At 64.9% G+C, this 53,895-nt stretch carries 60 protein-coding genes and 1 tRNA gene (1 of these 61 running past the window's edge); 31 read left to right on the top strand and 30 right to left on the bottom strand.

Features of this window, described 5'->3' with window-relative positions:
• Positions 1 to 63: 63 nt before the first annotated feature.
• Together FIV09_RS07900 and FIV09_RS07895 are read left to right on the top strand one after the other, a co-directional pair.
• Positions 64 to 1,074 carry a Fe(3+) ABC transporter substrate-binding protein gene (locus FIV09_RS07900; RefSeq protein ID WP_152449475.1) on the top strand — a complete coding sequence of 337 codons (1,011 nt, stop codon included), beginning with the start codon at positions 64 to 66 and terminating at the stop codon, positions 1,072 to 1,074.
• 137 nt (positions 1,075 to 1,211) lie between these two features.
• The gene (locus tag FIV09_RS07895; RefSeq protein ID WP_172975660.1) at positions 1,212 to 2,207 is read left to right on the top strand and encodes a YihY/virulence factor BrkB family protein; all 996 of its coding nucleotides are present in this window, start codon (positions 1,212 to 1,214) and stop codon (positions 2,205 to 2,207) included.
• Between the two features lie 103 nt (positions 2,208 to 2,310).
• Here the strand turns inward: FIV09_RS07895 and FIV09_RS07890 are convergent, their stop codons facing one another.
• The 3 genes from FIV09_RS07890 to fabD form a co-directional block, all read right to left on the bottom strand.
• Complete coding sequence (locus tag FIV09_RS07890) at positions 2,311 to 2,544, bottom strand: acyl carrier protein (protein WP_076448265.1); 234 nt, start codon at positions 2,542 to 2,544, stop codon at positions 2,311 to 2,313.
• A 197-nt stretch (positions 2,545 to 2,741) separates the two neighbouring features.
• Entirely contained in the window at positions 2,742 to 3,479 is a 738-nt protein-coding gene (fabG, locus tag FIV09_RS07885) for a 3-oxoacyl-ACP reductase FabG (protein WP_152449473.1), read from the bottom strand.
• A gap of 94 nt (positions 3,480 to 3,573) precedes the next feature.
• Entirely contained in the window at positions 3,574 to 4,506 is a 933-nt protein-coding gene (gene fabD, locus FIV09_RS07880; protein WP_152449472.1) for an ACP S-malonyltransferase, read from the bottom strand.
• Between the two features lie 200 nt (positions 4,507 to 4,706).
• On the opposite strand from fabD, the gene FIV09_RS07875 reads away from it, so the two are divergent.
• Positions 4,707 to 5,921: a cytochrome b/b6 domain-containing protein gene (locus FIV09_RS07875; protein ID WP_152449471.1), complete on the top strand. Its 1,215-nt coding sequence runs from the start codon at positions 4,707 to 4,709 to the stop codon at positions 5,919 to 5,921.
• Between the two features lie 271 nt (positions 5,922 to 6,192).
• Positions 6,193 to 6,675 carry a plastocyanin/azurin family copper-binding protein gene (locus FIV09_RS07870; protein WP_152449470.1) on the top strand — a complete coding sequence of 161 codons (483 nt, stop codon included), beginning with the start codon at positions 6,193 to 6,195 and terminating at the stop codon, positions 6,673 to 6,675.
• 88 nt (positions 6,676 to 6,763) lie between these two features.
• Here the strand turns inward: FIV09_RS07870 and FIV09_RS07865 are convergent, their stop codons facing one another.
• From FIV09_RS07865 to FIV09_RS07855, 3 genes are all read right to left on the bottom strand, one after another.
• The gene (locus FIV09_RS07865; protein ID WP_152449469.1) at positions 6,764 to 7,144 is read right to left on the bottom strand and encodes a DUF805 domain-containing protein; all 381 of its coding nucleotides are present in this window, start codon (positions 7,142 to 7,144) and stop codon (positions 6,764 to 6,766) included.
• Positions 7,145 to 7,319: 175 nt separating this feature from the next.
• Entirely contained in the window at positions 7,320 to 7,910 is a 591-nt protein-coding gene (locus tag FIV09_RS07860) for a YceI family protein (protein ID WP_152449468.1), read from the bottom strand.
• A gap of 145 nt (positions 7,911 to 8,055) precedes the next feature.
• A complete protein-coding gene (locus FIV09_RS07855) occupies positions 8,056 to 8,295 on the bottom strand; it encodes a hypothetical protein (RefSeq protein ID WP_152449467.1) in 240 nt (79 codons plus the stop codon).
• Positions 8,296 to 8,588: 293 nt separating this feature from the next.
• On the opposite strand from FIV09_RS07855, the gene rpsF reads away from it, so the two are divergent.
• From rpsF to FIV09_RS07830, 5 genes are all read left to right on the top strand, one after another.
• Complete coding sequence (gene rpsF, locus FIV09_RS07850) at positions 8,589 to 8,945, top strand: 30S ribosomal protein S6 (protein WP_152452446.1); 357 nt, start codon at positions 8,589 to 8,591, stop codon at positions 8,943 to 8,945.
• Between the two features lie 25 nt (positions 8,946 to 8,970).
• Entirely contained in the window at positions 8,971 to 9,198 is a 228-nt protein-coding gene (gene rpsR / locus FIV09_RS07845; protein WP_008328567.1) for a 30S ribosomal protein S18, read from the top strand.
• Between the two features lie 13 nt (positions 9,199 to 9,211).
• The gene (gene rplI / locus FIV09_RS07840; RefSeq protein ID WP_152449466.1) at positions 9,212 to 9,865 is read left to right on the top strand and encodes a 50S ribosomal protein L9; all 654 of its coding nucleotides are present in this window, start codon (positions 9,212 to 9,214) and stop codon (positions 9,863 to 9,865) included.
• A gap of 220 nt (positions 9,866 to 10,085) precedes the next feature.
• Positions 10,086 to 10,376, top strand: a complete 291-nt coding sequence (locus FIV09_RS07835; RefSeq protein ID WP_172975659.1) for a putative quinol monooxygenase — start codon at positions 10,086 to 10,088, stop codon at positions 10,374 to 10,376.
• Positions 10,377 to 10,464: 88 nt separating this feature from the next.
• Positions 10,465 to 11,415, top strand: coding sequence for a D-2-hydroxyacid dehydrogenase family protein (locus FIV09_RS07830; protein WP_152449464.1), 951 nt, complete (start codon positions 10,465 to 10,467; stop codon positions 11,413 to 11,415).
• Positions 11,416 to 11,814: 399 nt separating this feature from the next.
• Here the strand turns inward: FIV09_RS07830 and tig are convergent, their stop codons facing one another.
• Both tig and FIV09_RS07820 read right to left on the bottom strand, forming a co-directional pair.
• Complete coding sequence (gene tig, locus FIV09_RS07825) at positions 11,815 to 13,146, bottom strand: trigger factor (protein WP_152449463.1); 1,332 nt, start codon at positions 13,144 to 13,146, stop codon at positions 11,815 to 11,817.
• Positions 13,147 to 13,171: 25 nt separating this feature from the next.
• Positions 13,172 to 13,256, bottom strand: a tRNA-Leu gene (locus FIV09_RS07820).
• 166 nt (positions 13,257 to 13,422) lie between these two features.
• On the opposite strand from FIV09_RS07820, the gene FIV09_RS07815 reads away from it, so the two are divergent.
• Positions 13,423 to 13,923 carry a Hint domain-containing protein gene (locus FIV09_RS07815; protein ID WP_152449462.1) on the top strand — a complete coding sequence of 167 codons (501 nt, stop codon included), beginning with the start codon at positions 13,423 to 13,425 and terminating at the stop codon, positions 13,921 to 13,923.
• A gap of 65 nt (positions 13,924 to 13,988) precedes the next feature.
• On the opposite strand, the gene FIV09_RS20350 is transcribed toward FIV09_RS07815, so the two are convergent.
• Both FIV09_RS20350 and FIV09_RS20345 read right to left on the bottom strand, forming a co-directional pair.
• Positions 13,989 to 14,837 carry an NAD(P)H-hydrate dehydratase gene (locus FIV09_RS20350; RefSeq protein ID WP_172975657.1) on the bottom strand — a complete coding sequence of 283 codons (849 nt, stop codon included), beginning with the start codon at positions 14,835 to 14,837 and terminating at the stop codon, positions 13,989 to 13,991.
• Positions 14,834 to 15,481: an NAD(P)H-hydrate epimerase gene (locus tag FIV09_RS20345; protein WP_254702328.1), complete on the bottom strand. Its 648-nt coding sequence runs from the start codon at positions 15,479 to 15,481 to the stop codon at positions 14,834 to 14,836. The genes FIV09_RS20350 and FIV09_RS20345 overlap by 4 nt, the downstream gene beginning before the upstream one ends.
• Before the next feature lie 178 nt (positions 15,482 to 15,659).
• On the opposite strand from FIV09_RS20345, the gene FIV09_RS07805 reads away from it, so the two are divergent.
• From FIV09_RS07805 to FIV09_RS07785, 5 genes are all read left to right on the top strand, one after another.
• Positions 15,660 to 15,998 carry a P-II family nitrogen regulator gene (locus FIV09_RS07805; RefSeq protein ID WP_152449461.1) on the top strand — a complete coding sequence of 113 codons (339 nt, stop codon included), beginning with the start codon at positions 15,660 to 15,662 and terminating at the stop codon, positions 15,996 to 15,998.
• A gap of 46 nt (positions 15,999 to 16,044) precedes the next feature.
• The gene (gene glnA / locus FIV09_RS07800; RefSeq protein WP_152449460.1) at positions 16,045 to 17,451 is read left to right on the top strand and encodes a type I glutamate--ammonia ligase; all 1,407 of its coding nucleotides are present in this window, start codon (positions 16,045 to 16,047) and stop codon (positions 17,449 to 17,451) included.
• A 381-nt stretch (positions 17,452 to 17,832) separates the two neighbouring features.
• Positions 17,833 to 18,636 (top strand): hypothetical protein, encoded by an 804-nt coding sequence (locus FIV09_RS07795; protein WP_152449459.1) that lies wholly within the window; start codon positions 17,833 to 17,835, stop codon positions 18,634 to 18,636.
• Positions 18,637 to 18,714: 78 nt separating this feature from the next.
• Entirely contained in the window at positions 18,715 to 19,530 is an 816-nt protein-coding gene (locus FIV09_RS07790; protein ID WP_152449458.1) for a lytic transglycosylase domain-containing protein, read from the top strand.
• Between the two features lie 110 nt (positions 19,531 to 19,640).
• The gene (locus FIV09_RS07785) at positions 19,641 to 20,483 is read left to right on the top strand and encodes a hypothetical protein (protein WP_152449457.1); all 843 of its coding nucleotides are present in this window, start codon (positions 19,641 to 19,643) and stop codon (positions 20,481 to 20,483) included.
• 59 nt (positions 20,484 to 20,542) lie between these two features.
• Here FIV09_RS07785 and FIV09_RS07780 read toward each other — a convergent pair whose 3' ends face one another.
• The 3 genes from FIV09_RS07780 to FIV09_RS07770 form a co-directional block, all read right to left on the bottom strand.
• Positions 20,543 to 21,304, bottom strand: a complete 762-nt coding sequence (locus tag FIV09_RS07780) for a DUF3445 domain-containing protein (protein WP_152449456.1) — start codon at positions 21,302 to 21,304, stop codon at positions 20,543 to 20,545.
• A gap of 77 nt (positions 21,305 to 21,381) precedes the next feature.
• Positions 21,382 to 21,981 carry a biotin transporter BioY gene (locus FIV09_RS07775; protein ID WP_152449455.1) on the bottom strand — a complete coding sequence of 200 codons (600 nt, stop codon included), beginning with the start codon at positions 21,979 to 21,981 and terminating at the stop codon, positions 21,382 to 21,384.
• 127 nt (positions 21,982 to 22,108) lie between these two features.
• On the bottom strand, positions 22,109 to 22,579 hold the full coding sequence (locus tag FIV09_RS07770; RefSeq protein WP_254702327.1) for a DUF6314 family protein: 471 nt from the start codon (positions 22,577 to 22,579) through the stop codon (positions 22,109 to 22,111).
• 83 nt (positions 22,580 to 22,662) lie between these two features.
• Between FIV09_RS07770 and purB the strand changes: the two genes are divergently transcribed.
• The 4 genes from purB (at position 22,663) to FIV09_RS07750 (ending at position 26,438) form a co-directional block, all read left to right on the top strand.
• Positions 22,663 to 23,970: an adenylosuccinate lyase gene (gene purB, locus FIV09_RS07765; RefSeq protein ID WP_152449454.1), complete on the top strand. Its 1,308-nt coding sequence runs from the start codon at positions 22,663 to 22,665 to the stop codon at positions 23,968 to 23,970.
• Positions 23,971 to 24,045: 75 nt separating this feature from the next.
• Positions 24,046 to 24,198 carry an adenylosuccinate lyase gene (locus FIV09_RS07760; protein ID WP_152449453.1) on the top strand — a complete coding sequence of 51 codons (153 nt, stop codon included), beginning with the start codon at positions 24,046 to 24,048 and terminating at the stop codon, positions 24,196 to 24,198.
• Between the two features lie 136 nt (positions 24,199 to 24,334).
• Positions 24,335 to 25,423 carry a flagellar motor switch protein FliG gene (locus FIV09_RS07755; RefSeq protein ID WP_152449452.1) on the top strand — a complete coding sequence of 363 codons (1,089 nt, stop codon included), beginning with the start codon at positions 24,335 to 24,337 and terminating at the stop codon, positions 25,421 to 25,423.
• 67 nt (positions 25,424 to 25,490) lie between these two features.
• On the top strand, positions 25,491 to 26,438 hold the full coding sequence (locus FIV09_RS07750; RefSeq protein WP_152449451.1) for a lysophospholipid acyltransferase family protein: 948 nt from the start codon (positions 25,491 to 25,493) through the stop codon (positions 26,436 to 26,438).
• Here the strand turns inward: FIV09_RS07750 and FIV09_RS07745 are convergent.
• Complete coding sequence (locus tag FIV09_RS07745) at positions 26,402 to 27,115, bottom strand: thioredoxin family protein (RefSeq protein WP_152449450.1); 714 nt, start codon at positions 27,113 to 27,115, stop codon at positions 26,402 to 26,404. The genes FIV09_RS07750 and FIV09_RS07745 overlap by 37 nt on opposite strands.
• A gap of 223 nt (positions 27,116 to 27,338) precedes the next feature.
• Here FIV09_RS07745 and acnA point away from each other — a divergent pair, with 223 nt between their 5' ends.
• The 3 genes from acnA to FIV09_RS20340 all read left to right on the top strand — a co-directional run bounded on the left by acnA (position 27,339) and on the right by FIV09_RS20340 (position 31,925).
• Entirely contained in the window at positions 27,339 to 30,089 is a 2,751-nt protein-coding gene (gene acnA / locus FIV09_RS07740) for an aconitate hydratase AcnA (RefSeq protein ID WP_152449449.1), read from the top strand.
• Between the two features lie 184 nt (positions 30,090 to 30,273).
• Entirely contained in the window at positions 30,274 to 31,581 is a 1,308-nt protein-coding gene (locus FIV09_RS07735; RefSeq protein ID WP_152449448.1) for a short-chain fatty acid transporter, read from the top strand.
• A gap of 191 nt (positions 31,582 to 31,772) precedes the next feature.
• Positions 31,773 to 31,925, top strand: a complete 153-nt coding sequence (locus FIV09_RS20340) for a hypothetical protein (protein ID WP_172975656.1) — start codon at positions 31,773 to 31,775, stop codon at positions 31,923 to 31,925.
• An 89-nt stretch (positions 31,926 to 32,014) separates the two neighbouring features.
• On the opposite strand, the gene FIV09_RS07730 is transcribed toward FIV09_RS20340, so the two are convergent.
• From FIV09_RS07730 to yajC, 9 genes are all read right to left on the bottom strand, one after another.
• The gene (locus tag FIV09_RS07730) at positions 32,015 to 32,554 is read right to left on the bottom strand and encodes a DsbE family thiol:disulfide interchange protein (protein ID WP_254702456.1); all 540 of its coding nucleotides are present in this window, start codon (positions 32,552 to 32,554) and stop codon (positions 32,015 to 32,017) included.
• Positions 32,547 to 32,693 carry a heme exporter protein CcmD gene (gene ccmD / locus FIV09_RS07725; RefSeq protein ID WP_152452442.1) on the bottom strand — a complete coding sequence of 49 codons (147 nt, stop codon included), beginning with the start codon at positions 32,691 to 32,693 and terminating at the stop codon, positions 32,547 to 32,549. The genes FIV09_RS07730 and ccmD overlap by 8 nt, the downstream gene beginning before the upstream one ends.
• Positions 32,693 to 33,421, bottom strand: a complete 729-nt coding sequence (locus tag FIV09_RS07720; RefSeq protein WP_152449446.1) for a heme ABC transporter permease — start codon at positions 33,419 to 33,421, stop codon at positions 32,693 to 32,695. Before FIV09_RS07720 ends, ccmD begins: the two co-directional genes overlap by 1 nt.
• A gap of 73 nt (positions 33,422 to 33,494) precedes the next feature.
• Positions 33,495 to 34,151, bottom strand: coding sequence for a heme exporter protein CcmB (gene ccmB, locus FIV09_RS07715; RefSeq protein ID WP_152449445.1), 657 nt, complete (start codon positions 34,149 to 34,151; stop codon positions 33,495 to 33,497).
• A complete protein-coding gene (ccmA, locus tag FIV09_RS07710; protein WP_152449444.1) occupies positions 34,148 to 34,756 on the bottom strand; it encodes a heme ABC exporter ATP-binding protein CcmA in 609 nt (202 codons plus the stop codon). The genes ccmB and ccmA overlap by 4 nt, the downstream gene beginning before the upstream one ends.
• Before the next feature lie 260 nt (positions 34,757 to 35,016).
• On the bottom strand, positions 35,017 to 35,370 hold the full coding sequence (locus FIV09_RS07705) for an Mth938-like domain-containing protein (RefSeq protein WP_152449443.1): 354 nt from the start codon (positions 35,368 to 35,370) through the stop codon (positions 35,017 to 35,019).
• A gap of 96 nt (positions 35,371 to 35,466) precedes the next feature.
• On the bottom strand, positions 35,467 to 36,435 hold the full coding sequence (secF, locus tag FIV09_RS07700; protein ID WP_152449442.1) for a protein translocase subunit SecF: 969 nt from the start codon (positions 36,433 to 36,435) through the stop codon (positions 35,467 to 35,469).
• Between the two features lie 13 nt (positions 36,436 to 36,448).
• Positions 36,449 to 38,107: a protein translocase subunit SecD gene (gene secD, locus FIV09_RS07695; protein WP_152449441.1), complete on the bottom strand. Its 1,659-nt coding sequence runs from the start codon at positions 38,105 to 38,107 to the stop codon at positions 36,449 to 36,451.
• Between the two features lie 73 nt (positions 38,108 to 38,180).
• On the bottom strand, positions 38,181 to 38,468 hold the full coding sequence (gene yajC / locus FIV09_RS07690; RefSeq protein ID WP_152449440.1) for a preprotein translocase subunit YajC: 288 nt from the start codon (positions 38,466 to 38,468) through the stop codon (positions 38,181 to 38,183).
• Positions 38,469 to 38,836: 368 nt separating this feature from the next.
• Here yajC and FIV09_RS07685 point away from each other — a divergent pair, with 368 nt between their 5' ends.
• Genes FIV09_RS07685 through FIV09_RS07670 form a run of 4 tightly spaced genes read left to right on the top strand, consistent with a single transcriptional unit; the run spans position 38,837 to position 42,357 of the window.
• Positions 38,837 to 39,442, top strand: a complete 606-nt coding sequence (locus tag FIV09_RS07685; protein WP_172975655.1) for a serine protease — start codon at positions 38,837 to 38,839, stop codon at positions 39,440 to 39,442.
• A 53-nt stretch (positions 39,443 to 39,495) separates the two neighbouring features.
• On the top strand, positions 39,496 to 40,788 hold the full coding sequence (gene serS / locus FIV09_RS07680; protein WP_152449438.1) for a serine--tRNA ligase: 1,293 nt from the start codon (positions 39,496 to 39,498) through the stop codon (positions 40,786 to 40,788).
• Entirely contained in the window at positions 40,785 to 41,498 is a 714-nt protein-coding gene (locus tag FIV09_RS07675) for a hypothetical protein (protein WP_152449437.1), read from the top strand. Before serS ends, FIV09_RS07675 begins: the two co-directional genes overlap by 4 nt.
• Before the next feature lie 4 nt (positions 41,499 to 41,502).
• Positions 41,503 to 42,357: a sulfotransferase family protein gene (locus FIV09_RS07670; protein WP_152449436.1), complete on the top strand. Its 855-nt coding sequence runs from the start codon at positions 41,503 to 41,505 to the stop codon at positions 42,355 to 42,357.
• Here the strand turns inward: FIV09_RS07670 and FIV09_RS07665 are convergent.
• The 4 genes from FIV09_RS07665 to FIV09_RS07650 form a co-directional block, all read right to left on the bottom strand.
• Positions 42,354 to 43,388 carry a glycosyltransferase family 2 protein gene (locus tag FIV09_RS07665; RefSeq protein ID WP_172975654.1) on the bottom strand — a complete coding sequence of 345 codons (1,035 nt, stop codon included), beginning with the start codon at positions 43,386 to 43,388 and terminating at the stop codon, positions 42,354 to 42,356. The two genes, FIV09_RS07670 and FIV09_RS07665, sit on opposite strands and share 4 nt — an antisense overlap.
• 405 nt (positions 43,389 to 43,793) lie before the next feature.
• Positions 43,794 to 44,291, bottom strand: a complete 498-nt coding sequence (rpsI, locus tag FIV09_RS07660) for a 30S ribosomal protein S9 (protein ID WP_152449434.1) — start codon at positions 44,289 to 44,291, stop codon at positions 43,794 to 43,796.
• Positions 44,291 to 44,755: a 50S ribosomal protein L13 gene (gene rplM / locus FIV09_RS07655; RefSeq protein WP_152449433.1), complete on the bottom strand. Its 465-nt coding sequence runs from the start codon at positions 44,753 to 44,755 to the stop codon at positions 44,291 to 44,293. The genes rpsI and rplM overlap by 1 nt, the downstream gene beginning before the upstream one ends.
• A gap of 249 nt (positions 44,756 to 45,004) precedes the next feature.
• Positions 45,005 to 46,408, bottom strand: coding sequence for a PLP-dependent aminotransferase family protein (locus FIV09_RS07650; protein WP_152449432.1), 1,404 nt, complete (start codon positions 46,406 to 46,408; stop codon positions 45,005 to 45,007).
• A 146-nt stretch (positions 46,409 to 46,554) separates the two neighbouring features.
• Here FIV09_RS07650 and FIV09_RS07645 point away from each other — a divergent pair, with 146 nt between their 5' ends.
• The 3 genes from FIV09_RS07645 to purL all read left to right on the top strand — a co-directional run bounded on the left by FIV09_RS07645 (position 46,555) and on the right by purL (position 49,793).
• A complete protein-coding gene (locus tag FIV09_RS07645; protein ID WP_152449431.1) occupies positions 46,555 to 46,785 on the top strand; it encodes a DUF1127 domain-containing protein in 231 nt (76 codons plus the stop codon).
• A gap of 152 nt (positions 46,786 to 46,937) precedes the next feature.
• Positions 46,938 to 47,498: a DUF6151 family protein gene (locus tag FIV09_RS07640; RefSeq protein ID WP_152449430.1), complete on the top strand. Its 561-nt coding sequence runs from the start codon at positions 46,938 to 46,940 to the stop codon at positions 47,496 to 47,498.
• A 135-nt stretch (positions 47,499 to 47,633) separates the two neighbouring features.
• Complete coding sequence (gene purL, locus FIV09_RS07635; RefSeq protein WP_152449429.1) at positions 47,634 to 49,793, top strand: phosphoribosylformylglycinamidine synthase subunit PurL; 2,160 nt, start codon at positions 47,634 to 47,636, stop codon at positions 49,791 to 49,793.
• Here purL and FIV09_RS07630 read toward each other — a convergent pair.
• The 3 genes from FIV09_RS07630 to FIV09_RS07620 all read right to left on the bottom strand — a co-directional run bounded on the left by FIV09_RS07630 (position 49,790) and on the right by FIV09_RS07620 (position 52,562).
• Positions 49,790 to 50,218, bottom strand: a complete 429-nt coding sequence (locus FIV09_RS07630; protein ID WP_254702325.1) for a DUF4174 domain-containing protein — start codon at positions 50,216 to 50,218, stop codon at positions 49,790 to 49,792. The genes purL and FIV09_RS07630 overlap by 4 nt on opposite strands.
• A gap of 142 nt (positions 50,219 to 50,360) precedes the next feature.
• Positions 50,361 to 51,620, bottom strand: coding sequence for a VWA domain-containing protein (locus FIV09_RS07625; RefSeq protein ID WP_152449428.1), 1,260 nt, complete (start codon positions 51,618 to 51,620; stop codon positions 50,361 to 50,363).
• A gap of 33 nt (positions 51,621 to 51,653) precedes the next feature.
• Positions 51,654 to 52,562: a MoxR family ATPase gene (locus FIV09_RS07620; protein WP_152449427.1), complete on the bottom strand. Its 909-nt coding sequence runs from the start codon at positions 52,560 to 52,562 to the stop codon at positions 51,654 to 51,656.
• A 231-nt stretch (positions 52,563 to 52,793) separates the two neighbouring features.
• Between FIV09_RS07620 and FIV09_RS07615 the strand changes: the two genes are divergently transcribed.
• The gene (locus FIV09_RS07615) at positions 52,794 to 53,825 is read left to right on the top strand and encodes a glycosyltransferase family 2 protein (protein ID WP_152449426.1); all 1,032 of its coding nucleotides are present in this window, start codon (positions 52,794 to 52,796) and stop codon (positions 53,823 to 53,825) included.
• Positions 53,822 to 53,895 carry the 5' end (the start) of a sulfotransferase family protein gene (locus FIV09_RS07610; RefSeq protein WP_152449425.1) on the top strand. It continues 556 nt past the right edge of the window, so 74 of the gene's 630 nt are visible here — the first part of the coding sequence; it begins with the start codon at positions 53,822 to 53,824; its stop codon lies off the right edge, out of view. Before FIV09_RS07615 ends, FIV09_RS07610 begins: the two co-directional genes overlap by 4 nt.

The following is a 53,895-nucleotide window of genomic DNA, read 5'->3' as shown; positions in this document are numbered from 1 at the left end:
TGACTAAATTGGTCGGGCATTTCGAGGGCATCGGAACCAAATGCAAGACCAACAGGAGACATCATGTCCGTCCGTTCCACGCCTCTCGGCGCCGCCACGCTCGCGATCCTCGCCGCCACGCCCGCACTGGCCGAGGTCAACATCTATTCGCAGCGCCAGCCTGAGCTGATCGCCCCGATCACCGATGCCTTCACCAAAGAGACCGGGATCGAGACCAACGTGGTCTTCCTCGACGAAGGCCTGACCGAGCGCCTGCAGGCCGAGGGCAGCCGCAGCCCCGCCGACATCATCATGACCGTGGACATCGCGCGCCTCAGCCAGGCGGTCGAGGCCGGTGTCACGCAGGCGGTGGAAAGCCCCGCTCTCGTCGACAACATCCCCGCCGCCTTCCGCGATCCGGGCAATGAATGGTTCGGCGTGACGACCCGTGCGCGCATCGTCTACGCCTCGAAAGAGCGCGTCGATCCGTCGGAGATCACCACCTACGAGGATCTGGCCTCCGACAAGTGGGAAGGCCGCATCTGCACCCGTTCGGGCACCCATCCCTACAACCTCGCCCTCGTCTCCGCGATGATCCATCACCACGGCTACGAGGAAGCGAAGACCTGGGCACAGGGCCTCAAGGACAACCTCGCACGCAAGCCGCAGGGCAATGACCGCGCGCAGGTCCGCGCGATCTGGGCCGGCGAATGCGATATCTCGCTCGGCAACACCTATTACATGGGCAAGATGCTCGAGGACGAAGAGCAGACCGCCTGGGCCGAAAGCGTCAACGTGCTGTTCCCGGAATTCGAGAATGGCGGCACGCATCTGAACGTCTCCGGCGCATCGATGACCGCAGCGGCACCGAACCGCGAGGACGCGCAGAAATTCCTCGACTTCCTGGCCTCCTCCGACGCGCAGGAGATCTACGCCGAGGTGAACTACGAATACCCCGTGCGCCCCGGCGCAGAGGTTTCCGAAACGGTCGCGTCCTGGGGTGAATTCACCGCCGATGACGTGAACCTGATGGACCTTGCCGCCCTGCGCTCCGACGCGCTGCGGATCATGGAAGAGATCAATTTCGACGGCTGACGGTTCCCTCCGCTCCGCTCGATGACTGGCCCCGGCACTGCGTGTGCCGGGGTTTTTTCGTCGCATTTGCTGCGGATTGTGGTGAAATCCTCATGTGGCGCTATCTTTTTCGGTGCCCAGACGAGATGACACGCAGCATGCAAACCAAATACGACAGCTATCCCGGCTCCAACGCCACACGGCCCCAGGACCTGCCCGCCCGCGCCTGGTGGCAGATCCTGAAACGCGTCTACAGCGATACGGTCGCCGACAACGTGCTGGTGATTGCTGCGGGCGTGGCCTTCTTCGGGCTTCTCGCGATCTTTCCCGCCGTCACCGCGCTGATTTCCGTGGCGGGCTACGCGCTCGATCCGACGGATGTGGCGGCAGAGCTTGATGAGCTTGCGGCCCTCCTGCCCGAAAACGCGGCCGACATCCTGCAGGACCAGGTGATCCAGGTCACAGGCGGGTCCGAAAGCGCCACGGGTCTTCTGTCGATCCTGTCGCTGCTTCTGGCGGTCTACGGCGCCACGCGCGGGGTGAAGACGCTGATGGCCGGCATCAACGTGGCCTACGGTGAGCGGGAGCAGCGGGGCTTTTTCAAGCTCAACTTCACCGCCTATGTGCTGACATCCGTGCTGATCTTCGGCGTTCTGGTGTCGCTGGCGATGATGATCGGCACGCCCGCCGCGCTGGCTTTCGTCGGCCTGTCCTACCAGGTCGAGACGCTGATCCTCGGCGCGCAATTCCTGCTTCTGGGCCTCATGTCCATCGGCGGGCTGTCGTTTCTCTATCGCTACGCGCCCTCGCGCCGTCCGCCGAAATGGCGCTGGGTGGTGCCGGGCGCGGTGCTGGCCACGTTTCTGTGGATGATCGGCACGACCGGCTTCTCGATCTACGCCAAGAATTTCGCGAGCTACAACGAGACATACGGCGCGCTTGGCGGGGTCATCATCCTGCTGACCTGGATGTGGCTGTCGGCCTTCATCATCCTTCTGGGCGCCGAGGTGAATGCCGAGATGGAGTATCAGACGGGCCGCGATTCGACCGCCGGGAAGCGCGAACGACGCATGGGCGAGCGCGGGGCGGCCAAGGCCGACAAGATGCCCGGGCGTCTCGGCAACGGCTCCATGCCCGACCCGGCCGCCGAGTAGGCCCGCACGGTCCGCCACCCCGATTTCGACCTTGTGGTGCCACGAAAAAACGGCGCCCCGAGCGGGACGCCGTTTTCAATCATTCGGTTGCGTTCAAGGGCGCTTACGCGGCTTCCTTGATGAACTTCACCGCATCGCCAAAGGTCTGGATCGTCTCGGCGGCGTCGTCGGGGATTTCGATACCGAATTCCTCTTCGAAGGCCATGACCAGCTCGACGGTGTCGAGGCTGTCTGCGCCCAGGTCGTCGATGAACGATGCGTTCTCGACCACTTTGTCCTCTTCCACGCCAAGATGCTCGACCACAATCTTGCGCACGCGATCTTCGATGTCGCTCATTGTCACTTCCTCATCGTTGTCCGGGCACCTTGGCCCAATGTGCCGCTCCGAAACGTCCCGAAGCGGCGATGTCCCCGGTTGCCCGGGGGTGAAGGGTGTCAGGCCCGGATCGTTGTCCCGGTTCCAAAACTGGCTGCGCTCTTACCACAGCGTCCGGCAGAGGCAAACGGTTTCCGGCCCCGGCGTCAAGCCGACTCTTAGAGCATCGCCATGCCGCCATTGACGTGCAGGGTCGTTCCCGTGACATAGCCCGCCTCCGGGCTCGACAAGTAGAGAACCGCCGCTGCGATCTCCTCGGGCGTGCCCATGCGCGCCATGGGGATCTGGCCCATGATCTGGCCTTTCTGCTCGTCATTGAGCTTTTCTGTCATCGCGGTTTCGATGAAGCCCGGCGCCACGGCGTTGACGGTGATGTTGCGCGTGGCGACCTCGTAGGCCAGCGATTTGGACATGCCGACCATGCCTGCCTTGGCCGCGGCATAGTTCGCCTGACCGGGATTGCCGGTGGCCCCCACGATGGACGAGATATTCACGATCCGGCCCCAGCGCGCCTTCATCATGCCGCGCATCACGCCCTTGCAGAGTTTGAAGGTCGCCGTGAGATTTACATCGAGCACCGATTGCCATTCGTCATCCGACATCCGCATGAAGATGTTGTCGCGGGTGATACCCGCATTGTTCACGAGGATATCGACGGCGCCCATCGCCTCCGCGGCCTGTTTCGGCAGCGCGGCCACGGCATCGGCATCCGAGAGGTTGCAGGGCAGCACGAAGGCGCGCTCGCCCAGCTCCTCGGCCAGCGCCTGAAGCGGCGCCTCGCGGGTGCCCGAAAGGCCCACATTGGCCCCGGCGCCGTGCAGCGCACGGGCGATCTCGCCTCCGATGCCACCAGAGGCGCCGGTAATCAGCGCCGATTTTCCCGTCAGATCGAACATGTCCGTCTCTCCCATCTCCGGCGCTTCCCGAGCGCGCTCAATTCCGTCTCGAGGTGGTGCCACCTCATCGGGCCCGGGCGGGCCCTTTTCGGCCTTATCCCGCGGCGGCAGCCGTCACATCGGCCGGTGTGCCCACGGCCCGCGTCTCGGCCTCCTTGGCGATGCGGCGGACCATGCCCGACAACGCCTTCCCGGCGCCCACTTCCCAGAAGGCATCGACGCCCTGCGCGGCCATCCAGATCACGCTTTCGCGCCAGCGCACCACACCGGTGACCTGTTCGATCAGCAGCGCGCGGATCGCATCGGGATCGCTGACCGCCTCGGCGCGCACATTGGCCACCACGGGCACGGCGGGCGCGCTGATATTGATCTCGGACAGTGCCTCTTCCATCACGCGCGCGGCAGGCGCCATCAGGCTGCAATGGAACGGGGCCGAGACCGGCAGCATCAGCGCGCGCTTGGCGCCCTTCTCCTTGGCGAGCGCCGCGGCGCGTTCCACCGCCGCCTTGTGCCCGGAGATCACCACCTGCGCGGGATCGTTGTCATTGGCCGCAGCACAGACGTCGCCCTCGGCGGCCTCAGCTGCGATCGCGCGAACCGCGTCGATATCGAGCCCGAGGATCGCCGCCATGGCGCCTTGGCCCACGGGCACGGCCTCCTGCATGGCGCGGCCGCGGATCCGCAGCGCGCGGGCGCAATCTGCCACGCTGAGCGCCCCGGCGGCGGCCAGCGCCGAATATTCCCCGAGCGAATGGCCCGCCACGTAATCGGCATCCGTGACCTTGATCCCCTCGGCCTCGAGCGCGCGCATCGCCGCCATCGAGGTGGCCATCAGCGCGGGCTGCGCGTTCTCGGTCAGGGTCAGCTTGTCGGCCTCGCCCTCCCAGATCAGCGCCGAGAGCTTTTCCCCCAGCGCGTCATCCACCTCGTCGAAGACGGCGCGGGCCGCCGGATAGGCCTCCGCCAGATCACGGCCCATGCCGATGGCCTGGGCGCCCTGGCCCGGAAAGAGGAAAGCGCGGCTCATATGGTCCTCCGATTGTCTGTCCCTCGGCCTCTTGTCGGGCCGCTGGCGCACATAACGTTGACCGGGGGTGTACCGGGCGCGGGCGGAGGGCGCAACGGGATGCGCATCTTCTGTGCGAGCGTGCGCGATTGTCCCCGCCACCAAGTCCCTTATTTCACACCGCAACGCATCCTGATCCAAACGAACGGGGACACGCCTCCATGCCTGCCGGAAATACACAGACCCGCTACGGTTGGGTCGCCAAATCCTTCCACTGGATCGTCGCCCTCGGCATGATCGCCAATATCGCGCTGGGTCTCTGGGCCGAGTGGCTGCCGCTTGGCGGCGAGGCGGAGATCGCGCTGAAGAAGACCGCCTTCTCGATCCACAAGACTCTGGGTGTGACCATCCTGATCGTGGCCATCCTGCGCATCTTCTGGGCGCTGTCGCAGCCCAAGCCCGTGCCGCTGCATCTCGAGCGAAAGTTTGAGACCTTCGCTGCCGATGCCGCCCATTGGCTGCTTTATGGCTCGATCATCCTGATCCCGCTGACCGGCTGGGCCTATCATTCCGCGACCTCGGGCTTTGCGCCGATCTGGTGGCCCTTCGGACAATCCCTGCCCTTCATTCCCGAAAGCGAGCGGCTGGCAGGCATCTTCTCGACCCTGCATTACCTCTTCAACGTGACGCTGTGGCTGGCGCTTGCCGCGCATATCCTGGGCGCCCTCAAGCATCAGTTCATCGACAAGGACGCGACGCTGGCGCGGATGCTGCCTGGCCGCAAGGAAGCGGGCATCGTGCCCACGCGTCACGGCCATGTCCTGCCCGCCTTCGCGGCGATTGCCGTTTGGGCGGTGGTGCTGGGCGGCGCAGGCTATGCGGGCTGGTACGCGCCTAAGGACACCGGCACCGAGACCGCAGCCCTGGACGAGGTCACCTCGGACTGGGTGGTACAGGACGGCACGCTGGCGCTTGCCATTACCCAGAACGGCGCCGAAGTGACCGGGGAATTCGCCGACTGGACCGCCGACATCACCTTCGCGGAGCAGGACCAGCCGGGTGTCTGGGGCGATGTGGTCGTCGAGGTTGCGATCGGCTCGATCACCCTCGGGTCGGTCACGGGCCAGGCCAAGGGCCCCGATTTCCTCGCGGCCGAGGAATTCCCTCGTGCGCGCTACGAGGCCGATATCGTGAAGGTCGCCGACGGGTACGAGGCGCAGGGCACGCTGAGCCTGAAGAGCGAGACCGCACCCCTGACCCTGCCGTTCCAGCTCAGCATCTCGGAAGAGGGCGTGGCCGAGATGGATGGCCGTCTGACCATGGACCGGCGCACCTTCGGCGTGGGCACGAACATCCAGGACGAGAGCCAGCTTGGCTTCTCCGTCGACCTCCGCGTGACCCTCACGGCCCAGCGGAATGCAGAAGCGGGCGCCTGACCCTCATCGCTTTATGTTAGAGAAACGCGCGGCGGCCCACCCGTCGCGCGTTTTTCGTTCCTGAGCCATGGATGAGCGCGCCCTGCCCCCAATCCGCCCGCTTGCGCCAGTTCCACCAACGCGCTCAAAGGCCGGACCCGGGCCCCAAAAGCCCCCGAGCCCGCAGCCTCACGAGCCCGTGAAGTCCCCGCGACGTCTCGTCTCTGGCAGGGCATGGGTTGGCAGGCCACCTCATCCCCAGACGCAGAAAGAGCAGAAAGGACAATCAGCGATGAAACGCATTCTGATGACTGCAACCGCCGCAATGGCCCTCGCCTCCCCGGCACTTGCCGAGACGATCGAGGTCGAGATGCTGAACCGCGACGACGAAGGAAACAACATGGTCTTCGGCCAGGAACTGATCGAGGCCGAGGTGGGCGACGTGATCCGCTTCGTGCCCACCGACAAGGGTCACAACGCGCAATCCGTCGATGGGGCGATCCCCGAAGGCCAGGAAGGCTTCAAGGGTCGGATCAACCAGGAGATCGAGTACGAGATCACCGAAGCGGGCCTCACCGCCGTGATCTGCCAGCCGCATGTCGGCCTTGGCATGGCCGCGCTCATCGTGGCGGGCGAAGACACGTCGAACGCCGATGCGGTGCTCGAGGCACGCATTCCGGGCCGCTCGGGCGACAAGATCGAAGCACTCGTCGAGGAAGCCCGCGCCATGACCGAAGGCGGCGAGATGGAAGATACGGATAGCGAAAACAGCTAAGCCGACATCTTTGATCGATAACGGAAAATGCCCGTCAGTTTCTGGCGGGCATTTTCATGTCCGGATCACCCGTCGTCAAATCGGCCAATCACACCGGCTGCCTGTCGCGCGGACCGTAATCATTGGCCCCGCCAGCCCCCCGCTGCACGAAGAAGTAGAGCAGCACCAAGGCGCCGATGACGGGGATCAGCACCAGCAGATACCACCATCCGGATTTGTTCACATCATGCAGGCGCCGCACGCCAACCGCGATCCAGGGCAGAAAGACCGCCAGCGAAAATAGCGCGCCGAGGATCGAGACGGGCTGGCCCGCCGCAGAGGTGCCGAACAGGGCCCGGTCGATCAGGCCGCAGAGGAAATTTCCCAACACGAGAAACAGCGCGAAGTACCAGAATTCCGGCCGCGCGGCACGGCCCTGGAACGTGGCATATTTGGAAAAGCAGGTCTTGATTGCTTCGGTGAAGGTCATCTTTGCCCTCTCATGCCAAGGGATGGGAACCAATGCCGCCAGCATGCCCCGTCCCGGCGTTTCCACCAAGCGTTCGGCGCGAAGACCAGGTGGGGCCGCATCCGATTAACTCTCACGAAAAATGCCCGCCGGACGAACCGACGGGCATCATCAAACGCTTAGAAAGCGGAGGCGCTTATTTCGCGGCCTGATCTTCGTCCGACTTCGACGCTTCGATCGAGATCATGACCTGCACTTCGTCCGAGACGTAAGGCGCGAACGCACCGACGTTGAAGTCCGAGCGCAACAGCGTGGTCGTTGCGTCGAAACCGACCCAGGGCTTGTTCTCCATCGGGTGCGACATCTGCTGGTTCAGCGTGGCGTCCAGCACGACCTCTTTCGTCACGCCATTCATCGACAGATCGCCGGTGATGTTGGCCGTGTTCTCGCCGGTCACTTCGATGCCGGTGGAGGTGAAGGTGACCATGTCGCCCTCTTCCGCGCCGAAGAAGTCATCGGCCATGAAGTGGTTGAAGCGGGCTTCCCAGCCGGTGAACATCGACATGACCGGGAAAGACACCTCGACGGAGGAGTTCGCGGGATCTTCCTCGTCGAACATGATCTCGCCTTCGAAGCCGGAGAACATGCCGTAGGTGGTCGAGAAGCCGAGGTGGTTGTAGTTGAACACGACCTGGCTGTGGCTCGCATCGAGGTCCCACTTCTCGGGCGCGGCGAGGGCTGCGAAAGGAAGGGCGGTCAGGGCTGCTGCAAAGGCAAGGGTCTTCATCTGTATCTCCATCTGTTGGCCGGATTGGCGTGATGTGATGGAGTAGTTGAGCCTTCGGGCGGAAACGCCAAGGCCCCGAGATATCACAGCATCTGTTGAATTTTGAACAAATGTCGGCGTGTCGGTCCGTACGTGCAGAGAGGGCTCAGCGCGCGCGGGCCGCGCAGCCCATCGCGGCCAGACCGGCTCCGCCCAGAAAGACCGACAGCCCGAGCTTGATCAGCGCCATTTCAGGCACGGCCAATCCGGTCTCCGCCATCCAGAGCCCCGGCACCGCGGCAAGGCAGCCGAGCCCGAGCGCCCCGAACCAGAGCCGCGCCAGGATCGAAAGGCCCACCGGCAACTCGGACAATTCGGTGCTGTGCTGATCGTTGAAATAAGCCATTGGGGTCACCCTGCGATTGTTCTCGTATTGGAATTAATCCCCGGATTCGGACTGCATTGGGGCAAGGAAGGGGTAATGCGCGGGCAGCCTGCCTCGGTTGCGCCACAATCCCGCGCAGGCGTGGTCGAAACGCCGCCGCCCAAGCCCTGCCGCGCCCCTTGCACCATGGGTCAATCCGTGTATACGGAGCGCTCCTTTCGCAAGACGTATCACCCCGCGCAGACTCTCGTGGACAGGGGCGGAAGGATGAATACCTGTCCTATGAAATGCGCCGACATATGAACGGAGACCACATGCCGCTTTACGAGCATGTCTTTATCTCGCGCCAGGACCTGTCCAACACCCAGGCCGAGGGCCTCGTCGAACACTTCTCCTCCATTCTTTCGGATAACGGCGGCACGCTTGTCGAATCCGAGTACTGGGGCGTGAAGACCATGGCCTACAAGATCAACAAGAACCGCAAGGGCCACTACGCCTACCTGCGCACGGACGCCCCCGCGACTGCCGTGCAGGAGATGGAGCGCCTGATGCGTCTGCATGACGACGTGATGCGCGTGATGACCATCAAGGTCGACGCTCACGAAGAAGGCCCCTCGGTCCAGATGCAGAAACGTGACGAACGCGACGGCCGTCGCGAGCGCCGCAACTGATCGCCTGAAGAGAAGGACATAAACCATGGCAGCAAAACCGTTTTTCCGCCGCCGCAAGGTCTGCCCGTTCTCGGGCGACAACGCGCCGAAGATCGACTACAAGGACACCAAGCTCCTGCAGCGCTACATTTCCGAGCGTGGCAAGATCGTCCCCTCGCGCATCACCGCCGTCTCGGCAAAGAAGCAGCGTGAACTGGCCCGCGCCATCAAGCGCGCCCGCTTCCTCGCCCTTCTGCCCTACGCCGTGAAGTAAGGAGAGCACGCACATGCAAGTCATTCTTCTGGAACGCGTGGCCAAGCTCGGCCAGATGGGCGACGTCGTCGACGTCAAGCCCGGCTTCGCGCGCAACTACCTTCTGCTGCAGGGCAAGGCCCTGACCGCATCGAAGGAAAACATCGCCGCTTTCGAAGGCCAGAAGGCCGATCTCGAAGCGCGCAACCTCGAGACCCGCAAGGAAGCCGAGGCCGTGGCCGACAAGCTCGGCGGCGAGCAGTTCATCGTGATTCGTCAGGCCTCCGACGGTGGCAACCTCTACGGCTCCGTCACCACCCGTGACGCTTCCGAGGTCTGCAAGGAGGCCGGCTTCTCGGTCGACCGCAAGCAGGTCATCATCCGCGAGCCCATCAAGGAGCTGGGCCTGCACGAGGTCGAGCTGCACCTGCACCCCGAAGTGATCACCACGATCACCCTCAACGTCGCCCGCTCGCCCGAAGAGGCCGAGCTACAGGCGTCCGGCCGCTCCATCCAGGACGCAGCCGCCGAGGAAGAGGCACAGGCCGAGTTCGAGATCGCGGAACTCTTCGACGATCTGGGCGCCGCTCAGCTCGACGAGCTGGAGACCGAGGCCGAGCAGGCCACCGATCAGCCCGCCGTGCAGGAAAAAGAAGAGCTGGACGAAAAGCTCGACGACGACAAGTAAGCTTCGGTTTCGACCGATCGCTTTGGAAAGGCCGCGGCGCATCACGCCCGCGGCCTTTTTGCTGCTAGCAAGTGGCACGGATTTCAAGCCGCTTCATCTGACCGGGACCGCCCACGCGCAATTCCGTTGACGCCGGGCGGAGGTTCCGATGCCCTGTGCCCATCCCGCACGCGGCTCATTCCATTGCAGCCATCGACGCAGCGCAACCCGGAGGCCCCTCATGATCACCCGCATCTACCGCGTGCGCATCAAGCCCGAGCTACGCGCGGAGTTCGAGCCACTGTTCCGGACCGTCGCCCGCGCATCGGTCGCCGAATGCGCAGGCTGCACGCAGGTCATTGTGGGTGGCCCGACCGCGGCGGCGCCGGATGAATATGGCATGATCTCGGTCTGGGAGAGCGACGATGCCTTGCGGAAATTCGCCGGGACCGATTGGACCATCCCCCACGTTCCGGACGGGATGGAGACCTTCGTCGCGGAATGCTGGCTGCACCATTTCCGTCATATCTGAGCCGCCGCGAAAGACCGCCCCGGGAGATTTGCGCTTGAATTCCCGGTCGATCCCGGCAGCTTGTCGCGAACCCAGAGGGAGAGCGTTCATGAAACTCGCCGTGCTTGACGATTACCACGATTATGCCCGGCGCTTTGCCGATTTCGGCCCGGACTGCGACGTGACCGTGTTCCGCGACCCCATCGCGCCCGAGGCGCTGGCCGAAACGCTCGCCCCCTTCGACGCGCTCTGCGTGATGCGCGAACGCACGCCCCTGCCCGCCTCCCTGATCGAGGCCCTGCCCAATCTGCGGCTGATCGTGACGACCGGCATGCGCAACCTCTCCATCGACAGCGCGGCGGCGAAGGCGCGCGGCATTACCCTCTGCGGCACAGCCAGCCGGACGCCGGCCACGACGCAGCTCGCCATGACGCTGATCCTGATGGCCACGCGCAACATCCTGCCCAATCTCGCCGCCGTAAATGCCGGAGGATGGCAGGCCGATGCGGGCCGCGACCTCGACGGGCTGACCCTTGGGCTGATCGGTTTGGGTCGTCTCGGCGCGCTCATGGCCCAGATGGCGCGCCCCTTCGGCATGAAGATCATCGCCTGGAGCGAAAACCTCACGCCGGAGCGTTGCGCGGAAGTGGGCGTGCGACACGCCGAAAGCCTGGACGCGCTGCTGTCGCAGGCCGATGTGGCCTCCATCCACCTCGTTCTGTCCGAACGCACGCGCGGCCTGATCGGGGCGGCGGAGCTGGCTGCGATGAAGCCCGACGCGGTTCTGGTGAACACCTCGCGCGGGCCGATCGTGGACGAGGCGGCGATCGTGCCCGCCCTGCGCGCCGGAACCCCGGGCTGCGTGGCGCTCGATGTGTTCGACACCGAGCCCCTGCCCGCGGATCACGTTTTGCGCGATAGCGCGCTGATCGAGGCAGGCCGCCTGATCCTCAGCCCGCATATCGGCTACGGCGCGTTGCAGACCTTTCAGATCATGTACGAAGAGGCGGGCGAGGATGTGCGTGCATACCTTGCGGGCGATCCGGTGCGGGTGATCTGAAGCGACATAGACTGATCCAGCCCGCTCGTCGCCAGACCTGAGGCGGATCTCTCCCAGATATCGTCCGCGCCTGAAATTCGGTCCGAACCACGTCATGAAGATGCGCCACGATTGGATCGCCTGCCCGCGGGATGGCGCAGCAACGGCCGAGCGTCTGCGGTTTATGGTAACCAGTATCGCCGCGCAGAAGGAACGTCGCGCAAGCCTGGACGAAGCGCCAGCCCACCCGAGCGGGCAGGCGCTTGGCGCGGCGGCTGCAGGCAGCCTTGTTCCGCGCCTTGAGTGCATCGACCAACGCTGATCGAGCCCCTCCTGTTTGCAGCGACGCCAGCCTCACGATGCCAAAACCAAAAAGGCCGCCCCGAGGGACGGCCTTTTCGCATTCTGCATCGCCGGGGATCACTCCTCGTCGAGGGCCTCCACGGCCTTCTGGAGCTCTTCCTTGGAGATCTCCTTCTCGGTAATCTCGGCCTGCTCGACGACGGTGTCGATCACCTTGTCTTCGAAGATCGGCGCGCGCATCTGCTGCTGCATCTGCTGGTTCTGCCGCACGAAGTCGAAGAAGGCGCGCTCCTGGCCCGGATACTGCCGCGCCTGGTTCATGATCGCCTGGGTCATCTCGGCGTCGGTCACCTCGACATTGGCCTTCTGGCCCAGCTCGGCCAGCAGCAGGCCCAGACGCACGCGGCGCTCTGCGAGCTTGTTGTGCTCGTCCGTGGGCTCGATCTCGCCGTGGTCGTGACCGGTGTCCTCGGGATGTTCCTCGTGGTAGATCTGGTGCGCGATCTGCTTGGCCTCGGCCTCGACGAGGCTCGGCGGCAGGTCGAAGCTCACCTTCTCGTCCAGCGCATCCAGCACCTGGCGCTTCATCACCTGGCGCGCGGCACCCTGGTACTCGGCCTCGAGCCGCTCGCGGATCTGACCCTTCAGCGCTTCGAGATCCTCGGCACCGAACTTCTCGGCCAGCGCGTCGTTGATCTCGGCCGCGACGGGCTTCTTCACGGCCTTCACGGTGACGTCGAAGACCGCATCCTTGCCTGCGAGGTTCTCGGCGCCGTATTCCTCGGGGAACTTGACCTCGACCGCCTTCTCGTCGCCTTCCTTGACGCCGACCAGCTGCTCTTCAAAGCCCGGGATGAAGGAGTTGGAGCCGAGCGTCAGGGGGTAGTCTTCCGCCGCACCGCCTTCGAATTCCTCACCGTCCACCTTGCCGACGAAGTCGATCACGACCTGGTCGCCATCCTTGGACTTCGTGCCCTTCTTGCGGTCCTGGAAGTCCTGCGCGGTCTCGGCGAGGTTCTTCAGCGCCTCGTCCACATCCTCGTCGGAGGCCTTGGCGACCAGCTTCTCGATCTTGACGTCGGACAGGTCGACCTCGGGGATCTCGGGCAGCTTTTCATAGGACATCTCGACATCGACGTCGTCGCCCTCTTTCCAGTCCTCGTTGGTCATCTTGACCTGAGGCTGCATGGCGGGACGGTCGCCGGTCTCTTCGAAATGCTTGGACATCGCGCCGTCGACAGCTTCCTGCATGGCTTCGCCCAGCACCCGCTGACCGAACTGCTTCTTGAGAAGCGCCATCGGGACCTTGCCCTTGCGGAAGCCCTTCATCTCAACTTCGGGCTGTGCCTCGGCCAGCTTTTCATTGACCTTCGCGTTCAACTCGTCCGCCGTCACCTTGATCGCGTATTCGCGCTTCAGGCCGTCGTTCAGGGTCTCGGTGACCTGCATTTCGGTGTCCTTTTCCTCATCCTACTGGTGCGGGTGGAGGGACTTGAACCCCCACGCCTTGCGGCGCCAGAACCTAAATCTGGTGCGTCTACCAATTTCGCCACACCCGCCAATATCCAAATGGGGCCGGGCAATGCCCGACCCCAGTCGAGCGCTCATTAGCAAAGGCCCGAGCGGGATGCGAGGGGAAAAATAGCGCCAGAAAAAGCGCGACATTAACGTGATCTTGCCATATTGTGCTGAAAAAACGAGGCAGACATCGACAGGACAGCGCCCATGGAACCGAAAACGGTCCGGCGCGTATCGGGGGGCACGGCCCCTCTGCGCCACGACTCCATCCAGAATATGACGAACGCCCTTGCGGCGGGCACCAGCGTGCTCACCCTCGATGGCACCTTGCCGGCGGAATATCTTTCGCCCGGCGACCGGATCATCACCCGCGATGCGGGCATGGCAATCCTGCGCGACGTCGTGATCCGCAGCGGCCCCGTCGAGGCGGTCGCGATCCGCGCAGGCACCTTCGGGCATACCCGCCCCGATCAGGACGCGCTGATGCCCGCCAGCCAGGAAGTGCTGATCCGCGACTGGCGCGCGCAGGCCATCTTCGGGCGCGCGCGGGCGCTCGTGCCTGCCTCCCGGCTGGTCGACGGCGAATTCGTGCGGGCCCTTGGCCCGACGGAGATGACGCTCGTCGCGCTGATCTTCGACGCGCCTCACATCATCTATGCCGACGGGCTCGAAGTCGCCGCATCCGCCCCGGTCACCGAAGCCGCCTGACGGGTTCGGTCTGACCTGGGGCTTTTTTCCTCTTCTCTAAGCGACGCGTGTCATGGCTTGGCTGTTCAACAGCCGAGCCTTTTCAACACGCGGGGCAAAACCTCGGGCAGGTCCTCCGCGATCAAGCCGGGGCCGACTTGCCGGGCCGCCTCCGCATGGAGCCACGCGCCATAACCGGCAGCCTCGAGCGGCGCAATCCCGCGCGCCAGCAACCCAGTGATGATCCCGGCCAGCACATCCCCTGCCCCGGCCGTGGCAAGCCAGGGCGCCGCCGCCTCGCCGGTCGCGGCCGAAATCGCCGCTGTGCCGTCGGGCGCGGCGATCACCGTCTCCGCCCCCTTCAAAAGGACCACCGCACCGGAGCGGGCCGCGGCGCGGCGCACCGCCGCCAGACGATCGTCACCCGGCGCACCGAAGAGCCGCGCAAACTCGCCGCCATGAGGTGTCAGCACGCATTTGCCATGCAGCGCATCGAACAGAACCTCGGGCGCGTCGGCAAAGCCGCTCAGCGCATCGGCATCCAGCACGACACTCCGCGCAGGATCCGCAAGGGCCGCGGGCACGAGGTCCCGCGCCCGGTCGAGCCCCAGCCCCGGCCCCAGACACAGCGCGTTCAGCCGCGGATCTTCCAGCAAGCCCGACAGTGCTGCCGCATCGTCGCAACGCCGCAGCATGATCGCTGTCACCTGCGTGGCCACTTCCATCTGCGCCGATCCCGGCACGCCCAGCGTTACAAGCCCGGCCCCGATCCGGAGCGCGCCGCGCGCGGCAAGCCGGGCCGCGCCCGTGCGCCCCGACCCGCCCGACAGAACCAGCGCATGCCCATGATCGAACTTGTGCGCCGCCTCGTCCTTGCTCAGGGCGGCACGCATGGCCGGTCCAGCCGCGATCCGGCGCGGCGCGCGCGCGGTCATGATGCGAGCCCGATATCAACGATCGCGGTCTCGGCACCGCCCATCACGTCCATCCCGTGAATGGGCTTTCGGGCGTGAAAGGTGATGGCCAGATCGCAGGGCATGGGCCGTGCGGCCAATGTCCACCCCGTATCGGCATCGTACCCAGTGGGCAGATCGACCGCGACCACGAAGGGCGCCTGCCGCAACGAGTCCAGCCAGTGCAAGGCGGGCGCCAGCACCTCGTCAAGCGGCGCGCGTTGTCCGATCCCGAAGAGCGCATCGACCACCACGAGCGGCGCGTCCTCGGGCAGGCTCAGAGCAGCCAAAGCCTCCGCATTATAGGGCTGCACATCGCCCATGGCTTTCCAACGCGCTTGATTGGTCGCGGCATCGGGCGGCAACTTTTCCGCGGCACCCATGAAGAAGACATGCACATTCCATCCCGCCTCGGTCAGGATCCGCGCGATGACGAAGCCGTCTCCGCCGTTATTGCCGGGCCCGCAAAGCACGACCGCGTGGCGCGCATCCTTGGCCCGCGCGCGGATGACCTCAGCCGCGCCCCGGCCCGCACGCTCCATCAATTCGAGGCCGGTGACGGCGCCCGACGCCATGGCCTCCGCTTCGAGCTGGCGCATCTCCTGCGCTGTGAGCATCTCGGTCATCTGAACGGCTTCACGATCAAAACGATTCACTTCTGCTTATATTTTGTGCTTCATGCACAATTCTTGACCTCGCCTATTTTTCCGGCATTCCTCTGACGGGAAATCCGCTGCCCGGCGATTGTTCCCGCTCATGGGACGTGGTCTGCAGCGTCTCAAACGGAACGCGAGGAGGCAAGGCGTGAAGAAGATCGAAGCGATCATCAAGCCGTTCAAGCTCGACGAGGTGAAGGAAGCCCTGCAGGAAGCGGGCATTCAGGGCCTCTCTGTCGTCGAAGTCAAAGGCTTCGGTCGGCAGAAGGGCCACACGGAACTGTACCGCGGCGCCGAATACGTCGTCGACTTCCTGCCCAAGGTGAAGATCGAGGTCGTCCTCGAGGACGATCAGGTCGACGGGGCCATCGCGGCCATCATCGACGCGGCCAAGACCGACAAGATCGGCGACGGCAAGATCTTCGTCAGCCCTGTCGAGCAGGCTATCCGCATCCGCACCGGCGAGTCCGGCCCGGACGCGCTCTAATCCGATCACTGACAGCAATCACTCAAGAAAGAAGGGACTTCAGGGAATGAGCAAGGACGCAGTTCTCAAACTGATGAAGGACGAGGATGTCGAATACGTGGACATCCGCTTCACCGATCCGCGCGGCAAGCTGCAGCACGTGACCGTCATGGCCGATGAGGTCGACGAGGATTTCCTCGACGAAGGCTTCATGTTCGACGGCTCCTCCATCGCCGGCTGGAAGTCGATCGAAGCTTCCGACATGAAACTGATGCCCGACACCAACTCGGTCTATGTCGACCCGTTCTATGCGGAAAAGACGATCTGTCTGCATTGCTCGGTCGTTGAGCCCGACACGGGCGAAGCCTATGACCGCGACCCGCGCGGCACCGCCGAGAAGGCCGAGGCCTACCTCAAGTCCTCGGGCATCGGTGATATCTCCTACTGGGGTCCCGAAGCCGAGTTCTTCCTGTTCGACAACGTCAAGTTCTCGAACAAGATCAACAAGGTGTCCTACGAAGTTGATGCAATCGACGGCTCCTGGAACACCGACACCGACTACGAGATGGGCAACATGGGCCATCGCGGCGGCGTCAAGGGCGGCTACTTCCCGGTGAACCCGACCGACCACGGTCAGGACATCCGCTCCGAGATGCTCTCGACCATGAAGCGCATGGGCATGAAGGTCGACAAGCACCACCACGAAGTGGCGTCCTGTCAGCACGAGCTCGGCCTGATCTTCGGCTCGCTGACCGAGCAGGCGGACCACCTCCAGAAGTACAAGTACGTCATCCACAACGTGGCGGACGCCTATGGCAAGTCGGCCACCTTCATGCCGAAGCCGATCTACGGTGACAACGGCACCGGCATGCACTGCAACATGTCGATCTGGAAGGACGGCAAGCCGCTCTTTGCGGGCGACAAGTATGCGGACCTGTCGCAGGAAGCGCTGTGGTACATCGGCGGCATCCTGAAGCACGCCAAGACGCTGAACGCCTTCACCAACCCGTCCACCAACTCCTACAAGCGCCTGATCCCCGGCTTCGAAGCCCCGGTTCTGCGCGCCTATTCGGCACGCAACCGCTCTGGCTGCGTCCGGATCCCGTGGACCGACAACCCCAAGGCAAAGCGCGTCGAGGCCCGTTTCCCCGACCCTTCGGCAAACCCCTATCTGTGCTTCGCCGCACTCCTGATGGCCGGTCTCGACGGCATCAAGAACAAGATCGATCCCGGCGAGGCGATGGACAAGAACCTCTACGATCTGCCGGCCGAAGAGCTCGAGGGCATCCCGACCGTCTGCGGCTCGCTCCGCGAGGCTCTGGACGCGCTCAAGGCGGATCACGAGTTCCTGCTGGCAGGCGACGTGTTCACGAAGGACCAGATCGACGGCTACATCGACCTCAAGATGGAAGAGCTCGAGCTTTACGAGCACACGCCGCACCCGGTGGAATTCCAGCTTTACTACGGCTGCTGATCGGCCTTCTGTCGACCGACATCTTGGAAAAGGCGCCCTCCGGGGCGCCTTTTTCGTTCCGAGACACGCAGCAAATGGTCGTCTCGGCGCATCCCATAACGCTTCACGCTGGCGAGACTTCCGTCCGAACTGCTGCCCGGTGCGCCGAAAAATACTCACATTTTCTGCGAGACCGAGGTTGCAGAAACCGTTCAAACACACCCGGATTGCGGCGGCGATGGGGCAATTCGCGCGCGTAAGGGCGCGAATGTGGCCATCCACCGCCAAGCCCGCCGTATCTGCGCGACATTACCGCGATTAAGTCCCCATTGTTCCGCAAAGCCGACCGGTTTCGCTGCCACAAGAAAGGCAAGACGAAAACAATTCGCACCGGAGCAGCCCATGATCACGACCGCATCGCTTGTATTCGACTGCGCCGTCGCCCTGTCGCGCACGCATCTCCACGACCTCGCGCGTGTCGCTGCCGCGCAGGGAGGCTTCGCGATTGACGAGGTGACAGAGACGGACGCCGGTCTGCGCTGTTCTTGCGGCGATACCGAGCTGTCCCTTCAGCCGGAGGTCAATGCGCAGGAGACACGGCTTCATCTGACCCTGCGCTGCCATGACGTCTCTTCGGAGGAAGAAAGCTATCGCCGCCTCGCGGGGATCACCCACGCGCTTCTGATCCACACGGATGCGTCTTTCGTCACGTGGCTCTCGCATGAGATCAGGCTGCCCCGCGCCGCATTCCTGTCGGCCTTTGGAGAGACGGAAACGGAGACCACCCGCGTCAAACCTCGCCGGGTCACGGCCCGTCCGACTGCCAGCCGGGCCCGCCGCGCGGCGGTTCTGCGCTGCACGCCTCCGGCCAATGCCAGCGATGCGCCCGGCATCACGCGGCTCGACGCCCACGTTCTCGCCTATGAAGCACATATGCGGGAAACGCTCTTGCGCGACGCCAGCGAAGAGGAACTCGCCGAATTGCGCCTTGAGACAGGAATCGTCCCGGTCGAGGCGCGTCTGTCCACCTGGGCCGTGTCCATCGCCGTGGCCACCGTGTCCCTGCCCGTTGCGGTTCCCGTCATCATCTACAACGTGGCACGGGGCGAGGATATGCGCGTGGCCTCGCTGGCGATGGGGCTCGCAGGCCTCTTCGTGGCGCTCGACACCTCCGGCGCGATGGCCGGGATCATGACCGGTCTCTAGGGCCCGAAAAAGCAGCATTGCCAAAACACGATGAGCGCGTAACCTTGGGCGAAACGCATTTCGTCCAAGAGGTTTTTCATGCTGCCGACATTGCCCCGCTCCTTTTCGCTCGCCGCCTGCCTTGGCGCGCTTGCACTGACCGCCTCCACGGCCTTTGCCGCCCCTTGCAGCAACACAGCCGCCGGGTTCGACGCCTGGAAGGCCGATTTCGCGCGTGAGGTCCAGGCCGCGGGTGTCGGGCAACGTGGCCTGCAGGCCCTGGCCAATACGCGCTATTCGCAATCGACGATCAATGCCGACCGGAACCAGAAAAGCTTCCGCTACTCGCTCGACAAGTTCATGCAGGTGCGCGGGGCCAACACGATCGTCTCGCAAGGCAAGCAGCGCAAGGCCCGCAATCCCAACTTCTACGCTTCGCTCGAACGCGCCTATGGCGTGCCCGCGGGCGTGCTGATCGCCATTCACGGGATGGAGACCGGGTTCGGCGGTTTCATGGGCGACACGCAGGTCGTCTCCGCCATCACGACGCTGGCCTTCGATTGCCGCCGCTCGGACTTCTTCAAACCGCATGCGCTGGGGGCGCTGGTACTGGTGGATCGCGGCTCGATCTCGCCCACCACGAAGGGCGCCAAGCATGGCGAGCTTGGTCACACCCAGTTCCTGCCCGGCAATGCGCTGCGCTACGGCGTGGACGGGAATGGTGACGGCCGGGTCGATTTCTACAATGAAACCGATGCGTTGGCCTCGACCGCGAATTTCCTGCGGCAGAAGGGCTGGCGTCCGGGGGCGGGCTATCAGCAGGGCCAGCCGAACTTCGCCGCGATCAAGGCATGGAACGCGGCCACCGTCTATCAGCAGGCCATTGCGATCATGGCCGCCCGGATCGACGGCTGACCGCATAACGCTTCAAAAAGGGCATAAAGGCGCGCGGCTTCGGCCCAAGTTTTTCCGCAATGCGTCCATAGGATCTGGGACATCGCAACAACTCAAATTGTCGGTGTCCCATGACCCTGCCCGTCCGTCCCCATGCCGCCCTAGCCGTCCCGAGCCTGACGGGTTTGCAGGAGGAACGCTTCCTGCGGATCGTGCGCGATGTGATGACGCGGTTCGACGCCAAAAGCGGACAGACGCCCAAGGCCTCCATCAAGCACAGCGCGGTCGCCTCGGACACGATGATGGTCAAGATCAACATCGAGCGGAGCCCGAAGACCGGCGCGCGCCTCGTCTTCCGGGTCGCCCCGCGTCCGAACGCCGCCACGCCCTGCATCGACAAGAGCGTCGAGATCCTGTCCGACATCGTCATGCGCAGCCTGCAATTCGTGGAGGCCGACCGCGTCGAATGGCTCGATGAGCGCACCCTGCTCTCGCCCGAGGAATTCCAGGCCTCCTGCTCCTATGTCTCGCCCAAGCGGCAGCGCCGCGAGATGATCGAGGCGCCGGTGACCGAACGCTCCATCTGCGAGATCGAGGAAAGTCTCGCGCGCATGTTCGAAGACAGCCCGCCGGTGACGGAGCCGGGGCATGGCCGGGAACGCGCCGCCAAGATCGCCGCCGCCCGCCGCGCCGCCAGCGAGACCCTGAAGAAACGTGCGGTCGCGAGCCCGGCCTGGGAAACCATGCCCGAAGACGATGATGGCATCGAGGGAGACGAGGATTACGCGACGGACGCCGCCTCGGATTGTGGTGCGGACGCCCCGGACAAAGCCGAACGCGGCTCGCTGATGCAACGCATCGCGGAAGCCCTGCATCTGCGCACTGTCGCGCATGTGAGCGCGCTCAGCGGAATGGGGCTCGTCTTCTGGAAAACCGGCATGTTCGAGCCGATCCTGGCCATCGTCGGGGTCTGACCTGTTCGCCGGTCCGTGCTTCGATGCGGATCAATCCTGCTCGCAGGTGACGCGATAGCTCAGGCCTCAGCGCCCTGCCCGGCAAGGCCCGGCACATCGGCGCTTTTCAGCACATAGGTGTGGATCGAGAACACGACCGCCCGGCTGATCGGCAGGCGTTGCAGGACCTGCCGCTCGGTGCGGAAGAACTCCGTGCCTTTATCGGTCCATTTCGGGTAATCCGGCTTTTCGGGCTGAAACAGGCGCGGGTCACGATGGCGCAGCGTGTTGTAGCGCCAGATCGGTCGCCCCACCTGCAGCCCGTCGAAGAGCCGCTGCACGCGCCGCGCGATGGTCTCATCGTAATGCGGCACCGGATCGTGGATCGTGGTCAGCGGGCGCATGAACTTGTCCCTCAGCCGCCACTGGGCGGGAAAACACAAGGTGGCAGCGGTGAGGACATGCTCGTCGCCGCCTCGCTTCTCCATCAGGACGAAATCCTCCTGAACGAGCCGGGTCAGGGTGCCGAGCGGGTCTTCTCGGTCGATGACCACGCGCATGCCGTCCGGCCGGATCACCCCCGCCTCTGTCGCCTCGTCCCGCGTGAACCCCGCGGGCAGCGCGGACAGAACCATTTCCAGCATTTCCAGAACGGCAGGCCGCGCGGCGGCGTCCTCGACGATTACCGCGTCGCGACTGGAGGCGAGCAGCCGTTCGCGTTCGGCCATCTGCGGGGCGAAGGCTTCATCTGCGATGAGCCAAGGCTGATCTCCCAAAGGCCGCGTGCCGGGCAGGCGCTCCTCCAGCGTGACATCATAGGGAATATGGGTCTGCAGGATCATGTCACGGGAACCTTCACGGAAAACGGCGCGCCGGATCTCTCCGACGCGCCGCGATCAATTGCGTCAGGCGGGCAGGCTTAGCCGCGCGCGCGCGCCACGGCTTTCCAGGCCAGCGGCAGAAGCAACGCCGCAAGGCCCAGCTTGACCGCATCACCGACGAGGAACGGCCAGAGACCCCAGGCCAGGATCGGCTGGTCCCAGCCGTAAAGCATGCCCAGCCAGATCAGGCCCGGCACGTAGATCAGCACATTGCCGAGAAGCATCGCACCGGCCATTTTCGGCGCGGAGCGGTCCCAGCCCGCGCGTGCCAGAACACCCAGAGCGACTGTGGCCAGAACGTAGCCCACGAGGTAGCCGCCCGTGCCGCCCATCATGTAGGTGAGCCCCGCGCTTTCGGCGGAGGAGCCTGCGAAGACGTCAAAGCCGAGCGCGCCGACCAGCATGTAGCCGAGGATCGTCACGAGACCCAGACGCGCGCCGTAGGCCGCGCCGATGGTCAGCACGGCGAAGGTGCCCATGGTGATCGGAACGGGCCACATCGGCACGCGAATCTTGGCGGCAATGGCGAGTGCTGCGATCCCGAGCACCACCAGCACGGCCTGCTTGAGCCGGAGCGCGGTGCCCTCGTTGGCGCCGAACATCTCGGTCAGAACGTTGCGATTGAGCGCGGTTGTCATAGGGCTGTCCCCTTCCTTTTCCTCGTCGTTGCGGATGTTGTGCCGTTTGCCGCGTGGCCGTGCAAGGGCTTTGCGATGATGTGCGGCCTTCGAAAGCGTCTCCCGCCGGGTGACGGCGTGGCAGCCGTCAGGTCTGCTCCGCCGCACGGTCACGCACGAACAGGGTGTCGATGCGGTAATCCTTGCGTGGCCCCGTCACCTCCCAGACCTGCGACCAGACGGGCCAGTCGCTCAGGTCGTAATGCACGCGGTAAAGATCGGGATCGCAATGATGCGTGTCGCGCGGCGCGGGCTCCGGCAGGCGGATCCTGTGGAACGGGCGGCCATCCTCGAACAGGACCTCGATGCCGCGCGGCGCGGGCCGCCAGAGATAGCGCCGCGTCCCCTCGATGGGCGGCTGGCCCGGCAGATCCAGCGTGACGCATTCCTCGTAATGGAGGTGCGCGCCGTCCCGCACCATGCGCAGCGTGCCCTGCCCCTGTGAGATCTGGCCGAGTTTGCGGTCCATTATCTTGCGGCGAAACCGCCAAACGCCTTCGAAATCGAACAACTCGACCGGCAGATCAGGCGCAGAGCGGGCCGGGAGATGTGCTGACATCAACCTCCCCTTCCCTTGTTCATGCTGCACCTGCAGTCTATGACCCTGCGGAACCGCGTTACAAGTCCGGAAAGGCTCACCCGATGATTCCGCGTTATTCCCGCCCCGAAATGGTCGCGATATGGGCGCCCGAGACGAAATTCCGTATCTGGTACGAGATCGAGGCCCATGCCTGCGACGCGCAGGCCGATCTGGGCGTGATTCCCCGCGCCAATGCCGAGGCCGTCTGGAAAGCGAAAGATGTCGAGTTCGACGTGGCCCGCATCGACGAGATCGAGGCCGTCACCAAGCATGACGTGATCGCCTTCCTCACGCATCTGGCCGAGATCATCGGCAACGATGAGGCGCGCTTCGTGCACCAGGGCATGACCTCGTCGGATGTGCTGGACACCACGTTCAACATCCAGCTCGTGCGCGCCGCAGACATCCTGATCGCGGATCTCGAAAAGTTGCTGGCCGCGCTGAAAAAGCGCGCGCTCGAGCACAAGGACACCGTTCGCATCGGCCGCAGCCACGGCATCCATGCCGAGCCCACCACGATGGGCCTGACCTTCGCGCGCTTCTACGCCGAGATGGACCGCAACCTCACGCGCATGAAAACGGCCCGGGACGAGGTGGCCACCGGTGCCATCTCGGGCGCTGTCGGCACCTTCGCCAATATCGACCCCGCCGTCGAAGAGCATGTCTGCGCCAAGCTGGGTCTGAAGCCCGAAACAATCTCCACGCAGGTGATCCCGCGCGACCGGCACGCGGCCTTCTTCGCGGCGATGGGCGTCGTCGGCTCCTCGATCGAGAACATCGCGACCGAGATCCGGCACATGCAGCGCACCGAAGTCCTGGAAGCCGAGGAGTTCTTCTCAAAGGGCCAGAAAGGCTCGTCGGCGATGCCGCACAAGCGCAACCCGGTGCTGACCGAGAACCTCACAGGCCTTGCCCGCCTCGTCCGCATGGCCGTGATCCCGGCGATGGAGAACGTGGCGCTCTGGCACGAACGCGACATCTCGCACAGCTCCGTGGAGCGGAATATCGGGCCCGACACGACCGTCACGCTCGATTTCGCGCTGGCCCGCCTGACGAGCGTTGTCGAAAATTTGGTCGTTTATCCCGAGACGATGCTGGCCAACATGAACAAGTTCAAAGGGCTCGTCATGTCTCAGCGCGTGCTTCTGGCGCTGACGCAAGCGGGTGTGAGCCGCGAGGATTCCTATCGCCTCGTGCAGCGCAACGCCATGAAGGTCTGGGAACAGGGCGCTGATTTCAAAACGGAATTGTTGGCCGATCCCGAAGTGACCGCCGCGCTCACGGCCGAGGAAATCGAAGAGAAATTCGATCTCGGCTACCACACCAAGCATGTCGACACGATCTTCGCGCGGGTCTTCGGCGCGGCGTAGGGTCGCGCATCGCGCGTTTTGACGTGGGGTCAAGCCATGCTACCTTTGCATCACCTCAAAGGGAGTACTGACACGATGATCCGAACGGCATTTACGGCTCTGGCCCTGACTGTGGCATCGACCTTTTCGGCCATGGCGTCCTGCGGACACGATTCCGCGAAAATGACCTGCGCTGATGGCATGGCCTACGATTCCGAGACCGGAAGCTGCACCGTGGTCAGCGGCTGAGCCCGCCAGCCAGACAGTTTTGAAAAGGCGGCCCGAGGGTCGCCTTTTTTCTTGGGCGAACCGCAAGCTTGGTGAAGATTCCTTAACCCCCGGCTCGTAGCAGTAAGGTGTCCCAGCACCGGAAAACTTGCGCCCGATGTCACAGCTCACTCCTTTCGTGCCGCAACCCGCCGCCCTGCCGCGTGGCGGCGGTGCTGCGTCCGTGCCTGCCACGCGCGCGCCCGCAGCACTCGGGCAGCGCGCCAAGGCGGCCATCGTGGTCCAGTTCCTTCTGAACGAAGGCGCGGATGTGCCTCTATCGGCGCTCCCCGAATCGCTGCAGGCGGATCTGACGCAGCAGCTGGGCAGGATGCGGTATGTGGATCGCGCCACGCTCGACGCGGTGATCACCGAATTCGCCGACGCGCTGGAACAGGTGGGCATGTCCTTTCCGGGCGATATGGCGGGTGCGCTCTCGGCACTCGATGGCAAGATCTCGCCCCAGACGGCAGCGCGGCTGCGCAAGGAAGCGGGCGTGCGGCGCATGGGCGATCCATGGGAGCGGATCAATGCCGAAAGCTCGGAGACGTTGGCGAAACTGATCGAGACCGAAAGCATCGAGGTGGCGGCGGTCATGCTGTCGAAGATCGATGTCGCCCGCGCGGCGGAGCTTCTGGGCCACCTGCCCGGTCCGCGCGCCCGGCGCATCACCTATGCGGTCTCGAAGACCGCCGCCGTGACGCCCGAAACCGTGGACCGGATCGGGCTGTCGCTCGCGGCGCAACTCGATGCGCGCCCGCCCAAGGCCTTCGCGAAGGACCCGGTCAATCGCGTGGGCAGCATCCTCAACTTCTCTGCCTCCGCCACGCGCGACGACGTGCTGACCGGCCTTGACGAGACGGACAGCGCCTTTGCCGAAGAAGTGCGGCGCAAGATCTTCACCTTCGAGAACATCTATACCCGCCTTGCGCCCGAGGATGCGCCGAAGGTCACGCGCGACGTGGAAAACGATGTGCTCGCCATGGCCTTCGGCGGCGCGCAGGGTGAGGAGCAGAACAGATCCGTCGAATTCCTGCTCGAAAACCTCTCCCGCCGGATGGCCGCCACCCTCCGGGAAGAGGCGGCAGAACGCGCAAGCACACCCCGCGCGGAGGTGGAGGCCGCCCAATCCCAGGTCGTGGCCGCGATCCGCGCCATGGCCGATAGCGGGGAAATTACGCTGCGCACCGCGGAGCCCGACGCCTGACCCACCGCTTGCCGCCTCGGCGCGCGCGTCCTAAGACTGGCCCCAGTCTCAAAACCAAGGCCATCTATTGTCCCGCCCGACTTCTGATCCCGCGCAAGACGACCCGACCGGAAGCTGGCGCGACTGGCTCACCGACCGCGTGCTGCGCGGGCTGATCTGGCTGGCGCTTGCCCTGCCCCTGCGGTTCCGGCTCTGGCTCATGGGCCGCGCGGTGTCTCGTCTGATCGCGCCCATCGCGGGCTACCGCGCACGCGCCATGGCCAACCTGGCGCATGTCTGGCCCGATATGCCAGAGGCGGAGGCGCGGCGCATCGCCGATGCTGTCGCCGATCAGGCCGGACGCACGATGATCGAGAATTACGGCGTGGCCGAATTGCGCGCCCGGATGAAGGACGCGGACGTCACCGGCGACGGGCTGCCCGCGATCGAGGCCGCCCGCGCGGAAGGCCGCCCGGTTCTCTTCGTGACCGGGCATTACGGCAATTTCGAAGCCCCGCGCGCGGCCCTCGTGGCGCGCGGCTACCAGATCGGCGGGCTCTACCGGCCCATGTCGAACCCGTTCTTCAACGATCACTACGCCCGCAACATGCACGCATTGTCCGGCCCGGTCTTCGAGCAGGGCCGCCGCGGCACGATGGGCCTCATCCGCCATGTGCGCGAAGGCGGCATGGCCGTTTTGTTGTTCGATGTCTATGACAGCGCCGGGGCCACGTTCGATTTCCTGGGCCAACCCGCACCCACGCTCACCTCCGCCGCCGATATCGCGCTGAAAACCGGCGCGCTTCTGGTGCCTTTTTTCGGGATCCGGCAGGCCGATGGCCTCAGTTTCACATGCGTGTTCGAGGCGCCCATCGAACATAGCGACGCGCTCAGCATGACCAAGGAAATGAGCGCGCGGCTCGAGGCGCGCATCGCCCAGGACCCGACCCAATGGTTCTGGATTCACCGCCGCTGGAAGCCCAAGCGGCAGATGAAACGTCAGCGCAAACGGGCCGCCGCCAAGACCGGGCCGTAATCCGGTTTCTGGACGAGGACGACGATCGGCTCGTCTCCGGTGACCGGGGTTTCCGTGCGGAACGCATCGCGCCCGTCCCAGCGCGCCACGACATCCCAATCGAGCACGATCTGCGAGTAATGCAGGGAATGGCCCGCATTCTCGCCGCGATGGATCGCGACCTCCGCCTCGGGCATGTAGCGCACAAGATGCAGATCGACCGGGCCCACGGGGCCCGACGTGGACAACGCGACGCTCAGCATGTCGCCCGACCGGGAAAGCTCGACGCTGACAGGGGTGGGCTTGTCATCGGCGCGGTCAATCAGCGCGGCCACATCCATCTCCCGGTTGCCGACGACATCATGCGCGCCGTCGATGATCATCTGCGGCGTGTAGATTGAGCTGCGCCCCGACGTCCGGGCATAGCCTTTCTGACGCTGGGTGAAGGCAGGCTGAGCGAAGCTGTCGGCCCAGCCGATGTAATCCCAGTAATCCACGTGCAGCGCGAGCGCGATCACGTCATCACGCTTGGACAATTCGTGCAGAAGCGCGTCCGCGGGCGGACAGGAGGAACATCCCTGGGAAGTGAAAAGCTCGACCACGACCGGCATGTCGCTGTCCTGCGCCTTGAGCGCGGCGGGCGCCGTTGTCCCGAAAGCAGTCGCCGCAAGGAGGCACAGGAATGGTCGGATGGTCATGTCAGGCTTCCCCGTTACACTGAGCATCTGATGTAGCCACGCCGGCCTGAAATGAACAATCAACGAATTGCGATAGGCTGCGATCAGCACCTGAGTGATGCGTCAAATGGACTTTCTGTGCACGACGGTATACATTTTACGCGCAAACCCCTTGATCGGTTCGCCCGCATCAGGCAGACAGCGATCAAATTCCCCATTCACGTCAAGCCAGGGAGGCTCATCCATGCCCATTACCGTAGGCCAGGACAGCAACAAGACCCGCCAGACCATGACCGTCGGCGGCAACACCGTGTCCTATTACTCCATCGCTGCCGCTGAAAAGGCCGGGCTTGGCGATTTCTCGAAGCTGCCCATCGCGCTCAAGGTCGTGCTGGAGAACATGCTGCGCTTCGAGGACGGCAACACCGTCACCACCGACGATATCAAGGCCTTTTCCGATTGGGCCGCACAAGGTGGCAAGACCCAGCGTGAGATCGCCTACCGCCCCGCCCGCGTTCTGATGCAGGACTTCACCGGCGTGCCGGCGGTCGTTGACCTTGCCGCGATGCGCGACGGCATCAAGGCACTCGGTGGCGATCCGCAGAAGATCAACCCGCTCAACCCCGTCGATCTCGTGATCGACCACTCGGTGATGATCGACGAGTTCGGCAATCCGCGCGCGTTCCAGATGAATGTCGACCGCGAATATGAGCGGAACATCGAGCGTTACACCTTCCTGAAGTGGGGCCAGTCGGCGTTCAACAACTTCCGCGTCGTGCCCCCGGGCACCGGCATCTGCCACCAGGTGAACCTCGAATATCTCGCCAAGACCGTCTGGTCCGACAAGGATCAGAACGGTGAGGTCGTGGCCTATCCCGACACGCTTGTGGGCACCGATAGCCACACCACCATGGTCAACGGCGCGGCCGTTCTGGGCTGGGGCGTGGGCGGCATCGAGGCCGAGGCGGCAATGCTCGGCCAGCCCATCTCCATGCTGATCCCCGAGGTCGTGGGCTTCAAGCTGACGGGTGCGATGGTCGAAGGCACCACCGCCACGGACCTCGTCCTGAAGGTCGTCGAGATGCTGCGCGCCAAGGGCGTCGTCGGCAAGTTCGTGGAATTCTACGGCGACGGGCTCGACAACGTGCCGCTCGCCGACCGCGCGACCATCGGCAACATGGCCCCCGAATACGGCGCCACCTGCGGCTTCTTCCCCATCGACGACGAGACGCTGCGCTATCTCGACACGACGGGCCGCGACAAGGAGACCATTGCGCTGGTCGAGGCCTACGCGAAAGAGCAAGGCATGTGGCGCGAGCCGGGCTACGAGCCGGTGTATACCGACACGCTCGAGCTTGACATGTCGACCGTCGTGCCTGCCATCTCCGGCCCCAAGCGTCCGCAGGACCACACCCCGCTGGATCAGGCGGCGGCGCGGTTCATGGATGTCGTGTCCGAATACCGGGGCGAGGACGATTCCGTCGAAGCGCGCGACATGCTGGCCGAAGCGCCTGCAGCCGACCCGATTGCCGGCGATCCGCGCAAGACCGCCAAGGTCGAGGGCGAGGATTACGAGCTTCGCGACGGCTCCGTGGTGATCGCCTCGATCACGTCCTGCACAAACACGTCGAACCCCTACGTGATGATCGGCGCGGGCCTCGTTGCCCGCAAGGCACGCGAGCTGGGCCTTGATCGCAAGCCCTGGGTGAAGACCTCGCTCGCCCCCGGCAGCCAGGTCGTGTCGGCCTATCTCGAAGCGGCCGAGCTTCAGGACGACCTCGACGCCATCGGTTTCAACCTCGTGGGCTATGGCTGCACCACCTGCATCGGCAATTCCGGTCCGCTGGAGGAGCCGATCTCGAAGGCGATCAACGACAACGACCTGATCGCCACTTCGGTGCTGTCGGGCAACCGCAACTTCGAGGGCCGGATCAGCCCCGACGTGCGCGCCAACTACCTGGCCTCGCCGCCGCTCGTCGTGGCCTATGCCATCGCGGGCGACATGAATATCGACCTCAGCCGCGATCCGCTGGCCCATACGGCCGATGGCAAGCCGGTCTACCTGAAGGATCTCTGGCCCTCGCAGAAGGAAATCGCGGAACTGGTCGAGAAGACCGTGACGCGCGCATCCTTCCAGGAGAAATACGCCGACGTCTTCAAGGGCGACGACAAGTGGCAGTCGGTCGAGACCACGGATAGCGAGACCTACGACTGGCCCGCGACCTCGACCTACGTCCAGAACCCGCCCTATTTCCAGGACATGGGCGCCGAGAAGGGCGAGATCACCAATATCGAAGGCGCGCGTGTGCTTGCGATCTTGGGCGACATGGTCACCACCGACCACATCTCGCCCGCAGGCTCCTTCAAGGAAACGACGCCCGCCGGTCAGTATCTTGTCGACCGTCAGGTGCCGGTGCGGGAATTCAACTCGTATGGTAGCCGCCGCGGCAACCACGAGGTCATGATGCGCGGCACCTTCGCCAATATCCGCATCAAGAACGAGATGCTGGACGGCGTCGAAGGCGGCTACACCAAGGGTCCTGACGGCAACCAGATGCCCATCTTCGACGCGGCCATGGCCTACCAGGAACAGGGCACGCCGCTGGTGATCTTCGCCGGTGAGCAATACGGCGCGGGCTCCAGCCGTGACTGGGCCGCGAAGGGCACCAACCTTCTCGGCGTCAAGGCCGTGATCGCCGAGAGCTTCGAGCGCATCCACCGCTCCAACCTCGTGGGCATGGGCGTTATCCCGTTCGAGTTCACCGGCGGCGATACGCGCACCTCGCTGGGCCTGACCGGAGAGGAAACCGTGGCCATCGAAGGGCTCGACGACGTGAAGCCCGGCGCGATCTGCCCCTGCAAGATCACCTTCGCCGACGGCACCGAGAAGACGATCGAGATCAAGTGCCGGATCGATACCGCCATCGAGGTGGAATATGTCGAGCATGGCGGCGTGCTGCACTACGTGCTGCGCAACCTCGCCAAGGCGGCCTGATCGGGGCCGCGCCATTCCCTACACATTGTTGCAAAAGGCCGCCTTCGGGCGGCCTTTTCTTTTTCTGACAGCCCCATGAGCGGCCGATTCTGACTTGCACAAATGCAATCCTGCGCCTGCCGTTGGGTCAGCTACCGGCGCTTGTTATCCCTGCTTCAAATCTGATTCGCAGAGGAGACCAACAATGCTAAACGCCCTCTCCCGACCGATGGTCCGGGTCGTGGACCGCTACCTGCCCGACCCCTTCGTCTTCGTGATGATCCTGACGCTCGTGGCCGCCGCGGCTGCCTTCTTCACGCAAGGCACGACACCCCTGCAGATCGTCGAGATCTGGGGCGACGGCTTCTGGTCGCTCCTGACCTTCTCGATGCAGATGCTTCTGGTGCTCGTCACCGGCTACATGATGGCCTCGACACCGCTGGTGAAGGGCGGTTTGGCGAAGCTCGCAGGGCTGGCCGCTAGCCCCGGCGGCGCGATCCTGCTCGTCAGCTTCACGTCGCTTGCGGCAAGCTGGATCAACTGGGGGTTCGGCCTCGTCGTGGGCGCGCTCTTTGCCAAGGAGCTCGCGCGCCAGATCAAGGTCGACTACCGCCTGCTCGTGGCCTCGGCCTATTCGGGCTTCATCGTCTGGCACGGCGGTCTGGCAGGCTCCGTGCCGCTGTCCATTGCCACGGAAGGCCATCCCTTCCAGGACATGACCGGCGTGATCCCGACCTCCGAGACGATCTTCTCGCCCTTCAACCTCGCCATCGTGGTGGCGCTGTTCATCGCCGTGCCCTTCATCAACCGCGCGATGATGCCGAAGGCGGGGGAAGAGATCTTCGTCGATCCCGAGCTTCTGAAAGAGACCGAAACACAAAAGCCCGAGGTGCCCACGCCTGCCGACCGGCTCGAGCATAGCCCGGTTCTAACCATCCTGATCGGTGTTGCGGGCCTTGCCTGGACGCTCAATTACTTCATGGGTGGTGGCGGCCTCTCGCTCAACGTCATCAACTTCCTCTTCCTGTCGCTCGCGATCCTGCTGCATGGCTCGCCGCGCAACCTGCTGAACGCGCTGCAGGACGCCGTCAAAGGCGGCGCGGGCATCGTCATCCAGTTCCCGTTCTATGCGGGCATCATGGCGATCATGGTCGATTCGGGGCTCGCAGCCTCGATTTCCGAAGGCCTGATCGGGCTGGCGAGCGCAACGACCCTGCCCTTCTGGACCTTCCTGTCCGCAGGCATCGTGAACTTCTTCGTGCCCTCGGGCGGCGGTCAATGGGCCGTGCAGGCGCCGGTGATCCTGCCCGCGGCCGAAGCGCTCGGTCTCGATATGGCGAAGGCCTCGATGGCCGTGGCCTGGGGCGACGCCTGGACCAACATGGTGCAACCCTTCTGGGCGCTGCCGATCCTCGGCATTGCCGGGCTGCGCGCCAAGGACATCATGGGTTTCTGCATCATTCACCTGATCCTGTCGGGCGCGATCATCGTGACAGGCCTGACCCTGCTCTGATCTCCGAGGATTCTTTGACCGATGAAAGCGCCGGGCCACACCGCCCGGCGTTTTTTTTCAGGACAGGTTCGGCCGTCTCGGCACATCCCCGCCCATCGCGGCCCCGTGAGAAGACAATCTGCCGGTCCGGGGTTCTAACTCTGCGCATGGGTGCCCACCTACCCCAATGACAAAAGACGAGGCAGAGACAGATGAAGATTCTCACGACGATCCAGGCCCTGATCCTGGCCGCGCTCACCGTGTACGGCGCATCAGCCGCGGCGGAAAAACCCGTCCACGCGCCCGATTGCCCGCCCACCTCCAGCGATTGCCTTGAAGCCGATGTCACCACGGTGATGAACTAGCGCCAATCCGGAGTGGCAGGCTGCAGGCCTGCCGCGACACGACCAGCGCGGGGCTTTCAGCCCCGCACCGCCAGATCACTGTTCCCAGTTCACTGCGCGAGCGCCGCGTCCAGTTCCGGCACGAACCGGGTCTCGAATTCCGTGCCCGTGAGGGGCCCCGTGAACCGGTGCAGCACCACGCCCTCCCCATCAACGATGAAGGTCTCGGGCGGCGCGGTCACGCCCCAATCGATGGCCGTCCGGCCCGCCGGATCGAAGGGCACCGCGATGAAGGGGTTCTCTTCCTCGGCCAGGTATTTCGCGGCATTGCCCGCCTGGTCCTTGATGTTGACCCCGACGATCCGCAGGCCCTGCGCCTGGTACTCCAGCAATTGCGGATGCTCCACGCGGCAGGGCGGGCACCAGCTGGCCCAGAAATTCACCAGCGTCACCTCGCCCGAGCTCAGCGCATCGGGCGCAAGCCCGGCATAGCCCTCGAGGGCCGCATCGGTGATCGGCGGCGCGGGTTGCCCCACGCGCGTCGACGGCAGGCCTTCGGGATCCTCGCGATACATGCCCACGAAGGCCAGCACCGCGAAGGCCGCGAAGATCAACGGCGGCAAAGCCATGAGCGGCGAGACCTTAGCCACGGCGCGCCTCGACCTCATCGAGCGCGCGGCGCACCTTGCGCGCGCGCATCACCGTGAGCGCCACCAGTGCCACGATCAGCACCAGCGACACGGCATAGGCCGACAGCACCGTATCGGCGTATTTTCCCAGATCGGGCATCATGCCATCCGCTCCCGCGCCAGAAGTGCGCGCATGCGCCGGGCCCGGATCTCGGTCTGGGTTCCCAGGAAGACCAGCGTGATGAACAGCAGAACGAAACCGCCGATGGAGACAAGCAGCGGGTACCAGAAGATATCCGCCACGTTCTCTTCCGCATCGAGCGAAAGCGATGCCCCCTGGTGCAAACCCTGGTTCCAGAAATTGACCGCGTAGCGCGACAGAAGCGCGAAGACCGAGCCCACCAGACACAGGATCGAGGTCAGATCGGCCGCCGTGTCGTCATTCTCGATCGCGGCCCAAAGCGCCATGTAACCGAGGTAGAACAGGAACAGGATCAGGAACGACGTGAGCCGCGGATCCCAGGCCCAATAGGTGCCCCACATGGGCTGGCCCCAGATCGCCCCCGTGGCCAGCGCGATCACGGTCATCGTGGCCCCCACCGGAGCCGCCGCGCGCGCGGCCAAGGCAGAGACGTGATGCCGCCGGACGATCCAGATGAGCGAGGCCACGAGCATCATCAGCCAGCCATTGATCGCCATCAGCGCTGACGGCACATGCAGGTAGATGATCTTCACGGTCGATCCCTGGCGGAAATCATCCGGCGTGAAGAAAAAGCCCCAGATCAGACCGATGGCAAGGCAGGCCGCCGAGGCCCAGGCCAGTGCCGGCAGCACACGGTCGGTCGTGGCGATGAACTTGACCGGATTTGCATATTCCCAAAGCGACATGGCTCTTCCTTATCGGCCCGTGACCGCTCGCACAATTCACATATCGGCAATGTTTGTCCACGGTCGGCGCGCGCTATCTCAGATTGATGCGCAGCACCGCGGCCGAGGCGAAGGGCAAGAGGGCGATGGCGCCGAAACTGAGGCCTGCCAGCATGGCAAGCGGCGTCTCCACGGCGAGCCCCTCCGCGCCGCGCCGTGCCACCTCTGCCCCGAAGATCAGCGTGGGCACGTAAAGCGGCAGCACCAGCAGCGACAGCAGCAGGCCGCCCCGCTTCAACCCGACCGTCAGCGCCGCGCCGAAGGTGCCGATCACCGACAAGGCTGGCGTGCCGATCAGCAGGGACAGGAACAGCCACAGATATCCCGGCCCGGGCAGGCTCAGAAGCAGACCCAGCGCAGGGGCGGCCAGCACCAGCGGCAGACCGGTGGTCAGCCAATGCGCCAGCGCCTTCACGGTCACGATCCCCTCCATCGGCAAGGGCGCTGTCGCCAGCAGATCGAGCGACCCGTCCTCCCAATCCAGCGCGAAGATCCGGTCGAGCGACAGAAGACAGGCCAGAAGCGCGCCAACCCACAGAATGCCGGGCGCGATCCGCGCCAGAAGGGTCGTCTCGGGCCCCACGCCGAAGGGCACCAGAACGACCACGATCAGGAAGAAGGCAAGGCCCAGACCGAAGCCGCCGCCCGCCCGGATTGCAAGGCGCAGATCCCGCATCAGAAGCGCGATCACAGGAAGGCCTCGTCTTCGGCGCGCGCGCGCGGCTTGGCCTTGAAGGGGGCGACATCCAGCATGCGTGCGTCGGGCAGGCCCAGATCGATATGCGTGGCCATCAGCGCCGCCCCGCCTTCAGCCAGATGCGCCTTCACCGCCTCCGCAAAAAGCCCGACAGAGGCGGTATCAAGGGAAACGGTCGGCTCGTCCAGGACCCAGACCGGCCGTCCGGTCACCAAGAGACGCGCAAGCCCCAAACGTCGCTTCTGGCCCGCCGAAAGGTTGCCCGCCAGCCGGTCGCGCAAGCCTGTCAGATCGAAGCGCGCCATGGCTGCCTCGACATCGCCCGCGCCATAGACGGCGGCCCAGAAGGTCAGGTTTTCCGTGACGCTCAGACTGGTCTTGAGACCGTCCTGATGGCCCGCATAAGCCACCGCCTCGATGCCCTCGACCCGGCCTGACAGCGGCGGCTGCAACCCCGCCACGGTGCGGATCAGCGTCGTCTTGCCCGATCCGTTGGGCCCGCGCAGCACCAAAGCCTGACCGGCCTCCAGCGTAAAGGAGAGCCCTTCGAGGACCGGCACGCCGCCACGCGCCACGGCAAGATCGTCAATCCGTAACATTCCCACAGGCTTAGCCCGCCCGCGCCTTGGGCGGAAGCACCGACCCGCGCTCCGAGGGGAATTTTTCACGCCGCCCCCGACAACCGCCCGCGCGTCCCACGCCTCAGAAAGAAGTGCTGCCCCCTGTCACGACCGGACCAGAAATACCTCCGGGGAGCGCGAGGGGCTGGCCCCTCGCTCCGCCGCCCGCCGCAGGCGGACCGTCAGGTCATTTGGAGAACGCTCTCAATCACGCCCGGATCAGACCCAAAAGGCCCGGCTCAGACGGGCAGCACCGCCAGCGCCACGCGGCGCCCTTCGGACAGCAGCACGTTGTAGGTCCGGCATGCCGAGGGCGAGGCCATCACCTCGACTCCGATCCCGGCCTCTTCCAGCCGGTGCCGCAGATCCTTGGGCAGGTGCCGGATCTCGGAACCGGTGCCCACGAACAGCACGTCGATCTCATCGGCAAGATCAAGAAGCCGGTCAGCATCTTCAAGCCCGCCCCAGGCGGATGTGCCGCGCGAGGACAGGCACAAGGGCCCCTCGACGGCCTCGCCCGCAATGCGGAAAAAACCCGGACCGTAGCCATCGACCGGTTGCGCATCGGAAAACGTGATTTCGTTCAGCCGCATGCCTGTCACCTCCAGCACCCATTGTCCGTTTCCAAGGCTCTATATGCCCCGGGCATGCAATCCGGCAAGACCGGCCTTGCCGAAACCGACGCGCGTTCAGGCGTCGATATCGGCGAATTGCGTCCCCGCACCGGCATCGGGCTTGTCCCAATCGCGCTTTACGCCAAGGCGGTAAAGCAGCGCGGAAGCCACGAAGATCGACGAATAGGTGCCGACGATCACGCCCCAGATCATCGCGAAGACGAAGCCCCGGATCACGTCACCGCCGAGGACAAACAGCGCGATCAGCGCAAGCAATGTCGTCATCGAGGTCATCAATGTCCGGCTCAGCGTTTCGTTGATCGAGATGTTGAGCACCTCTTTCAGGTCGCGCTTCTTGTACTTGATCAAGTTTTCGCGGACCCGGTCGAACACGACCACGGTGTCGTTCAGCGAATAGCCCACGATGGTCAGAAGTGCGGCGATAATCGCCAGGTCGAACTGGATGCGCAGCTCCGAAAAGATGCCGATCGTCAGAAGCACGTCATGCACGAGGGCTGCCACGGCCCCCAGGGCGAACTGCCATTCAAACCGCAGCCAGATATAGACGAGCACTGCGCCGATGGCCAAAAGCACCGCGATGATCGCGGTCTGGATCAGTTCGCCCGACACTTTTGGACCGACGGATTCGACCGACGTAAACGATATATCGGGCGCCACGTTCTGCAACGCGGCCTCCACGGATTGGATCGTCTCGGGCGTGACCGCCTCGGCGCCATCCTGCGCGGCGATCCGCACCATGGCGACGTTCTGGTCGTCATCGAAGCTTGGATCGAACACCTCCGAAATGACGATATCGCCTAGCTCGAGCTGTTGCAGCGCTGCGCGGTAGGCGCCCACATCCACGGGCTCGGCGCTTTCGGTACGGATCGTCGTGCCGCCCCGGAAATCGATGCCGAAATTCAGCCCCTGGAAGATGAAGGAGGCGAAGGCGATCGCCATCATGACAGCCGAAATGCCCAGCCACAGCTTGGTGCGGCTGAAGAAATCGAAGGAGGTTTCGTCGCGAACGAGCTTGAGGCGCATGGATTTCGCTTTCTCAGACGGTCAGGGTCTTCGGGCGCTTGCGCTCGAACCACATGGTGACGAAGAGACGGGTGACATAGATTGCGGTGAAAACCGAGGTCACGATGCCGACGCCGAGCGTGATGGCAAAGCCCCGCACCGGGCCCGATCCCATGGCAAAAAGGATGATCGCGGTGATCATCGTGGTGATATTGGCATCCACGATGGCCGAGAGCGCCTTCTCGTAGCCGCGCTCGATGGCGCGGGCGGGCCCTTTGGCGGTCTTCAGCTCCTCGCGGATCCGCTCGAAGATCAGCACGTTGGCATCGACTGCCATGCCGACGGTCAACACGATCCCCGCAATGCCCGGCAGGGTCAGCGTGGCGCCGATCACCGACAGGACCGCAAACAGCATCGCCACGTTCAGGATCAGCGCCACGTTGGCGAAGAGCCCGAAGAGCCCGTAAGCCGCGAACATGAAGACGAGCACCATGGCGAAGGCGACCATCGTGGCGATCTTGCCCGCCTCGATGCTGTCCTGGCCAAGCTCGGGGCCGATCGTGCGCTCCTCGAGAAAGGTCAGCTCCGCAGGCAGCGCGCCTGCGCGCAGCAGCACGGCCAGCTGGGTTGATTCCTCGACGGTGAAATTGCCGGTGATGATGCCCGAGCCGCCGGGAATGTGGCTCTGGATCACGGGGGCGGAGATCACTTCGTCATCGAGCACGATGGCGAAGGGATTGCCGATATTCTCCGCCGTGTAATCGCCGAAGCTGCGCGCGCCGGAGGTGTTGAAGCGGAAATTCACTGCCGGTCGGCCGTTTTGGTCGAAGGCAGGCTGCGCGTCGACCAGTTCCTCGCCGGTGACGACGGGGGCGCGTTCGAGCTCGTAGAAGACGCCCTCCTCGTCGAGCGACGGGACGACCTCGTTGCCGATGCCGGGCTCCGAGCCCTCGTTCGCGCGGCCCACGACCGGTTGGAAGGTCAGCTGCGCCGTGGTGCCGATGATTTCCTTGAGTTCCGCCGCCGAGCCGATGCCGGGCACCTGGATGAGGATCCGGTCGGCGCCCTGGCGCTGGATCGTGGGCTCCCGCGTGCCGACCTCGTCGATGCGGCGGCGGATGATCTCGAGCGACTGGCGCACGGTGCGGTCGTCCGTGGCACGCTGTTCGGCCTCGGACAGGCGCACGACCAGCTCATCGCCCTCGCCCGCAACGTCGATATCGGTGGCGCCAGCGGCTGCAACCGAGGCCACGGGCTGGGCCAAAGCGCGCACGGCGGTCAGCGCCTCGCCCATATTTTCGGGGTTGCCGATCCGCACGCGCAACTCGCCGGGCGTGTTGTCGCGCAGACGGATCGTGCCCACGCTGTCGCGCAAGGGGCGCAGGGTGTCGCGCACTTCGGGCCACATCGCCTCGAGCCGGGCGTCATAGACATCCGCGACCTGCACTTCGGCCAGTAGATGCGCGCCGCCGCGCAGATCGAGACCCAGATTGACGATGGTGGCGGGCAGCCAGTCCGGCCATTGCGCTTGCGCAGCCAGCCGCTCTTCGGTTTCGCCCTGCCGTTCGATGGCGGTCACGGCGTCGTTGTGCTGCTCCACCCGGTCATAGAAGAGGTTCGGCGCCGAGAAGACGACGCCGAAGGCCACGACCATGAGGATGAGGACGCGTTTCCAGGTGTCGATCTGAAGCATGGTCGCGCTTTCTTGGGCAGGGGCGTCGGGGATGGGCCGCGCCGTGGCGGGCCCTCTCCCGGGATCGCGGGGATCAGCTGTTGGCGGGCTCGGTCTTCGAGATGACCTGCGCGATGGTGTTCTGCACGACGCGTACCTTTACGCCTTCGGACAGCTCGACTTCGAGCTCGTTGCCTTCCTTGACCTTCACGACCTTGCCGATGAGACCGCCCTGCGTGACGACCTGATCGCCCCGGCGCAGGTTCTCGACCATCTTCTGATGCTCTTTCATCTTCTTCTGCTGCGGGCGGATCAGAAGGAAATACATGATCGCGAAGATGAGGATCAGGGGCACGAATTGCGCCAGCGCGTTGCCGTCCATCGAGGGGCTCCTTGTTGGTGTGAGGGCGGGCGCGAGCCCGGTCTCCCGAAGTTGCGCGGAACCTATGGATTGGGACGCGGCGATGCAAGCGGGGTTGGGGCTTTCCCCAAGGGACGGTTTGCCGCGCTGGTTGGGGCGGGGTTTGCGGAATCTTGGCCCGCGCAAGGAAATTCTTTCGCATGCGAAAGGTTTAACGCTTTATTTCCAATACTTTAGATACCGTTTCCATCACGTCCTGAATATCAACGTCGTTGAATCCGCCTTACGCGATATGACGATCAATAAGGCGCTTTCGAGATTGACCGCCATGGCGACGGGCTTAATTTCCGCCAATGCTTCGTTTGGTTCTTCTCACCATTTTCTTTGCAATGCCCGCCACAGCCCAGGACCTGTCCATTGGCAGGCTCTTCGGGGGCGGGTTCTCGTCCGTGCGGCTCTGCACCGCGACGCTCGTTGGCCCTGCCACGCTGCTGACCGCCGCGCATTGCGTCACGCTGCCCGACGGACGGGCGCGCTCCCCCATCGGGCTTGGCTTCGTCGCGGGCTGGGACGGCAAAAGGCATGAAGCGGCGGCGTCGGTCGAGGAGATCGTGCTGCATCCCGATGCCGTGCAGGAGGGCGAGGTGGACGTCGCCCATGACATCGCGATCCTCCGGCTCAACCGGGCCTTGCCCCCTGCCCCGGTCAACGTGGGCTCTGCCGCCCCCACGGGGCCCTTTGCCATGGTGGGCTATCCGCGCGAGGCCCCGGACCGCCAGACCCGGCGCGAGGATTGCGCGGGCGAGGCGCGGCGCGGGCGGTGGTATCTGGGCTGCGCGGTCTCCAAGGGCATGTCGGGCGGCCCGGTGTTCTACGGCACGGGCGACGGTCGGCGCATCGTCGGCGTCATCTCGGCCATCGCGGGCAGCGACGCGGTGATCGCGCCCGTGGACACCTGGGTCATCCGCGAAGTGGCCCGCCCCTACACACCGTAGATGCTTTGGGGCATAAGCGCAGACGACTCATGTTTCTGCCCGAGAGGCCCCCGATGCACGATATCCGCATGATCCGCGACACTCCCGAGGCGTTCGACGCCGCCATGGCCAAGCGGGGCATTTCGGGCGCCTCCGCTCCGATCCTTGCGCTTGACGAGGAACGCCGTGCGGCGATCCATGCCGCCGAGACCGCGCAGGCCGAGCAGAAGCGGGCCTCCAAGGATGTGGGTGCCGCCAAGGCCAATGGGGACGAGGCCGAGTTCGAACGGCTGCGCGCGCTGGTCTCGGAGAAGAAGGACGAGGTCGCGGCGATGCAGGCGCGGGCCAAGGACCTCGATGCGGAGCTGACGGGCAAGCTGATGGAGCTGCCGAACATCGTGGCCGAGGACGTGCCGGAAGGGGCGGATGAGGCCGACAACGTGGAGATCCGCCGCTGGGGCGAGCCGAAGACCTTCGATTTCGCGGCGAAAGAGCATTACGATCTGCCTGCCGTGCAAGACGGGCTAGATTTCGAGACGGCGGCGAAGCTTTCGGGCTCGCGCTTCGTGGTGATGTCGGGGGCCGTGGCGCGGCTGCACCGGGCGCTCGCGCAATTCATGCTTGATACGCATATCGAGGAGAACGGGCTGACCGAGACCTGGACGCCGGTTCTGGTGCGTGACGAGATGATGTATGGCACCGGGCAGCTGCCCAAATTCGGCGAGGACAGCTACCGCACGACGAATGGCTGGTGGCTCGTGCCTACGGCGGAAGTGACCCTGACCAATATAGTGAACGGCCTGACCGTGGACGAGGATTACCTGCCCCGCCGCTACGTGGCCCACACCCAGTGTTTCCGCTCCGAGGCGGGCAGCGCCGGTCGCGACACGGCGGGCATGCTGCGCCAGCACCAGTTTGAGAAGGTCGAGATGGTGTCGGTCACCCATCCCGATGAAAGTGCCGCCGAGCATGAGCGGATGACGCGCTGCGCCGAAGGTATCCTCGAGAAACTGGGTCTGGCCTACCGGACGGTCACGCTTTGCACCGGCGATATCGGCTTCGGCGCGATCCGGACCCACGACATCGAGGTGTGGCTGCCCGGTCAGAACACCTATCGCGAGATCTCGTCCGTATCGGTCTGCGGGGACTTCCAGGCGCGGCGCATGAATGCGCGGTTCAAGCCCAAGGATGGCGGCAAGCCGGAATTCCTGCACACGCTCAATGGGTCGGGCCTCGCGGTGGGCCGCGCGCTGATCGCGGTGCTGGAGAATGGTCAGGAAGCGGACGGATCGGTCACGATCCCAGAGGTCCTGCATCCCTATCTGCGCGGCAAGACCCGGATCACCGCCGAAGGGCAGCTCGCATGAGCGACTTCGCGAAAACCCTCTGGGCGGTGGCGCTGCTTCTCGCCGCAATCGCCTTCGCGGCCTCGCCCTTCCTGTCTTCGGGGTTCAACGGCTTTTCGCCGGATCAATTCCCGGTGCCGCAGGAGGACCCGCCGGTACAGCCTGCGGGCTATGCCTTCTCGATCTGGGGGCTGATCTATCTGTGGCTGATCGCGGGCGCGGGCTTCGGTCTGTTGAAGCGGCGCGACGAGGCGGATTGGGCCGAAGCGCGGCCCATCCTGACGCTGAGCCTCGTGATTGGCGCGGCCTGGATCCCGATCGCGAACGCCTCGGTCTTCTGGGCCACGGTGATGATCTGGGCGATGCTCGGCACGGCGCTGGCCGCCCTCTTTCGCGTCGGCGACGAGGACCGGTTCTGGCAATTGTCGCCCGTGGCGATCTATGCAGGCTGGCTGACAGCGGCCGCGTCGGTGTCCATCGGGCTGGTGATCGCGGGCTACGGCTATCTTGGCGGGACCGAGGCGGCGATCCTCGCGCTCATCATCGCGCTTTCCATCGCGGTGGTGGTCCAGTACCGGCTGCACCGCGCGCCAGAATACGGGTTGACGGTGATCTGGGCGCTCGTCGGCATCATCGTGTCGAATACGGCACCGCTGAACATCGCGGTCGTTGGACTGGCCATCTTGGGCATCGTGGCGATCCTCGCGCTGCGCGGCACCGATACGGAATAACGCCATGGCCGCGCCCACCTTCTTTCTGGGCCTCGGCGGGCAGAAATGCGGCTCCTCCTGGGTGCAGGCCTATCTTGCGCGGGCCAAGGGCAGCGATTTCGGACGCCTGGGCGAGTACCAGGTCTGGGAGCATGAGCTGGGCGGCGTTTTCGCGCGCTATGCGGTGGACGCCCCCGGCACGTTCGAGGCCGCGCGTGCGCGCATCAAGATGGCCCTTGGCGGATCTGAGCCCGCGGCGCATCTGCGCTGGCGGTTGCAGCAGGATCGCACAGCCTATTTCGACTATTTCGAACGCCTGCTGGCCAAGCGCGGCGTCGTGCGCACGGGCGACATCACGCCCTCCTATTCCGGCCTGCCCGCCGAGACGCTGATCCGCATCCGCGACGGGTTTGCCGAGCGCGGCATTACCACCAAGGCCATCTTCGTCATGCGCGACCCGGTGGAGCGGTTGCGCAGCCATATGCGCATGGAGATGGAAAAAGGCCGCATGACGCTGTCGGATGCCAATGACGCGCCGTTGCGCGGCTTTTACGCCAGCGCCGAGGCGGAGGCGCGGAGCCGCTACGACCTGACGCTCGAAGCGATGGAGGCGGCCTTCGCCCCCGAGGACCGCCATATCGCGCTCTTCGAGGAGATCTTCACGCCCGAGGGCACGGCAGCGCTTGCCGCGTTCGCGGATGTCCCGGTCGAGGCCGAAGCGGGATCGCGGCAGGTCAACGCGCGCGGCAAGGGGTCGAAAGTGTCCGAGGATGTGCGCACCGAAATCGTCAGTCACTACGCGCATGTCTATCGCGCCGTGGCGGAGCGCCTGCCGCAGGTGCGCGACCTTTGGCCCGGAGCGGACCGGGTTCTGGACTAGGCCTGGGGCGCGGGCCAGCGCATCAGACCCGCATCCACTAATTGCTCGGGTGCTGCGTAACGCACGGATGACGGGTCCGCGAAACGCCCTTCCTCGGCGCGCATGCAGCGCAGAAGCTCCGCGTAATGGTCGTATTTCGCAGCGCCTTCGGTATGCGCTTTCCAGCTGCGCGCGCGGTCGATCTTTGCGGCAAATTCCGCCGTGAATACGAAATGTGCGATGGTCAACAGGTGATCGGCCGAGGGCGGCTGGCTGGCGTAATGCGAGCCTACCTGCCAGGTCGTGGCATCCCGGCGCAGAAAGGGCAGCTTGTGCCGGGGCGAGCGGTTGAAGCGCGGTTTCGGCCTGCGCCTGGTCAGACGCTGCAGAAGCGACGGCTTGGGCACGCCGATGCCATAGCTTTCGAACAGATTGTTGGTCTTGGACGTGCCGAACGGATCGGGCTGTGCATCCGGTGTCAGGGCAACGAGCGGCTCCGGCTCGAAATAGGGATAGGCGCTGAAAAGCCCCTCAGCCGTATCGGGCATGGGGCCCGCGAGCCCGTCCAGCGTTTCGGGAAAGAACTCCACCACCGAGGCGCAGATCGCCGGGATGTCGCCCCGCGTCATCGTCTCGAAAATCTCCGCGACGGAGGTCATGCCCGGCGGCAGGATCAGGAACTCGTCCGTGTCGAAATAGGCCACGATTTCGCCTGGCGCGTCCACATGCGGCAGGGCCGCCTTGATCCATGTGCCAAAGCGATCCGCGCGCGTGGTGCCGTCTGGAAAGACGATCTCGACAGGCGTGCCGAAACGGTGATCGGCCTCGTAGAGCACCACGTCCCCCTGATCCGCGAGATGGGCGCGCGTGCCATCTGTCGAGCCATCGTCGAAGATCAGGAACTGCTCGAACCCGAGCGCGCGGTAATGTCCCAGAAAGGCCGGAAGAAGCGCGATCTCGTCGCGCATGATCGCGAAAAGCTTGCGCGCACCGGGTCTGGGCGTGCCGTGGCGGCGCGTTTGGGCGTTGAGGTCGTCGAGGGTGAGGCGCATGCGGGCTCCGGGCGAGGTCGCAAATGTGGTAACGGGGATGGGCTGCGTAGGAAAGGGTCTGGACGCGTCTGGCTGCCCTTGCGCTTTCGGCTGCTGCTCGTGCATCGGTAGGTCTCGCCGGTCCGGCGGGTTGGCGCTACAACGACTAAGCGCGGCGCTTTGTCAGCGCAGATCATTGCATCGAACGAACGAAGCGCCAACGTCACCAAATCGCCAATCCGGTGGGGCCGGGTCATGCCGCAGGCATGCGTCCCGGATGACGCTCGCGCGGCGGCTGCGAACAGCCTTGGTTCCGCGCCTATGGGGCGTCAGCCGACGCTGTCCCGTCACGCAACGTCCGACCTCTTCACAACGAAAAAGGCCGCTCCGAAGAGCGGCCTTTCCCAAATCTGGAACCCGAACGCCTTAGCGCTTGGAGAACTGGAAGCTGCGGCGGGCCTTGCGCTTACCGTACTTCTTACGCTCGACGACGCGGCTGTCGCGGGTCAGGAAGCCGGCCGCTTTCAGCGCGGGACGCAGGCTCGGATCGAAGAGCTGCAGCGCGCGGGACACGCCGTGCTTCACGGCACCGGCCTGACCGGACAGACCGCCGCCCTTGACGGTGGCCATCACATCGAACTGGTCCTCGACACCGGCGACGGTGAAGGGCTGACGCAGGATCATCTGCAGCACGGGACGCGCGAAATACGCGTTGATTTCCTTGCCGTTGACGGTGACCTTGCCGGAGCCCGGCTTGATCCAGACGCGCGCGGTGGCGTCCTTGCGGCGGCCGGTCGCGTAGGCGCGGCCGAATTCGTCGCGGACGGGCTCGCGGGGCGTCAGGGTTTCGGTCTCGGGCGCGGCAGCGGCGTCGACGCCTGCGGCCTGGCCCAGTTCTTCGAGGGAGTTGATCTGCTCAGCCATTACTTCGCCACCCGGGTGTTCTTGGAGTTCATCGACTTGACGTCGACCACTTCAGGCGATTGCGCCTCGTGAGGATGCTCGGCCCCTGCATAGACGCGCAGGTTGGTCATCTGCTGGCGGCCAAGGCGGGTGCCGGGCACCATGCGCTTGACGGCCTGGAAGACGACGCGCTCGGGGTGGGCGCCCTCGAGGATCTGCTCTTTCGTGCGGGACTTGATGCCGCCCGGATAGCCGGTATGCCAGTAGAAGTGCTCCTGGCGCTTCTTGCCGGTGAGCTGGACCTTGTCCGCGTTCACGATGATGACGTTGTCACCCATATCCATGTGAGGCGTGAAGGAAGGCTTGTGCTTGCCGCGCAGGCGCGTGGCCACAATCGAGGCGAGACGGCCGAGAACAACGCCCTCGGCGTCGATCACGATCCACTTCTTCTCGATATCGGCCGGTTTTGCCGAAAAGGTTTTCATGGTCAGGTATCCCCTGGGTCTTGGTGTCTGTGGCCGGACCGGGGCAAATCCCCGGAATGGCGCGATCCGATGGGCGGGTTATAAGGATGCGCGGGGCACAGTCAAGCGGAGGAAAGCGGGCAAAATCGCGCGTTTTCAATGCTTTGCAAAATAGGTATCAATATACCCCATGAATTTCAGTGCATTCTGCAGACCCGGATCACCCTTGGCGGCAATGCGCCCTGCCCTGTCTCTCATATACTCAGAGGCTCAGACCGCAATCCGTTCGGGCGGATCGCCCAGAAGACGCCGCAACCGGGCCAGAGCCGCCTCGAAATCCTCAAGCGGAACCTGCGCATTGATCGACAGGCGCACGGCATGGGGCGCAAACCCGTCGCGCAAGGCGAATTCGTCGGCAGCCCGGATCTGCACGCCCTCGGCCTCGGCGGCCTGCACGAAGGCCGCAGCCCGCCAGCCCGCAGGCAGGCGCAGCCAGAGGAAGGGCATGTCCTCGCGCCAAGTGATGTCGAAGCTGCCCAACGCATTGACCGCCGTGCGGATATAGCGGGCATATGTGGCGCGCACCTCGTTCAGGATGCCCGGCAGCGACGGGTCGCGCAGCACATCGGTGACCAGATCAGCCAGCGGCTGGGCAAGGCCGAAGAAGCCATGCTCGGCCGCGCGGCGCAACTCGGCCTGCCATCCTTCGGGCGCGACGGTGAAGCCCACGCGCAAGGCCGGCGTGATCGACTTGGAGATCGAGGAGACATACCACGCCTGCCCCGGCAGGATCGCGCGGTAACTGAGCGCGGAGGGTCGACCCAGCCGGTAGCAATCATCGTCGAGGATGTGAAACCCGCGCCGCGCGGCAACGTCCGCCACCGCTTCGCGCCGGGCCAGCGGCGTGCACAGACCGGTCGGGTTGTGGATCTCCGGCGAGGTGCAGAGCAGCTGGGCGTCATGTTTGCGCGCCAGCCGGTCAAGCTCCTCGGGGATGATGCCCTGCGCGTCCATCGGCACGGCCACCACCTCGGCGCGCAACAGCTCCGCCGCGCGGCGAAAGCCGGGATAGGACAGCTCTTCCACGAGAACGGTGGGCCGCGCCCCGCGTAGCACCGTCTGCATCACGAGGCCGATGCCGTTCTGCCCGCCATGGGACAGGACCAGATCGCGTTCGGATACGGGGCCGAGCGGCGTCTCGCCCAGCCAGTCGAGCACCGCCTGCCGCGCAGGCCGGAACGCCGCACGGGAGGGGTAATTCATCAAGCGCTCCACGGGCATGTCCGCAAGCCGGGTGAAAGCCGATTGTATCAATTGTACCTGTCCGCAATCGGGCAGACGCGGTGAGTAGAAGGAGACAAGGCCCGGTTCGGAGGGGGCGATGGGCTGATGCCAGACGGGCGCCACCTCGGGGCGCGCGGGCTCCGGCGCCGCGACGAAGGTGCCGCGCCCGACCTCGGCTGTTGCAAGGCCGGTATCGGTGAGGATCGTATAGGCGCGCGCCACGGTTCCCGGCGTCATGCCAAGATCATACGCCAGATCACGCACTGGCGGGAGCTTGGTGCCCGGCGCCAGATCGCCCGCGGCGACGCGCCCCCGGATCGCATCGGCGAGGCGGCGGTATTTCGGGCCATCCGCAGGCACGTCTCCGTAGGCCGATATTATTGTATCCATGACAATGTTTCCCTCGACCCAGACACATTTCACATTGTATCCCTATTTTGTAGCCAGCGCGATCTTTTGTGTCAATACAATCCATCGAAGAGGCCACATGCCAACTGACGACATTCAATTAGGAAAGACACCCAAGGAGTAAGATCATGACCAGCACCGTTTCCCATGCCGCCAACCTCGCCTATCTCGCCGATGCCCCCCGCCTGGGCGTGCCGGCGACGATCGCGCTGAAGGTCGCCGTGGCGATGACGGTCTGGTCCGAGCGCGCCCGCACCCGCCATCATCTGGGCCAGCTCGACGATCATCTCCTGCGCGATATCGGCGTCTCGCGCAGCAGCGCCGAGGCCGAGGCGCGTCGCCCGTTCTGGCAGGGCTGAGCCTTGTCCGATCTCCGGCCAGGCCCCTGGTATCCCGGCCTGTCCGGACCTCTCCCTGATGGGCCGCCTCCGGGCGGCCCCTTTTTGTTGGCGCAAGCGTGGGTTCGTGGCACAATGCGCTCATTGTTCAAAATTCATTTTCGGGGGCTCTGATGGCCATCCTCTCCCTGCCCTGCCAATGCGGCACCTGTCATTGGGAAGTCGTCGATCGCACGCCCGGCACGCTTCTGCGCTGCTATTGCAAGAGCTGCCAAAGCGCGCAGCACCATCTGGGCCATGCCGACACACGGCTCAGCCCGGAGGGCGGCACGCTGATCTTCCAGACGCTGCCCGACAATTTCCACATGATCCGCGGCGTGCCGCACTTGCGGGCCTTCCGCGTCACCGGGCGCGGCGTGGTGCGCTGGTATGTCGATTGCTGCGGCACGCCGGTTGCCAACACGATCGCGACCGCCGCCCTGCCCTTCGTCGGGGTCGTGCTGCCGTCGGATTGCGCGGCCTTCGGGCCTTGCCAGAACCACGCCCATACCGCCGCGGCCCTGAAACCGGTCAAGCAGACCGGCATGGCGCGCATGGGCTGGGGTGTGATCGGGCGCGGGATCTTCGGCAAGATGACCGGGCGCACGCGCTCGCCTTTCTTCGAGAAGGGGCATCTGCGGGTGGAGCCAGACATCCTCGATGCGACGGCGCGGCAATCTGCGGGCCTGGCCTGACGCGCCTGCCCTGGCGCGGGATATCGTGAAGCGCGCCCGAAAGGCGCAACCGGCAACACGCACCGCGTGAGGGCCTTCACACGCCGGAACGCTTGGCTTACAGAGCGGCCAAGCTGCCCTCCGGAGGTCCCGCGCATGCAAGAACCGGCCATCACGCCCGATCTGATCGACGCCCATGGCATCAAGCCCGATGAATACGAGCGTATCCTTGAGATCATCGGACGCGCACCGACATTCACTGAATTGGGCATCTTCTCGGCCATGTGGAACGAGCATTGTTCCTACAAGTCGTCGAAGAAATGGCTGCGCACGCTACCGACCGAGGGGAAGCAAGTCATCTGCGGGCCTGGCGAGAATGCGGGCGTCGTCGATATCGGTGACGGACAGGCCGTGGTCTTCAAGATGGAGAGCCACAACCATCCCTCCTATATCGAGCCCTATCAGGGTGCCGCGACGGGCGTGGGGGGCATCCTGCGCGACGTCTTCACCATGGGCGCACGGCCCGTAGCAGCGATGAACGCTCTGAGCTTCGGCGAAGTAGGCCACCCCAAGACACGGCAGCTCGTGCACGGGGTGGTCGAGGGCATCGGCGGCTACGGCAATGCCTTCGGCGTGCCCACTGTGGGCGGCGAGACGCGCTTCGATCCCGCCTATAACGGCAATTGCCTTGTGAATGCCTTTGCCGCAGGGCTCGCGGATGCCGACAAGATCTTCTACTCCGCCGCGAGCGGTGTCGGCCGTCCGGTCGTCTATCTTGGCGCCAAGACGGGCCGCGACGGCGTCGGCGGCGCGACCATGGCTTCGGCGGAATTTGACGAGACCATCGAGGAAAAGCGCCCCACCGTGCAGGTGGGCGATCCGTTCACCGAAAAGCGCCTGATGGAAGCCACGCTCGAGCTGATGCAGACGGGCGCTGTCGTGTCGATCCAGGATATGGGGGCCGCGGGCCTGACCTGTTCCGCGGTGGAGATGGGCGACAAGGGCGATCTGGGCGTGCGGCTCGATCTTGAGAAGGTTCCCTGCCGGGAGCCGGGCATGACCGCCTACGAGATGATGCTGTCGGAGAGCCAGGAGCGCATGCTCATGGTGCTGGATCCGGCGAAGGAAGACGCGGCCCGCGCGGTCTTCGAGAAATGGGATCTGGATTTCGCCATCGTGGGCGAGACGATCCCCGAAGATCGCTTCCTCATCGTGCATAATGGCGTGGTGAAAGCCGATCTGCCGCTGAAGGCACTGTCGGGCAATGCGCCGGAATACGACCGGCCCTGGGTGCCGACGCCCGCCGCAGCTCCCTTGGAAGACGTCCCGCAGATCGATCCGGTGGACGGGTTGCGCGCGCTTCTGCGCTGTCCGAATTACAGCGCGAAGAACTGGTTGTTCGAGCAATATGACAGCCAGGTCATGGCCGATACGGTCGCGGGTCCCGGCTATGGCGCGGGCGTGATCCGGGTGCATGGCACGGACAAGAAGCTGGCCTTCACGTCGGACGTGACACCGCGCTACGTCAAGGCCAACCCCGAGGAAGGCGGCAAGCAGGCGGTGGCGGAAGCCTTCCGCAACCTCTGCGCCGTGGGCGCGCGGCCCCTTGCCACGACCGACAACATGAATTTTGGCAATCCCGAAAAGCCCGAGATCATGGGCCAGTTCGTGGGCGCGATCAAAGGCATCGGGGCGGCCTGCGCGGCGCTCGACATGCCTATCGTGTCGGGCAATGTGTCACTTTACAACGAAACCGACGGCACGGGCATCCTGCCCACGCCGACGATCGGCGCGGTGGGCCTCATTGCGGCGGGCGAAGAACCGATCCTCGGTCAGGCCCGCGAAGGCCATGTCCTGTTGATGGTGGGCGAGGCTGCGGGCCATCTGGGCCAGTCGGCCCTTCTGGCAGAGGTCTTCAACCGCAATGACGGCGATGCGCCTGCCGTGGACCTCGCGGCAGAGCGGCGCAACGGCGAATTCATCCTCGCGCAGCGCGACTATATCCGCGCCTGTCAGGACATCTCGGATGGCGGGCTGGCACTTGCCGCCTTCACCATGGCGGAGGCCGCAGGCGTGGGCGTCGTGATCGACGAGGACGACACCGCGACCTTGTTCGGGGAAGATCAGGGCCGCTACCTGATCGCGTGCAATTTCGACACGGCCGAATGGCTGATGTCGGAAGCCGCGAAGGCGGACGTCACGATCCGCACGGTCGGACGCTTCAAGGGTGACGCGTTCCGCATGGGCGGCTCCGAAGCGCCGCTTGCGGAGCTGTCGGCACTCTATCGCGGCGCCTTCGCGGAGACCTTCGCCTAGTCCCCGTCCCGCATCTCACGCTGGCGCATGGGCATGGCGTCGATGGTGGCAAACAGGCTGTCCGCCGTGACGGGGGATGCCTCGCGCCGCTTGACGCCGCCATCCTTGCCGATCAGCACGAAGGTGAAGGGCCCCTGAGCCAGCCGACGCGCCAGCGCGCCGCGCGCCGCAGGATCGGTATCGGTGAAAACGACGATATCCCTCTCGGCAAGGCCCGCCCGCACGTCTTTCAGATGGTCCATCTGCGCGCGGTAGGCCGCCAGCCCCGCATCGTCCGCCAGCACCACGACGATCCGGGCCCGCCAGCGCAGATCGGCGAAATCGGCGCGCGCCGGATCAAGCGCGCGGAAGTCCGCAGCCGCTGCGCCAGTGCCAAGGCCCGCGGCCATGAACACCGCTCCGGCCAGGTATCTCGATCTGAGCATGCGTGCCCTCCTTTCGGCCCCACGGCTTCTCCCGCGGGAACAAACGCCACGGACCACACGCCAGGCACCGCCCGGGCGTTTCACCTTTCCAGATAAACGCAAACACCCGGTCGGCCAGCCCGCAAGAGGTGCGACAGGCGCGCTACCCCTCGGCCACCGCCCGCAACAAGCGATCCTTTTCGCCGGGATCGTCGGGCTTGGAGATGGCAAGCGCCAGTTCTTCCAGCGTCTGGATCGAATGGCCCGCGCGGAAGCTGTCCACATGGGGCAGCATGGCGCGAATGCCGCGTGCCTTGGGCGCGAAACCGTCCCAGCGCAGCAGCGGATTGAGCCAGATGAGCCGTCGCGAGGACAGGTGCAGCCGCTCCATCTCCCGCTCCAGCCCCTCCTCGGGGTCGCGGTCGAGCCCGTCTGTGATGAGCAGCACCACCGCGCCCTGCCCCATGACCCGCCGCGACCAGTCGCGGTTGAAGGCGTGCAGGCATTGCCCGATCCGCGTGCCGCCTTCCCAATCCTGCGCCTCGGCGCCCGCGGCCTTCAGCGCCTGATCCACGTCGCGCGTGCCCAGATGCCGGGTGATGTTCGTCAGCCGCGTGCCGAAGGTGAAAGCATGGACCTTCGCCCAGCCTGCGCCCTTCTCGTTCGCGACTGCGTGGAGGAAATGCAGCACCATCCGGCTGTACTGGCTCATCGATCCCGAGATATCACAAAGGACCACCAGATTGGGCCAGCGCGGTCGCCGCTTGGTTTTCGCAAAGCTGCGGATCTCGCCCCCCTGGCGCATGGCCGCGCGCATGGTGCGGCGCCAATCGGCATGGGTGCCGAGATTGGCTGCCATCTGGCGGCGTGACTGGATGGGTTTCACCGGCAGGCTGAGCTTGGCCAGCATGCGCTTCGCCTCGGCAATCTCGGCATTGGACATCTGCTCGAAATCGAGACTGCGCAGACGCTCCTTGTCGGACATGGTCTGGGAGGCGTCGATCTCGATCTGGACGTCTTCCTCGCGCTCCTCCTCCCGCTCGGGCATGTCGGGTGTGAGGCCATCGAGCAGCGATTCCGCCGCGCGCTTCTCGGCGGCTTGCGCAACGCGCTCTTCCTGCACGCCGCGGATCGCCGGGATCATCATCGACATCATGTGTTCGAGATAGCGCGGATCGCGCCAATAGAGCCGGAAGATCTGCGCGAACACGGCGCGGTGTTCGGGGCGTGAGACGAAGCAGGCATGCAGCGTCCAGAAGAAATCCGAGCGCTCGGTGAAGCCCGCCGCCTCAACCGCGCGGATGGCATCGATCACCCGTCCCGGCCCCACGGGCAGGCCCGCCTTGCGCAACGCACGGGCGAAATGGATGACGTTCTGCGCGAGGCGCGGATTCTCCGAGATTTCGAGCGGCGCGTATTCCATCCTAGAGCGCCGGGGCTATTGCGACGGCTGGGCTCACGCGTTCACCACGCTCGCGCGCGCATCGTCGAGGATCTTCTTGGCCTCTGAGCCCTGCAGCTTCTGGATGTCGTCCTGGTATTTCAGGATCGCGCCCAGCGTGTCGGAGATGACCTCGGGCGAGAGGTCGATCACGTCGAGGGCGAGGAGGCATTTCGCCCAGTCGATGGTCTCGGCCACGCCCGGTTTCTTGAAGATATCCTCGGTACGCAGGCGCTGGACGAAGGCCACCACCTCGCGCGACAGGCTCTCGGCCAGGTCGGGCGCCTGTGCGGTCAGGATCTCCACCTCCCGCTCGAAGGTCGGGTAATCGACCCAGTGATAGAGGCAGCGGCGCTTCAGGGCATCGTGCACCTCGCGGGTGCGGTTCGAGGTCAGGATGACGATGGGCGGCTCGGGGGCCTTGATGGTGCCGAGTTCGGGGATGGTGACCTGAAAGTCCGACAGCGCTTCCAGAAGGAAGGCCTCGAAGGGTTCGTCCGTGCGGTCGAGCTCGTCGATCAGCAGGATCGGCGGGCCGTTCTCGTCGGGGCGCATGGCCTCCAGCAGCGGCCGTTCGATGAGGTAGTCGGGGCTGAAGAGTTCGCGGTTCAGCACTTCCTTGTCGGCATTGCCCTGAGCCTCCGCGGTGCGGATCGCGATCATCTGCGCGGGGAAGTTCCACTCGTAGACCGCCGATGCGGCGTCGAGACCTTCATAGCATTGCAGACGGATGAGCTTGCGCCCGAGGCAGGCCGACAGGGCCTTGGCGATCTCGGTCTTGCCGACGCCCGCCTCCCCTTCGAGGAACAGGGGCCTGCCCAGTTTGAGCGACAGGAAGACCACGGTCGCAAGCGCGCGTCCGCAGACATAGCCCGCCTCGCCCAGCATGGTCTGAACCTCGTCGATGGATGCCGGTGTCGTCATGTCGCCTCCCCGCGCGTGCTGTTCGGGCCAGAGGGCCCGGAACGCTTCCGGGAATCAATAGCGCATAGGTCGCAGTTTTGGAGTCGCCGGGAGATGCGGAATTGACGCGATTCCCGGCGGTGGCCTATGTTCAGGCAAAAGAAACGGTCCCGCGTTAGACGGGCACCGACGGATCGAGCGGATCGAGCAAGGGTCAGGGCGAATGGGCGGCAGCGGCGAAGGCGCGCGGTCATGCGGATAACCGCGGTGACATGCGTGAAGAACGAAGGCCCGTTCCTCTTGGAATGGATCGCCTTCCATCGCCTGCTCGGCGTCACGGATTTCCTGTTCTATTCCAACGATTGCACCGATGGGACTGATGCACTGCTCGACGCGCTGGAGGCCCGCGGCGGCGTCATCCACTTGCCGAACCCGGCAGAGGGGCGGAATTACCAGATGGAGGCACTGAAGGACGCCGCGCATCAAAGCGTGGTCAAGGCCGCCGATTGGGTCTGGATCGCCGATGTGGACGAGTTCCTGAACATCCATGTGGGCGATCACACGATCCCCGCGCTGGTGGAGGCCTGCGGCGATCCCGGCGCCATCTCTGTCACCTTCCAGTTCTTCGCCAATGACGGGATCTGCGACTATGTCGACCGCCCGGTGATCGAACAATTCACTCGCAGCCACAATCCCGACCTGTGGTGTGGCGAGAGCGCGATCGAGGTCAAGTCGCTGGTCCGGCAGGATTTTCCGTTGCAATATTACGGCGCGCACCGGCCCTTCTTCAACAAGCGGGTGGAGACGCATCATTATCCCGCCTGGACCGACGGGTCCGGGCGGCGCGTGCCGCGTAAGTTCCTCATGGCGGAAAATGCACGGCGGATTCGCAAGTTTCCCGCCGCAGGCGCGCGCGCGTTTGCGACGCTCAATCACTACGCGCTGCGCTCGCTCGACAGCTACCTCGTGAAGAACGACCGGGGCGATGTGAACCGCGAAAACCGGGATTTCGACGATACCTATTGGCGCGAACGCAACGATCCCGCCTGGGAAGATACCTCGATCCAGCGCTACCTTCCGGCCCTCGAAGGGGCGCTCGCCGCGCTGAAGGCCGACCCGGAACTGGGCGCGCTGCACGAGGCCTCGGTGGCCGCGCATATCGCCAAGCGCGATCAGCTCATGGCGCAGGAGGCCTATGCGGAAATGTACGCGCATCTCAAGGCGCTGCCGCCCTACCCGCCCGGCGAATACGAGCTGATGCAGGAACTGGGACTCGTGGCATGAGCCGTTTGCGTGTGGTCAATCTGGGCCTGCCGAAATCGGGCACCACGACGCTGGGCAAGGCGTTGCGCCG

Source organism: Roseivivax sp. THAF197b (assembly GCF_009363255.1).
In the GTDB taxonomy this organism is placed as follows: Bacteria; Pseudomonadota; Alphaproteobacteria; order Rhodobacterales; family Rhodobacteraceae; genus Roseivivax.
Note: the sequence above shows the minus strand (reverse complement) of the source record. Positions and strands in the feature narration are given on the sequence as shown.

Coding starts and splice junctions, on each gene's coding strand:
- FIV09_RS07900 (WP_152449475.1), top strand. CDS start 64: ATGTCCGTCCGTTCCACGCCTCTCGGCGCCGCCACGCTCGCGATCCTC.
- FIV09_RS07895 (WP_172975660.1), top strand. CDS start 1,212: ATGCAAACCAAATACGACAGCTATCCCGGCTCCAACGCCACACGGCCC.
- FIV09_RS07890 (WP_076448265.1), bottom strand. CDS start 2,544: ATGAGCGACATCGAAGATCGCGTGCGCAAGATTGTGGTCGAGCATCTT.
- fabG (WP_152449473.1), bottom strand. CDS start 3,479: ATGTTCGATCTGACGGGAAAATCGGCGCTGATTACCGGCGCCTCTGGT.
- fabD (WP_152449472.1), bottom strand. CDS start 4,506: ATGAGCCGCGCTTTCCTCTTTCCGGGCCAGGGCGCCCAGGCCATCGGC.
- FIV09_RS07875 (WP_152449471.1), top strand. CDS start 4,707: ATGCCTGCCGGAAATACACAGACCCGCTACGGTTGGGTCGCCAAATCC.
- FIV09_RS07870 (WP_152449470.1), top strand. CDS start 6,193: ATGAAACGCATTCTGATGACTGCAACCGCCGCAATGGCCCTCGCCTCC.
- FIV09_RS07865 (WP_152449469.1), bottom strand. CDS start 7,144: ATGACCTTCACCGAAGCAATCAAGACCTGCTTTTCCAAATATGCCACG.
- FIV09_RS07860 (WP_152449468.1), bottom strand. CDS start 7,910: ATGAAGACCCTTGCCTTTGCAGCAGCCCTGACCGCCCTTCCTTTCGCA.
- FIV09_RS07855 (WP_152449467.1), bottom strand. CDS start 8,295: ATGGCTTATTTCAACGATCAGCACAGCACCGAATTGTCCGAGTTGCCG.
- rpsF (WP_152452446.1), top strand. CDS start 8,589: ATGCCGCTTTACGAGCATGTCTTTATCTCGCGCCAGGACCTGTCCAAC.
- rpsR (WP_008328567.1), top strand. CDS start 8,971: ATGGCAGCAAAACCGTTTTTCCGCCGCCGCAAGGTCTGCCCGTTCTCG.
- rplI (WP_152449466.1), top strand. CDS start 9,212: ATGCAAGTCATTCTTCTGGAACGCGTGGCCAAGCTCGGCCAGATGGGC.
- FIV09_RS07835 (WP_172975659.1), top strand. CDS start 10,086: ATGATCACCCGCATCTACCGCGTGCGCATCAAGCCCGAGCTACGCGCG.
- FIV09_RS07830 (WP_152449464.1), top strand. CDS start 10,465: ATGAAACTCGCCGTGCTTGACGATTACCACGATTATGCCCGGCGCTTT.
- tig (WP_152449463.1), bottom strand. CDS start 13,146: ATGCAGGTCACCGAGACCCTGAACGACGGCCTGAAGCGCGAATACGCG.
- FIV09_RS07815 (WP_152449462.1), top strand. CDS start 13,423: ATGGAACCGAAAACGGTCCGGCGCGTATCGGGGGGCACGGCCCCTCTG.
- FIV09_RS20350 (WP_172975657.1), bottom strand. CDS start 14,837: ATGACCGCGCGCGCGCCGCGCCGGATCGCGGCTGGACCGGCCATGCGT.
- FIV09_RS20345 (WP_254702328.1), bottom strand. CDS start 15,481: ATGACCGAGATGCTCACAGCGCAGGAGATGCGCCAGCTCGAAGCGGAG.
- glnA (WP_152449460.1), top strand. CDS start 16,045: ATGAGCAAGGACGCAGTTCTCAAACTGATGAAGGACGAGGATGTCGAA.
- FIV09_RS07795 (WP_152449459.1), top strand. CDS start 17,833: ATGATCACGACCGCATCGCTTGTATTCGACTGCGCCGTCGCCCTGTCG.
- FIV09_RS07790 (WP_152449458.1), top strand. CDS start 18,715: ATGCTGCCGACATTGCCCCGCTCCTTTTCGCTCGCCGCCTGCCTTGGC.
- FIV09_RS07785 (WP_152449457.1), top strand. CDS start 19,641: ATGACCCTGCCCGTCCGTCCCCATGCCGCCCTAGCCGTCCCGAGCCTG.
- FIV09_RS07780 (WP_152449456.1), bottom strand. CDS start 21,304: ATGATCCTGCAGACCCATATTCCCTATGATGTCACGCTGGAGGAGCGC.
- FIV09_RS07775 (WP_152449455.1), bottom strand. CDS start 21,981: ATGACAACCGCGCTCAATCGCAACGTTCTGACCGAGATGTTCGGCGCC.
- FIV09_RS07770 (WP_254702327.1), bottom strand. CDS start 22,579: ATGTCAGCACATCTCCCGGCCCGCTCTGCGCCTGATCTGCCGGTCGAG.
- purB (WP_152449454.1), top strand. CDS start 22,663: ATGATTCCGCGTTATTCCCGCCCCGAAATGGTCGCGATATGGGCGCCC.
- FIV09_RS07760 (WP_152449453.1), top strand. CDS start 24,046: ATGATCCGAACGGCATTTACGGCTCTGGCCCTGACTGTGGCATCGACC.
- FIV09_RS07755 (WP_152449452.1), top strand. CDS start 24,335: ATGTCACAGCTCACTCCTTTCGTGCCGCAACCCGCCGCCCTGCCGCGT.
- FIV09_RS07745 (WP_152449450.1), bottom strand. CDS start 27,115: ATGACCATCCGACCATTCCTGTGCCTCCTTGCGGCGACTGCTTTCGGG.
- acnA (WP_152449449.1), top strand. CDS start 27,339: ATGCCCATTACCGTAGGCCAGGACAGCAACAAGACCCGCCAGACCATG.
- FIV09_RS07735 (WP_152449448.1), top strand. CDS start 30,274: ATGCTAAACGCCCTCTCCCGACCGATGGTCCGGGTCGTGGACCGCTAC.
- FIV09_RS20340 (WP_172975656.1), top strand. CDS start 31,773: ATGAAGATTCTCACGACGATCCAGGCCCTGATCCTGGCCGCGCTCACC.
- ccmD (WP_152452442.1), bottom strand. CDS start 32,693: ATGCCCGATCTGGGAAAATACGCCGATACGGTGCTGTCGGCCTATGCC.
- FIV09_RS07720 (WP_152449446.1), bottom strand. CDS start 33,421: ATGTCGCTTTGGGAATATGCAAATCCGGTCAAGTTCATCGCCACGACC.
- ccmA (WP_152449444.1), bottom strand. CDS start 34,756: ATGTTACGGATTGACGATCTTGCCGTGGCGCGTGGCGGCGTGCCGGTC.
- FIV09_RS07705 (WP_152449443.1), bottom strand. CDS start 35,370: ATGCGGCTGAACGAAATCACGTTTTCCGATGCGCAACCGGTCGATGGC.
- secF (WP_152449442.1), bottom strand. CDS start 36,435: ATGCGCCTCAAGCTCGTTCGCGACGAAACCTCCTTCGATTTCTTCAGC.
- secD (WP_152449441.1), bottom strand. CDS start 38,107: ATGCTTCAGATCGACACCTGGAAACGCGTCCTCATCCTCATGGTCGTG.
- yajC (WP_152449440.1), bottom strand. CDS start 38,468: ATGGACGGCAACGCGCTGGCGCAATTCGTGCCCCTGATCCTCATCTTC.
- FIV09_RS07685 (WP_172975655.1), top strand. CDS start 38,837: ATGCCCGCCACAGCCCAGGACCTGTCCATTGGCAGGCTCTTCGGGGGC.
- serS (WP_152449438.1), top strand. CDS start 39,496: ATGCACGATATCCGCATGATCCGCGACACTCCCGAGGCGTTCGACGCC.
- FIV09_RS07675 (WP_152449437.1), top strand. CDS start 40,785: ATGAGCGACTTCGCGAAAACCCTCTGGGCGGTGGCGCTGCTTCTCGCC.
- FIV09_RS07670 (WP_152449436.1), top strand. CDS start 41,503: ATGGCCGCGCCCACCTTCTTTCTGGGCCTCGGCGGGCAGAAATGCGGC.
- FIV09_RS07665 (WP_172975654.1), bottom strand. CDS start 43,388: ATGCGCCTCACCCTCGACGACCTCAACGCCCAAACGCGCCGCCACGGC.
- rpsI (WP_152449434.1), bottom strand. CDS start 44,291: ATGGCTGAGCAGATCAACTCCCTCGAAGAACTGGGCCAGGCCGCAGGC.
- rplM (WP_152449433.1), bottom strand. CDS start 44,755: ATGAAAACCTTTTCGGCAAAACCGGCCGATATCGAGAAGAAGTGGATC.
- FIV09_RS07650 (WP_152449432.1), bottom strand. CDS start 46,408: ATGGATACAATAATATCGGCCTACGGAGACGTGCCTGCGGATGGCCCG.
- FIV09_RS07645 (WP_152449431.1), top strand. CDS start 46,555: ATGACCAGCACCGTTTCCCATGCCGCCAACCTCGCCTATCTCGCCGAT.
- FIV09_RS07640 (WP_152449430.1), top strand. CDS start 46,938: ATGGCCATCCTCTCCCTGCCCTGCCAATGCGGCACCTGTCATTGGGAA.
- purL (WP_152449429.1), top strand. CDS start 47,634: ATGCAAGAACCGGCCATCACGCCCGATCTGATCGACGCCCATGGCATC.
- FIV09_RS07630 (WP_254702325.1), bottom strand. CDS start 50,218: ATGCTCAGATCGAGATACCTGGCCGGAGCGGTGTTCATGGCCGCGGGC.
- FIV09_RS07625 (WP_152449428.1), bottom strand. CDS start 51,620: ATGGAATACGCGCCGCTCGAAATCTCGGAGAATCCGCGCCTCGCGCAG.
- FIV09_RS07620 (WP_152449427.1), bottom strand. CDS start 52,562: ATGACGACACCGGCATCCATCGACGAGGTTCAGACCATGCTGGGCGAG.
- FIV09_RS07615 (WP_152449426.1), top strand. CDS start 52,794: ATGCGGATAACCGCGGTGACATGCGTGAAGAACGAAGGCCCGTTCCTC.